This window comes from Amaricoccus sp., assembly GCF_017993425.1.
Classification (GTDB): domain Bacteria; phylum Pseudomonadota; class Alphaproteobacteria; order Rhodobacterales; family Rhodobacteraceae; genus Amaricoccus.
The window spans coordinates 1-57,082 of record NZ_JAGOMQ010000022.1; the positions used below are offsets into that span (position 1 = coordinate 1).

The 57,082-nt window shown below is 73.0% G+C and carries 44 protein-coding genes and 1 tRNA gene (1 of these 45 cut by a window edge); 28 read left to right on the forward strand and 17 right to left on the reverse strand.

Features of this window, described 5'->3' with window-relative positions:
• Positions 1–219: 219 nt before the first annotated feature.
• The 3 genes from serA to KBB57_RS11810 all read right to left on the reverse strand — a co-directional run bounded on the left by serA (position 220) and on the right by KBB57_RS11810 (position 3,711).
• Positions 220–1,812 (reverse strand): phosphoglycerate dehydrogenase, encoded by a 1,593-nt coding sequence (gene serA, locus KBB57_RS11800; RefSeq protein ID WP_290750263.1) that lies wholly within the window; start codon positions 1,810–1,812, stop codon positions 220–222.
• A 60-nt stretch (positions 1,813–1,872) separates the two neighbouring features.
• Positions 1,873–3,057 carry a phosphoserine transaminase gene (locus KBB57_RS11805; RefSeq protein ID WP_290750266.1) on the reverse strand — a complete coding sequence of 395 codons (1,185 nt, stop codon included), beginning with the start codon at positions 3,055–3,057 and terminating at the stop codon, positions 1,873–1,875.
• 210 nt (positions 3,058–3,267) lie between these two features.
• On the reverse strand, positions 3,268–3,711 hold the full coding sequence (locus KBB57_RS11810; RefSeq protein ID WP_290750269.1) for a hypothetical protein: 444 nt from the start codon (positions 3,709–3,711) through the stop codon (positions 3,268–3,270).
• Positions 3,712–3,788: 77 nt separating this feature from the next.
• On the opposite strand from KBB57_RS11810, the gene KBB57_RS11815 reads away from it, so the two are divergent.
• A complete protein-coding gene (locus tag KBB57_RS11815) occupies positions 3,789–4,199 on the forward strand; it encodes an OB-fold nucleic acid binding domain-containing protein (protein ID WP_290750272.1) in 411 nt (136 codons plus the stop codon).
• Between the two features lie 26 nt (positions 4,200–4,225).
• On the opposite strand, the gene KBB57_RS11820 is transcribed toward KBB57_RS11815, so the two are convergent.
• Positions 4,226–5,461, reverse strand: a complete 1,236-nt coding sequence (locus KBB57_RS11820) for an LL-diaminopimelate aminotransferase (RefSeq protein WP_290750275.1) — start codon at positions 5,459–5,461, stop codon at positions 4,226–4,228.
• Positions 5,462–5,552: 91 nt separating this feature from the next.
• Between KBB57_RS11820 and KBB57_RS11825 the strand changes: the two genes are divergently transcribed.
• The gene (locus KBB57_RS11825; RefSeq protein ID WP_290750278.1) at positions 5,553–6,056 is read left to right on the forward strand and encodes a YdcF family protein; all 504 of its coding nucleotides are present in this window, start codon (positions 5,553–5,555) and stop codon (positions 6,054–6,056) included.
• A gap of 311 nt (positions 6,057–6,367) precedes the next feature.
• Here KBB57_RS11825 and KBB57_RS11830 read toward each other — a convergent pair whose 3' ends face one another.
• Positions 6,368–7,318 carry an alpha/beta fold hydrolase gene (locus tag KBB57_RS11830; RefSeq protein ID WP_290750280.1) on the reverse strand — a complete coding sequence of 317 codons (951 nt, stop codon included), beginning with the start codon at positions 7,316–7,318 and terminating at the stop codon, positions 6,368–6,370.
• Positions 7,319–7,455: 137 nt separating this feature from the next.
• Between KBB57_RS11830 and KBB57_RS11835 the strand changes: the two genes are divergently transcribed.
• The 5 genes from KBB57_RS11835 (at position 7,456) to KBB57_RS11855 (ending at position 14,313) form a co-directional block, all read left to right on the forward strand.
• Positions 7,456–8,934, forward strand: coding sequence for an alpha/beta fold hydrolase (locus KBB57_RS11835; RefSeq protein WP_290750283.1), 1,479 nt, complete (start codon positions 7,456–7,458; stop codon positions 8,932–8,934).
• A gap of 162 nt (positions 8,935–9,096) precedes the next feature.
• Positions 9,097–9,744 carry an ABC transporter ATP-binding protein gene (locus KBB57_RS11840; protein WP_290750286.1) on the forward strand — a complete coding sequence of 216 codons (648 nt, stop codon included), beginning with the start codon at positions 9,097–9,099 and terminating at the stop codon, positions 9,742–9,744.
• 130 nt (positions 9,745–9,874) lie between these two features.
• A complete protein-coding gene (locus KBB57_RS11845) occupies positions 9,875–12,304 on the forward strand; it encodes an FtsX-like permease family protein (protein ID WP_290750288.1) in 2,430 nt (809 codons plus the stop codon).
• A 543-nt stretch (positions 12,305–12,847) separates the two neighbouring features.
• Positions 12,848–13,915 (forward strand): lipocalin-like domain-containing protein, encoded by a 1,068-nt coding sequence (locus KBB57_RS11850; RefSeq protein WP_290750291.1) that lies wholly within the window; start codon positions 12,848–12,850, stop codon positions 13,913–13,915.
• A gap of 11 nt (positions 13,916–13,926) precedes the next feature.
• Complete coding sequence (locus tag KBB57_RS11855) at positions 13,927–14,313, forward strand: DUF2237 domain-containing protein (protein WP_290750294.1); 387 nt, start codon at positions 13,927–13,929, stop codon at positions 14,311–14,313.
• Between the two features lie 391 nt (positions 14,314–14,704).
• On the opposite strand, the gene KBB57_RS11860 is transcribed toward KBB57_RS11855, so the two are convergent.
• The 3 genes from KBB57_RS11860 to KBB57_RS11870 form a co-directional block, all read right to left on the reverse strand.
• On the reverse strand, positions 14,705–15,469 hold the full coding sequence (locus KBB57_RS11860) for an SDR family NAD(P)-dependent oxidoreductase (RefSeq protein WP_290750297.1): 765 nt from the start codon (positions 15,467–15,469) through the stop codon (positions 14,705–14,707).
• A gap of 61 nt (positions 15,470–15,530) precedes the next feature.
• Positions 15,531–16,502: a C-terminal binding protein gene (locus KBB57_RS11865; RefSeq protein WP_290750300.1), complete on the reverse strand. Its 972-nt coding sequence runs from the start codon at positions 16,500–16,502 to the stop codon at positions 15,531–15,533.
• Positions 16,499–17,641 (reverse strand): fumarylacetoacetate hydrolase family protein, encoded by a 1,143-nt coding sequence (locus KBB57_RS11870; protein ID WP_290750302.1) that lies wholly within the window; start codon positions 17,639–17,641, stop codon positions 16,499–16,501. The genes KBB57_RS11865 and KBB57_RS11870 overlap by 4 nt, the downstream gene beginning before the upstream one ends.
• Before the next feature lie 289 nt (positions 17,642–17,930).
• On the opposite strand from KBB57_RS11870, the gene KBB57_RS11875 reads away from it, so the two are divergent.
• The 9 genes from KBB57_RS11875 to KBB57_RS11915 all read left to right on the forward strand — a co-directional run bounded on the left by KBB57_RS11875 (position 17,931) and on the right by KBB57_RS11915 (position 28,789).
• Positions 17,931–19,412 carry an aldehyde dehydrogenase family protein gene (locus KBB57_RS11875; RefSeq protein ID WP_290750305.1) on the forward strand — a complete coding sequence of 494 codons (1,482 nt, stop codon included), beginning with the start codon at positions 17,931–17,933 and terminating at the stop codon, positions 19,410–19,412.
• 1 nt (position 19,413) lies between these two features.
• Positions 19,414–20,934 (forward strand): xylulokinase, encoded by a 1,521-nt coding sequence (gene xylB / locus KBB57_RS11880; RefSeq protein WP_290750308.1) that lies wholly within the window; start codon positions 19,414–19,416, stop codon positions 20,932–20,934.
• Positions 20,935–20,947: 13 nt separating this feature from the next.
• A complete protein-coding gene (locus KBB57_RS11885; protein ID WP_290750310.1) occupies positions 20,948–21,616 on the forward strand; it encodes an HAD-IA family hydrolase in 669 nt (222 codons plus the stop codon).
• 20 nt (positions 21,617–21,636) lie between these two features.
• Positions 21,637–22,476, forward strand: coding sequence for a MurR/RpiR family transcriptional regulator (locus KBB57_RS11890; RefSeq protein ID WP_290750313.1), 840 nt, complete (start codon positions 21,637–21,639; stop codon positions 22,474–22,476).
• A gap of 145 nt (positions 22,477–22,621) precedes the next feature.
• On the forward strand, positions 22,622–23,329 hold the full coding sequence (gene rpiA, locus KBB57_RS11895) for a ribose 5-phosphate isomerase A (RefSeq protein ID WP_290750315.1): 708 nt from the start codon (positions 22,622–22,624) through the stop codon (positions 23,327–23,329).
• 210 nt (positions 23,330–23,539) lie between these two features.
• Complete coding sequence (locus KBB57_RS11900; protein WP_290750317.1) at positions 23,540–24,622, forward strand: sugar ABC transporter substrate-binding protein; 1,083 nt, start codon at positions 23,540–23,542, stop codon at positions 24,620–24,622.
• Between the two features lie 78 nt (positions 24,623–24,700).
• A complete protein-coding gene (locus KBB57_RS11905) occupies positions 24,701–26,221 on the forward strand; it encodes a sugar ABC transporter ATP-binding protein (RefSeq protein WP_290750319.1) in 1,521 nt (506 codons plus the stop codon).
• 28 nt (positions 26,222–26,249) lie between these two features.
• A complete protein-coding gene (locus KBB57_RS11910; RefSeq protein WP_290750321.1) occupies positions 26,250–27,248 on the forward strand; it encodes an ABC transporter permease in 999 nt (332 codons plus the stop codon).
• Between the two features lie 32 nt (positions 27,249–27,280).
• A complete protein-coding gene (locus KBB57_RS11915; RefSeq protein ID WP_290750324.1) occupies positions 27,281–28,789 on the forward strand; it encodes an aldehyde dehydrogenase (NADP(+)) in 1,509 nt (502 codons plus the stop codon).
• Positions 28,790–28,908: 119 nt separating this feature from the next.
• Here KBB57_RS11915 and KBB57_RS11920 read toward each other — a convergent pair.
• The 3 genes from KBB57_RS11920 to argE all read right to left on the reverse strand — a co-directional run bounded on the left by KBB57_RS11920 (position 28,909) and on the right by argE (position 31,493).
• A tRNA-Arg gene (locus KBB57_RS11920) sits at positions 28,909–28,985 on the reverse strand.
• 620 nt (positions 28,986–29,605) lie between these two features.
• Positions 29,606–30,010 carry a nucleoside diphosphate kinase regulator gene (gene rnk, locus KBB57_RS11925; protein ID WP_290750326.1) on the reverse strand — a complete coding sequence of 135 codons (405 nt, stop codon included), beginning with the start codon at positions 30,008–30,010 and terminating at the stop codon, positions 29,606–29,608.
• A 334-nt stretch (positions 30,011–30,344) separates the two neighbouring features.
• Entirely contained in the window at positions 30,345–31,493 is a 1,149-nt protein-coding gene (argE, locus tag KBB57_RS11930; RefSeq protein WP_290750329.1) for an acetylornithine deacetylase, read from the reverse strand.
• Between the two features lie 654 nt (positions 31,494–32,147).
• Here argE and KBB57_RS11935 point away from each other — a divergent pair.
• Positions 32,148–33,929 (forward strand): ABC transporter transmembrane domain-containing protein, encoded by a 1,782-nt coding sequence (locus tag KBB57_RS11935; RefSeq protein WP_290750331.1) that lies wholly within the window; start codon positions 32,148–32,150, stop codon positions 33,927–33,929.
• A gap of 449 nt (positions 33,930–34,378) precedes the next feature.
• Here the strand turns inward: KBB57_RS11935 and KBB57_RS11940 are convergent, their stop codons facing one another.
• Both KBB57_RS11940 and KBB57_RS11945 read right to left on the reverse strand, forming a co-directional pair.
• Complete coding sequence (locus KBB57_RS11940) at positions 34,379–35,866, reverse strand: NAD(P)H-hydrate dehydratase (RefSeq protein WP_290750333.1); 1,488 nt, start codon at positions 35,864–35,866, stop codon at positions 34,379–34,381.
• Between the two features lies 1 nt (position 35,867).
• Positions 35,868–36,944, reverse strand: a complete 1,077-nt coding sequence (locus tag KBB57_RS11945; protein WP_290750336.1) for a site-2 protease family protein — start codon at positions 36,942–36,944, stop codon at positions 35,868–35,870.
• A gap of 414 nt (positions 36,945–37,358) precedes the next feature.
• On the opposite strand from KBB57_RS11945, the gene KBB57_RS11950 reads away from it, so the two are divergent.
• The 3 genes from KBB57_RS11950 (at position 37,359) to KBB57_RS11960 (ending at position 44,418) form a co-directional block, all read left to right on the forward strand.
• Positions 37,359–40,043, forward strand: a complete 2,685-nt coding sequence (locus tag KBB57_RS11950; protein WP_290750338.1) for a bifunctional acetate--CoA ligase family protein/GNAT family N-acetyltransferase — start codon at positions 37,359–37,361, stop codon at positions 40,041–40,043.
• A gap of 615 nt (positions 40,044–40,658) precedes the next feature.
• On the forward strand, positions 40,659–42,566 hold the full coding sequence (locus KBB57_RS11955) for an acyl-CoA synthetase (protein WP_290750341.1): 1,908 nt from the start codon (positions 40,659–40,661) through the stop codon (positions 42,564–42,566).
• 376 nt (positions 42,567–42,942) lie between these two features.
• Entirely contained in the window at positions 42,943–44,418 is a 1,476-nt protein-coding gene (locus KBB57_RS11960) for a right-handed parallel beta-helix repeat-containing protein (protein WP_290750344.1), read from the forward strand.
• Positions 44,419–44,460: 42 nt separating this feature from the next.
• Here KBB57_RS11960 and KBB57_RS11965 read toward each other — a convergent pair whose 3' ends face one another.
• Positions 44,461–45,351 (reverse strand): LysR family transcriptional regulator, encoded by an 891-nt coding sequence (locus KBB57_RS11965; protein ID WP_290750416.1) that lies wholly within the window; start codon positions 45,349–45,351, stop codon positions 44,461–44,463.
• A gap of 135 nt (positions 45,352–45,486) precedes the next feature.
• Here KBB57_RS11965 and KBB57_RS11970 point away from each other — a divergent pair, with 135 nt between their 5' ends.
• Positions 45,487–45,813: an ATP-dependent Clp protease adaptor ClpS gene (locus KBB57_RS11970; RefSeq protein WP_290750347.1), complete on the forward strand. Its 327-nt coding sequence runs from the start codon at positions 45,487–45,489 to the stop codon at positions 45,811–45,813.
• Positions 45,814–46,369: 556 nt separating this feature from the next.
• Here KBB57_RS11970 and KBB57_RS11975 read toward each other — a convergent pair.
• Positions 46,370–47,848 (reverse strand): nucleobase:cation symporter-2 family protein, encoded by a 1,479-nt coding sequence (locus KBB57_RS11975; RefSeq protein WP_290750350.1) that lies wholly within the window; start codon positions 47,846–47,848, stop codon positions 46,370–46,372.
• A 366-nt stretch (positions 47,849–48,214) separates the two neighbouring features.
• On the opposite strand from KBB57_RS11975, the gene KBB57_RS11980 reads away from it, so the two are divergent.
• Positions 48,215–50,380: a sulfatase-like hydrolase/transferase gene (locus KBB57_RS11980; protein ID WP_290750351.1), complete on the forward strand. Its 2,166-nt coding sequence runs from the start codon at positions 48,215–48,217 to the stop codon at positions 50,378–50,380.
• Between the two features lie 141 nt (positions 50,381–50,521).
• On the opposite strand, the gene KBB57_RS11985 is transcribed toward KBB57_RS11980, so the two are convergent.
• A complete protein-coding gene (locus KBB57_RS11985; RefSeq protein WP_290750354.1) occupies positions 50,522–50,845 on the reverse strand; it encodes a 2Fe-2S iron-sulfur cluster-binding protein in 324 nt (107 codons plus the stop codon).
• A gap of 151 nt (positions 50,846–50,996) precedes the next feature.
• Here KBB57_RS11985 and fabF point away from each other — a divergent pair, with 151 nt between their 5' ends.
• Together fabF and mltG are read left to right on the forward strand one after the other, a co-directional pair.
• Positions 50,997–52,259: a beta-ketoacyl-ACP synthase II gene (gene fabF / locus KBB57_RS11990; RefSeq protein ID WP_290750357.1), complete on the forward strand. Its 1,263-nt coding sequence runs from the start codon at positions 50,997–50,999 to the stop codon at positions 52,257–52,259.
• Between the two features lie 10 nt (positions 52,260–52,269).
• Positions 52,270–53,331 carry an endolytic transglycosylase MltG gene (gene mltG / locus KBB57_RS11995; RefSeq protein ID WP_290750359.1) on the forward strand — a complete coding sequence of 354 codons (1,062 nt, stop codon included), beginning with the start codon at positions 52,270–52,272 and terminating at the stop codon, positions 53,329–53,331.
• 101 nt (positions 53,332–53,432) lie between these two features.
• Here mltG and KBB57_RS12000 read toward each other — a convergent pair whose 3' ends face one another.
• Positions 53,433–53,600: a hypothetical protein gene (locus KBB57_RS12000; protein WP_290750361.1), complete on the reverse strand. Its 168-nt coding sequence runs from the start codon at positions 53,598–53,600 to the stop codon at positions 53,433–53,435.
• A gap of 620 nt (positions 53,601–54,220) precedes the next feature.
• Between KBB57_RS12000 and KBB57_RS12005 the strand changes: the two genes are divergently transcribed.
• The 4 genes in view from KBB57_RS12005 to KBB57_RS12020 are tightly spaced (at most 53 nt apart) and all read left to right on the forward strand, a layout consistent with a single transcriptional unit that may run on beyond the window.
• Entirely contained in the window at positions 54,221–54,544 is a 324-nt protein-coding gene (locus tag KBB57_RS12005) for a hypothetical protein (RefSeq protein WP_290750363.1), read from the forward strand.
• A 40-nt stretch (positions 54,545–54,584) separates the two neighbouring features.
• Positions 54,585–55,841 (forward strand): terminase family protein, encoded by a 1,257-nt coding sequence (locus tag KBB57_RS12010; RefSeq protein ID WP_290750419.1) that lies wholly within the window; start codon positions 54,585–54,587, stop codon positions 55,839–55,841.
• A gap of 53 nt (positions 55,842–55,894) precedes the next feature.
• Positions 55,895–57,073, forward strand: coding sequence for a phage portal protein (locus tag KBB57_RS12015; protein WP_290750365.1), 1,179 nt, complete (start codon positions 55,895–55,897; stop codon positions 57,071–57,073).
• Positions 57,073–57,082: the beginning of a hypothetical protein gene (locus tag KBB57_RS12020; protein WP_290750367.1), read on the forward strand. The gene runs 236 nt beyond the window's last position; only the first 10 of its 246 coding nucleotides appear in the window; its start codon is at positions 57,073–57,075; its stop codon lies beyond the right edge, outside the window. Before KBB57_RS12015 ends, KBB57_RS12020 begins: the two co-directional genes overlap by 1 nt.

The window sequence follows — 57,082 nt, forward strand, 5'->3', positions numbered from 1 at the left end:
CTCGCCCCCCGCAGGGGCGATCGCGGACGGATTTGCCACGGGTCAAATCCGTCTGGCGTCGGCGTCGCGGCCAGTCTCGGGCCGGGCTTCCTCTCCACTGTCGTGCAGTGTGGCTCAATAGAATTACCAACCTTTTATTCGTAAATCATACCAAAGGCTTGGCCGATGTCCCACTGTGGGACATCGGCCGGGCGCCGCCGGCGCCCGGCCGGGGCGGGCTCAGAAGCGCAGCGCCTTGGCGTGGCGGATCTGGGGCAGGGTGGCGATCTCGGCCAGCGCGTCGGCCCCGACCGGCTCGTCCACCCCGAGGAAGGCGATCGCCTCGCCGCTCTTCTCGGCGCGGCCGAGCGCGAAGGTGGCGATGTTGATGCCGAGCGCCCCGAGCTTCGTCCCCAGCGCGCCGATATAGCCCGGCGTGTCGGTGTTCGTGGTGTAGAGCATGTGCGCCATGGGCTCGGCCTCGAGGTTGATGCCCTTGATCTGGATGAACCGCGGCTTGCCGTCGGAATAGATCGTGCCGGCCACCGACCGGGTCTGGTTCTCGGTGGTGACGATCAGCCGGATGTAGGAGCCGAAGGCCCCCTGCGCGTCGCGCCGGGTCTCGGCGATGGCCACGCCGCGCTCGCGCGCGACGAGCGGGGCCGAGACCATGTTGACGCCGCCCTCGCCGACCAGCGGCCGCAGGAGGCCGGCGGTCAGCGCCGCGGTCAGCGGCTTGAGGTTGAGCTGGCCCACCTCGCCCACGTACTCGATCTCGATCCCGGTGATCGCGTGCTCGGTCACCTGCCCGGCGAAGCTGCCGAGCATCTCGGCGAGCCCGATCCACGGCTTCAGGATCGGGGCTTCCTCGGCGGTGACCGAGGGCGCGTTGAGCGCGTTCGAGATCGCGCCGGAGACGAGATAGTCCGACATCTGCTCGGCGACCTGCAGCGCCACGTTCTCCTGCGCCTCCGAGGTCGAGGCCCCGAGATGCGGGGTGCAGACCACGTTCGGCGCGTCGAAGAGCGGGTTCTCCTTGGCGGGCTCCACCGCGAAGACGTCGAAGGCCGCCCCGGCGAGATGCCCCGAGCGCAGCGCCTCGGCCACCGCCGCCTCGTCCACCAGCCCGCCGCGGGCGCAGTTGATCAGCCGGGCCCCCGGCTTCATCCGGGCGATGCGCTCGGCCGAGAGGATGCCGGCGGTCTTCTCGGTCTTCGGCACGTGCAGCGTCACGAAATCGGCCCGCGCCAGCAGGTCGTCCACCTCCTCGATGCGCTCGATCCCCAGCGCCTGGGCGCGCTCGGCGGAGAGGAACGGGTCGTAGGCGATCACCTTCATCCTGAGCCCGATGGCGCGGGCGGCGACCACCGAGCCGATGTTGCCCGCGCCGATCAGCCCCAGCGTCTTGCCGGTGATCTCGACCCCCATGAAGCGGGACTTCTCCCACAAGCCCGCGCGGGTGGAGGCGTCGGCGGCGGGGAGCTGGCGGGCGACGGCGAACATCATGGCGATGGCGTGCTCGGCCGTGGTGATCGAGTTGCCGAAGGGCGTGTTCATCACCACGATCCCCTTGGCGCTGGCGGCGGGGATGTCGACGTTGTCGACGCCGATCCCGGCGCGGCCGATCACGCGGAGATTGCCCGCCTTCGCGATCAGGTCGGCCGTGACCTTGGTGGCCGAGCGGATGGCGAGGCCGTCGTAGTTGCCGATGATCTCGGCGAGCTTCGCCGGATCCTTGCCGAGCTTCGGCTGGAAGTCGACCTCGACGCCGCGGTCGCGGAAGATCTGCGCGGCGGCGTCCGAGAGCTCGTCGGAGATGAGAACCTTGGGCATGGGAATGGCTCCATGGTCGGCGGAAGCAAGGCTCCGCCGTTCGTCAGGGAAAGGAAGGGATCAGGCGCGAGCGGTCGCGAAGGCCCAGTCGAGCCAGGGCCCCAGCGCCTGCACGTCGTCGGCGTCCACGGTGGTGCCGCACCAGATGCGCAGGCCCGGCGGGGCGTCGCGATAGCCGGCGATGTCGTAGGCGACGCCCTCGGCCTCGAGGAGCTTCGTCAGCTTCTTGACGAAGTCGCGCTGCGCCGCCTCGTCGAGCGCCGCGATCGCCGGATCGACGATCGACAGGCAGACGGAGGTGTTCGACCGCGCCGCCGCCTCGGCGACGAGGTTCTCCACCCACGGCGTCGCGTCCACCCAGCCTTGCAGCGCGGCGAAGTTGGCGTCGGCGCGGGCCCGGGTGGCGTCGAGGCCGCCGATCTCCTCCATCCAGGCGAGCGCGTCCACCGCATCGGCCACGGCGAGCATCGAGGGGGTGTTGATCGTCTCGCCGGCGAAGACGCCCTCGATCAGCTTGCCGCCCTTGGTCAGGCGGAAGATCTTCGGCAGCGGCCGGTCGGGGACGAAGCTCTCCAGCCGCTCCACCGCGCGGGGACTGAGGATCAGCACCCCGTGCCCGCCCTCGCCGCCCATGGCCTTCTGCCAGGAGAAGGTGACGACGTCGAGCTTGTCCCAGGGCAGGTCCTGCGCGAACGCCGCCGAGGTGGCGTCGCAGAAGGTGAGCCCCGCGCGGTCCGCGGCGATCCAGTCGCCGTTCGGGACGCGCGCGCCCGAGGTCGTGCCGTTCCAGGTGAAGCAGATGTCGGCGTCCTTGCGCACCTGCGTCAGGTCCGGGAGCTTGCCATAGGCGGCGGTCAGCACGCGGCAATCGGCGAGCTTGAGCTGCCTGGTCGCGTCGGTGGCCCAGCCCTGGCCGAAGCTCTCCCAGACCAGCATGTCGACCGGCCGCGCCCCCAGCATCGACCACATCGCCATCTCGAAGGCGCCGGTGTCGGAGGCGGGCACGATGCCGACCCGGTAGCCCTCGGGCACGCCCAGCACCCGGGCGGTGCGGTCGATGGCGTCCTTGAGCTGCGCCTTCGGCTTCGCGGCGCGGTGGCTGCGGCCGAGGAAGGCGCGGGCGGCGACCGCCTCGGCGGTCCAGCCGGGACGCTTGGCGCAGGGGCCCGAGGAGAACTCGGGACGCGCGGGCCTGACGGTCGGCTTGACGGGAAGGGGCGACAGCGTCGCAGCGGGCTGGCTCATGGCCGAAGCTCCGTCGTCAGGGCGATGTTCCTGAGTGCGCCCCGCTCGCCCTGGTCCGGGGACGCGCCCGCGGCCCCCATAGGCCATTGCAGGGCCCCTGCCAAGGGGGAGCGCAGCGCCGACGGCGAAGTCGCCGCGGCTCCGCCGGGATTGCCTTTCGTCCGGTTTTGTTCCATTTTCGTTCGCATGGTTTCCGCCGTCCCCCCTGTCTCATCGGCTCCCGGCGGGGCGCAGCGCCCGCGGGATGACGAGCTTCAGGCCCGACCAGACGGCGTCCACGGCGCAGACCTTCACGTCGACGAGGCCGCCGGCGAGGGCGAGGGAGCGGATCACGTCCTCGGTGAGCGTGGTGGGAACCTTCGCGGCCTTTTTCGGCCAGGCGATCCACAGCGCCCCGGCGGGGGCGAGCCGCGCGCGGAGCGCCGGCAGGGCCGTGGCGAGGAGGGCGGCCTCGCGCTCGAAGGCGATCACCAGGTCGAAGGGACCGGGCGGCGCGGTCTCCGCCGTCCCGGCCATGCAGGTCTCGGCGAAGGGGAAGGCGGCCAGCCCGGCGAGCGGACCGGCGGGCGCGGCGAGCAGCAGCGCCCGCATCCCGGGCTTGCAGCCGAGCTTCGCGACGAGGGGCCTGCCGGAGTAACCCGCCGCCTCCGTCATGCCCGCCTCCCCTTCCTCCTGCCGCCGTCATGCCCGGTCCGCGCATGAAAGACGAGGCCGGTCAGGACGAGGGCCGGATGGCCGGGCCCCGGAAAGGCGAGGTCCGGAAGGGCGGGGAGGTAAAGGACGATGGCAAGGCCGCCGCTCCGTGGCCGCGTCCGCCGGCCTGCGTGCCCGCCGGCGAGCTCGGGCGGCCGCCGAACGGGGCGCGGCTCGCGGTGGCGGGGATCGTCGTCTGCCGGCAGCGTCCCGGCACGGCCAAGGGGGTGATCTTCGTCACGCTGGAGGACGAGACCGGGATCGCCAACGTCGTCGTCTGGGCCAGGACCTTCGCGCGGTTCCGCCGGGCGGTGATCGCCGGCCGGTGCCTGAAGGTGACCGGCCGGGTGCAGCGCGACGGCGAGGTCGTCCATGTCGTCGCCGAGACGGTGGAGGATCTCTCGACCCTGCTCGACCGCCTGCCGGGCCTCGACGCCGCGCCGGAATGACCGCGAGCCCGTCCGCCGCCGCGCGGTCAGGCGGGAACCACTTCCCCGGCGTGCTTCTCCATCAGCGCGGCGGCGTTCTGCATGACCTTGCGCACCCCGCGGGCGGCCTGGCGGATGCGGTGCTCGTTCTCGACGAGGCCGAGCCGCACGTAGCCCTCGCCGTACTCGCCGAAGCCCACGCCCGGGGCGACCGCGACGGCGGCCTCGGCGAGCAGGATCTTCGAGAAGGCCATCGAGCCCCCGGCCGCGAAGGGCTCGGGCACCGGCGCCCAGGCGAACATCGTCGCCGGCGGCGCCGGGATCGCCCAGCCGGAGCGGCCCATGGCGTCGACGAGCACGTCGCGGCGCGACTTGTAGATCGCCCGGATCTCGTGGATGCAGTCGTCCGGCCCGTTGAGCGCCGCCGCGGCGGCGACCTGCACCGGGGTGAAGGCCCCGTAGTCGAGGTAGCTCTTGATCCGGGTCAGCGCGCCGACCAGCCGGGCGTTGCCGACGGCGAAGCCCATGCGCCAGCCCGGCATCGCGTAGGTCTTGGAGAGCGAGGTGAACTCGACCGCCACGTCCTTCGCGCCCTCGACCTGCAGGATCGAGGGCGGCGGATCGCCGTCGAAGTAGATCTCGGCATAGGCGAGGTCCGAGAGGACCCAAAGGTGGTGCTTCTTCGCGAAGCGGATCAATTCGCGGTAGAAGTCGAGGTCGCAGACCTGCGCCGTCGGGTTGGAGGGGAAGCTGACCACCGTGGCGACCGGCTTCGGCACCGAGTGGATCACCGCCCGCTCCAGCGACCGCAGGTACTGCTCGGGATCGAAGCGGCCGTCGTGGAGCGCGGGCACGTGGCGCAGCGTGCCGCCGGCGATCATGAAGCCGTAGGGGTGGATCGGGTAGGAGGGGTTCGGCACCAGCATGACGTCGCCCGGCGCGGTGATCGCCATGGCGAGGTTGGCGAGGCCCTCCTTGGAGCCGAGCGTGGCGATCACCTCGGTCTCGGGATCGACCTTCACCCCGAAGCGGCGGGCGTAGTAGCCGGCCTGGGCGCGGCGCAGGCCGGGGATGCCCTTCGACGCCGAGTAGCGGTGGGTGCGCGGCTTCTGCGCGGTTTCCACGAGCTTGTCGACGATGTGGCGGGGCGTGTCCATGTCGGGGTTGCCCATGCCGAAGTCGATGATGTCCATGCCCTCGGCGCGGAACTTGGCCTTGAGCCGGTTCACCTCGGCGAAGACGTAGGGCGGCAGGCGCTTGATGCGGTAGAACTCTTCGGACATGGAAGGACCGTCGGCCGGGGGTGGCGGGCCTGCGTTATAGCGCCGCCCGACGCCGGGCGACAGGGGAGATCCGCGGGAGGCGGGCGTCGCGATGACCGAGCCGGAGGCGCTGGTGGTGCTGGGCGCGAGGGTGCTGGCGAACGGGGCGCCGGGGCCGGCGCTGCGGCGGCGGATCCGGCATGCGCGGCGGGTCTGGGCGGCGGCGCCGGCGGCGATCGTGGTGGCCTCGGGCGGGCCGGCGGGGGCGCGGGTGAGCGAGGCGGCGGTGATCGCCCGGGCGCTCCGGGCCGGGGGCGTGCCGGAGGCGGCGATCCTCGTCGAGGACCGCTCGCGCGACACCTTCGAGAACGTGCGCTTCGCCGTGGCGCTGCTGCGGGAGCGCGGGGTGCGCCGGGCGCTGGTGGTCAGCGACCGCCACCACCTGCCGCGGGCGCTGCTGACCTTCCGGCTGCTCGGGATGCCGGTCACCGGCTCGGGTCCGCCCTGGGGATCGGGCGGCCGGCCGCTGCGCCGGGCGCGGGCGCTGCTGCGCGAGGCCGCGGCGCTGCCGTGGTGCGCGGCCCGCGCCATCGCCTGGCGGCTGTCGCGGGGCTGAGCGCGCGTGTTCACGCGTGAATATTCGCTAAGTCATTGATTTCTGGCAGAGGTTAATGCGACCTTGCCGCGTTTGCCGCGCTTCACGACATCGAGATACCGCCTTTTTGCATTTGCTCGGGCTCGTCCAGCCGCATCGCGGGCGACGGGCCATCAGGCGCCCGGCCCTGGTGTCGGTGTCGCCCGCCCGCGCACGAGCGCGGCTGTGTGCCGCTGGCGCGGGAAGTCGGGCGCGGGGCCGGCTTCCCCACGGCGCGCAGGCGGGCGGGACAACGGTGACGGGCCAGGGCGCGGCCGTCGGCCGCGGGGCGGTCAGCGGGCGGCGGCGTCCTGGACCCAGGCGAGGCTCTGCTCGATCATGCCGTCGAGCACGTCGGGGCCGGTGGCGACGCCGAAGGCGGGGTCGGTGTCGAGCACGACGAGGGATTCCTCGCCCTCGTGGTAGCGCAGGAAGATCTCGCCGGCGGCGGGCTGCGGGGTGACGAGCTCGTCGCGGGAGCCGACGATGACGAGGAGCGGCCCCGGGTAGCGCGCCGCGGCGGCGACCGGGTCGGTGGTGGCGAGCTCGCGCCAGAAGAGCGCGCGGAGCGTGGTCTCCTCGCCGGATGGGAGCGTCGCGGTGATCTCCTGGTCGGCCGGCGCGGCCAGCGCGGCCATCGTCGTCTCGACCCCGAAGAACCCGGAGAAGTTCCAGAGCGGGTTCTGCGCCGGGGCCCAGAGCACGAGGGCGGCGGCGTCGGGGCGCGCCGCGGCGACGTGGGCGGCGACGAGCCCGCCCTGCGACCAGCCGAGCACGGCGACGCGGCTGGCCAGGGGGTGGACGTTCAGCCAGTCGTAGGCGGCGGTGGCGTCGGCGATCTGGCCGGAGAAGGTGGTGTCGCGCCACTCGCCGCCGCTCTCGCCGACGCCGCGGAAGTCGATGCGCAGGCTCGCGACCCCGCCCTCGGCGAAGCGGCGGGCGGTGCGCGAGAGCACGCCCTCGTCGGCGCCGGCGACCGCGAGCCCGTCGCGGGTTCCGGCGAAGCCGGGCAGGAGGAGCACCGTCGCGTGCGGGCCGGGGGCGTCCGGCACCTCGAGCGTGCCGACGATCGGGCCGCCGGGCACGTCGATCTCGACGCGGCGCTCGTCGGCCGAGGCGGCGCAGGCGAGGAGGGCGGCGAGGAGGCCGGGGAGGAGGGCGGCGAGGAGGCCGGTGGCCACGCATGGCGCCAGGAGCGCGCAGAGGCGCGCCGTGCGGCCCGTCGCGACAAAGCCCGCGCCCATCCCGTTCCTCCCGGCTCGCTTGCCCCCCCGCCACGCTGGCTCAATCGCGGGCCGCTGTCCACGCCGTTGCGCAGGGTTGACACCCGGGCGGGCGGCGGCGCCACTGGCGGCGCGAGGGCAAGCGGAGGCCGCGGGGCATGATCTGGGGAATGGCGAGGCTGGCGCGGCGGATCGCGCTCCTCGCGGCGGCGGTGATCGCCGCCATCGTGGTGGTGCGCGGGGCGCAGGCGATCCTCGACCCGGATCTCGCGCCCTGGCACCGGCTGGTTCCGGCGGAGGCGGGCGCCGAGGAGATCGACGCGATGGACTGGGCGGGCTGGCTCGCCCGCGAGGATGCGGTCTTCGCCGAGGTGCGGGCCATGGCCGAGGGGCTGGCGCCGGAATATCGCACGCCGGAGAACCGCTACAACCCGGAGAGCCCGCTCTATCCCGAGGGATTCGCGGTCGACTGGAACCGCAGCTTCACCCTGGCGCCGGAGGGCGCGCCGCGGGGGGCGGTGGTGCTGGCGCACGGGCTGACGGATGCGCCGTTCAGCCTGCGGCATGTGGCCAAGCTCTATCAGGAGCACGGTTTTTACGTGGTCGCGCCGCGGATGCCGGGGCACGGCACGACGCCCGGCGGGCTGTCGGCTTCGGTGTGGCCGCAGTGGATGGCGACGGTGCGGATGGCGGCGCGGGAGGCGCGGGCGCGGGCGGGGGACGGGGTTCCGCTGCACGTGGTGGGGTACTCGAACGGCGGGGCGCTGGTGACGAAGTATGCGCTGGAGGCGCTGCGGGATCCGGGGTTGCCGAAGCCCGACCGGGTGGTGCTGTTCTCGCCGATGATCGGGGTGACGCGATTTGCGGCCTTCGCCGGGCTCGCCGGGCTGCCGGCGGTGTTGCCGGGGTTCGTCAGGGCGGCGTGGCTCGACCTGATCCTGGAATTCAATCCGTTCAAGTACAACAGCTTCCCCGTCCAGGCTGCGGTGCAGTCTCACCGGCTGACCCGGGCCTTGCAGGGCGATCTGGAGGCGGCGCGGCGGGAGGGCGTGATCGCGGGGATGCCGCCGGTGCTGGCGTTCCAGTCGGCGATCGACGCGACGGTGTCGGCGCCGGCGCTGGAGCGGGAGCTGTTCGGGCGGCTGCCGGCGAACGGGAGCGAGCTGGTGCTCGTCGACGTCAACCGGGCGGCGGTGCTGGCGCCGCTGTTCTCGACCTCGGCCGATGTGGCGGCGGCGCGGATTTTGCCAGCGCCGCCAAGGACATGGCGGGCGAGCGTCATCGGGGCCGCCGGGTCGGGCGACGCGGCTGCCGTGGCGGATATCGTCGAGGCGGGCGAGACGGAGGCGACGCGGCAGCCGCTCGGGGTCGAGTATCCGCGCGACATCTTCTCGCTGTCGCATGTGGCGCTGCCGTTCCCGCCCGACGACGGCCTCTACGGCTATGCGCCTGATCCGGCGGACGATTTCGGCATCCGCATCGGCACGCTCGGCGGGCGGGGCGAGACGGGGGTGGTCTCGGTGAGCGCGGCGACCTTCCAGCGGCTCTACGCCAACCCGTTCTACGACCAGATGGCGGAGCGGATCGCCGCGGCGATCGAGGCGGATGCCGGCGCGAAGGCGCCTGCGGGGCAGTGAGCGCGGCGGAGCCCGGCAAACCGTTGGGGCGGCTTGGAAAAGCCGGGCTGGAATGTGGCTGGAATCCGGCTGGAATCCGGCTTGCCGGTTCTTTACGGGTCGTTGACGCGGCCGCCGCACGGGGCGGTCGCAAAGCGGGGCCGGGGCGCTAGGTCTCCCGCGATGCTCCGCCTCGCCTCCGTGACCAAGACCTATCCCGGGGCCGAGCGGCCGGCGGTGGCGGAGGTGTCGCTGCGGCTCGGGCCCGGGCGGACGCTGGCGCTGACCGGGGAGAGCGGCAGCGGCAAGTCGACGCTCTTGCATCTCGCCGCCGGGCTCGACACGCCGGACGCGGGCGAGATCGCGGTCGGCGGCGAGCGGGTCGACGGGGCCTCGGACGCGGCGCGGGCGGCGCTGCGGCGCGACGCGATCGGGCTCGTCTTCCAGCAGTTCAACCTGATCCCGAGCCTCGACGTCGGCGCGAACCTCGCCTTCCAGGCGCGGCTCGCCGGGCGGCTCGATCCGGGCTGGCAGGCGGAGCTGACGGCGCGGCTCGGGCTCGCCGGGCTGGAGCGGCGCTATCCGGAGGCGCTGTCCGGCGGCCAGCAGCAGCGGGTGGCGATCGGGCGGGCGCTGGCGGCGCGGCCGCGGCTGATCCTCGCCGACGAGCCGACGGGAAACCTCGACGAGCCGACGGGCGACGCGGTGCTGGGGCTCTTCCTCGAACTGGTGCGGGACGCCGGGGCGGCGCTGCTCCTCGTCACCCATTCGGAGCGGCTGGCGGCGCGGCTCGACGCGCGGGCGCACCTGCGGGCGGGGCGGCTCGCGTGAGCGCCAGGGCCGTCCTCGGGGCGCTGCTCGCGCAGAGGCGGCGGCGTCGGGCGGCGCTGGCCGCTTTTCTGCCGGGCGCCCGTTCGGAGCGGCGGACAGACGCAAGGGCGCATCCGCGGGCGCGGCTGGCATGAGGGCGGCGGTCGTCCTCGGGGCGCTGATGTCGCATTGGCGGCGGCATCCGGTCGAGCTGGCGGCGCTCCTCCTCGGGCTGGCGCTCGCCACGGCGCTCTGGTCCGGAGTGCAGGCGCTGAACGCCGAGGCGCGGGCGAGCTACGCCCGGGCGGAGGCGCTGCTCGGGGCGGACCGGCTGGCGCGGATCGAGGCGCCCGGCGGCGGGCGGTTCCCGGTCGCCGACTTCGTGGCGCTGCGCCGGGCGGGCTGGCCGGTCTCGCCGGTGCTGGAGGGCGACGTCGCGCTCGGGCCCGCCGGGCTGCGGGTGATCGGGATCGAGCCGCTGACCCTGCCGGCGGCGGGCGACGGGTTCGGGGTCGGCCCGGGCGGCGCGCGGGTCAACGACTTCCTCGCGCCGGGGGGGCTCGGGCTGGTCGCGCCCGAGACGCTGCCGGGGCTCGCCGGCGCGCCCGGGCTGCCGCCGCTCGCCGAGGCGCGGGACGTGCCGCCCGACACGCTCGTCGTCGACATCGCGGTGGCGGAGCGGCTGCTCGGGGTGACCGGCGAGGTGTCTCGGCTGCTCCTGCCGTCGGAGGAGGCGGGGCCCGTCCTGCCGGCGGCGCTGGCCGGGCGGCTGGCGGTGACGCGGCCGGAGGGCGGGGACGACCTCGACGGGCTGACGGAGAGCTTCCATCTCAACCTGACCGCCTTCGGGCTCTTGAGCTTCCTCGTCGGGCTCCTGATCGTCTATGGCGCGATCGGGCTCGCCTTCGAGCAGCGGAAGCCCGTGCTGCGGGCGGCGCGGGCCTGCGGCGCCTCGGCGCGGCTGGTCTTCGCGGCGCTGCTGGCCGAGCTGGTCGGGCTGGCGCTGGTCGCCGGCGTCGTCGGCGTGGCGGGGGGCTACCTGCTGGCGGCGGCGCTCCTGCCGGACGTGGCGGCGTCGCTGCGCGGGCTCTACGGGGCGCGGGTGCCGGGGACGCTGGGGCTCGCGCCGTCGTGGTGGGCCGCGGGCCTCGCGATGAGCCTCGTCGGGGCGCTGGCGGCGGGGGCGGCGAGCCTGTGGCGCGGGGCGCGGCTGCCGGTGCTGGCGGCGGCGCAGCCGGAGGCCTGGCTCGCGGGGCGGCGGCGGGCGGTGCGGGCGCAGGCGGGGCTCGGGCTCGCCGTCGCGCTGGCGGCGCTGGCCGTGTTCCGGGTCGAGGGCGGGCTGGTCGGCGGGTTCGCGCTGCTGGGCGGCGTGCTGCTCGCGCCGGCGCTGGTCGCCCCGGCGCTGCTGGCGGCGGGGCTCGCGCTTGCAGCGCGGCGGGCGCGCGGGGCGCTGGCGCAGTGGGTCTGGGCCGACATGCGCCAGCAGACCGGGCCGCTGGCGCTGGCGCTGATGGCGCTGCTGATCGCGCTGGCGGTCAACGTGGGGGTGGGGACGATGGTGGGGAGCTTTCGCGCCACCTTCCTCGACTGGCTCGACCGGCGGCTGGCGGCGGAGGTCTATGTCACCACGCGGGACGGCGAGGCGGCCGCGGCGGTGGCGCGGTGGCTGGACGCGCGGCCGGAGGTGACGGCGCGGCTGCCCGTGCTGCGGGCGCCGGTGCGGGTGGCGGGCTGGCCGGCGGAGGTTCAGGGCCTCGCCGACGACGCCACCTATCGCGACGGCTGGCCGCTGCTGGAGGCGGCGGCCGGGGCGTGGGACCGGGTCTTCGCGGGCGACGGCGTGCTGGTCTCCGAGCAGCTGGCGCGGCGGGCGCGGGTGGGGGTCGGGGACATGCTCGACCTGCCGACGCCGGGCGGGGCGTGGCGGCTGGAGGTGGTGGGCCGGTTCGCCGACTACGGCAACCCGGAGGGGCAGGTCGCGGTCGGCGGCGCGGCCTTGGCGGCGCGCTGGCCGGGGCTGGAGGCGCGGCGCTTCGCGCTGCGGGTCGAGCCGGCGGCCGCGGCGGGGCTGGCGGCGGAGCTGCGGGCGGAATTCGGTCTGGGGCCGGAGGGGGCGATCGACCAGGCGGCGCTGAAGGCGGGGGCGCGGCGGGTGTTCGAGCGGACCTTCGCGGTGACGGTGGCGCTCAACGCCCTGACGCTGGCGGTGGCCGGGGCGGCGCTCTTCGCGAGCCTGCTGACGCTCTCGGGGATGCGGCTCGCGCAGCTCGCGCCGGTCTGGGCGATCGGGCTGACGCGGCGGCGGCTGGCGGCGATCGAGACGGGCAAGACGCTGGCGCTGGCGGCGCTGACGGCGGCGCTGGCGCTGCCGCTGGGGCTCGCGGTGGCGTGGACGCTGACGGCGGTGGTCAACGTGGCGGCCTTCGGCTGGCGGCTGCCGGTGCTGCTGTTCCCCTTGCAGTGGGCGGCGCTCTTCGCTCTGGCGCTGGCGACGGCGCTCGTCGCGGCGCTGTGGCCGGCGCTGCGGCTCGCCCGGGCCGAGCCGGCGGATCTGGTGCGGAGCTTCAGCGGTGAGCGGTAGGTCGGGCATGGAACGGCCGTTCGGCCCGGTCTCCGGCCTTCGGCGGTTCGGCGCGACTGCCCGGGCGGGCGGGAAGCGCCTGCCGGGGGGCCTGCGGTGTTCACACATCCCGGGTGAAGCCACGGATCGGGAGGAATGGGCCGCGACGTCGAAGCCAGACGGATTTGACCCGTGGCGAATCCGTCCGCGATCGCCCCTCGGGGGGCGAGCGCGTCGCCGCGCTCGCCGGGGCGCTCACGGACGGATGGCGCGCGACGGAGAAATCTTCACCCCTGACGGCTTCCGCGCGCAACCGCGCTCCAGCCGTCGGCGCGGCGAAAGCCGTGCTTTCGCTTGTCGCGCCGTGGCCTCGCGGGCGGAGCCCGCTTCGGTCGGTCGGCTATCGGTCTATGGCTGGCGGAGAAGCGTGAATCCGCCAGGCCGGGGGGCGGGCAGGCGCTGCCGATGGCGGCGCATCGGCGGGGATTCCGCGCCCGGCGCGCGTGTCCGGAGGCGCGGGGAGGCGGGACGCGGGCACCGTCGGGTCCGCAGGGAGACGCGGGGGTGAGCGTCCGGGTCATCCTGCTCGCGCTGGCGCTGCTCCTCGGCGCCGGGGGCGCGGTCGGGCAGGGCTATGCCGGGCTCGGGACGGCGGCGGAGGGGTTTGCGGCGGTGACGCGGCCGGCGGACCTGCGGTTTCCGCGCGACCATGGGCCGCATCCGGCGTTCCGCATCGAGTGGTGGTACCTGACCGCCGACCTGCGCGGGGAGGACGGCGCGGAGTACGGGGCGCAGTGGACGCTCTTCCGGGTGGCGACGCGGCCCGGGGCGGAGGGGGCGGGCTGGGCGAGCAACCAGATCTGGATCGGCCATGCCGCGGTGACCTCGGCGGCGGCGCACCGCCATGCCGTGCGCTATGCGAGGGGCGGGGTCGGGCAGGCGGGGGCGACGGGGGAGCCCTTCGCGGCGTGGATCGACGACTGGACGCTGGAGAGCCGGGCCGGCGAGGGCGAGGATGCGATGGCCGCGGTGCGGGTCGCGGCTTCGGGCGAGGGCTTCCGCTTCGCGCTGGAGGGGCGGGCGGCCGGGCCGCTGGTGCGCCACGGCGAGGCGGGCTTCAGCCTCAAGGCGGCGGCGGGGCAGGCGTCCTACTACTACAGCCAGCCGTTCCTGCGGCTCGCGGGCGAGCTGGAGATCGACGGGCGGCGGGTGGCGGTGAGCGGGACGGGGTGGATCGACCGGGAATGGTCGAGCCAGCAGATGAGCCCGGAGCAGACCGGCTGGGACTGGTTCTCGCTGCACCTCGACGACGGGGCGCGGCTGATGGCCTACCGGCTGCGCGACCGCGGCGGCGGGGGCGCCGCCTTCGGGACCTGGATCGCGGCGGACGGGACGGCGCGGCCGCTGGGGCCGGGCGAGATCGTGCTGACGCCGACGCGGACGGCGGAGGTCGCGGGGCGGCGCCTGCCGGTCGGCTGGCGGCTGGAGGCCCCGGGGCTGGGGGTGGCGGTGGACACCGAGGCGGTGAACGCGCAAAGCTGGATGGGCGGGGCCTTTCCCTACTGGGAGGGGCCGATCCGGGTGACCGGGACGCATCCCGGGCGCGGATACCTGGAGCTGGTGGGCTACTGAGGGAGGCGGCGATGGAGAGGGCGGAGAGCGTCAACGTGCTGGGCGAGCCCCTGAAGCCCTGCGCCTTCGACCCGGCGACCGGCTTCTTCCGCGACGGCTGCTGCAACACCGGGCCGCAGGACCGCGGCAGCCACACGGTCTGCGCGCGGATGACGGCGGAGTTCCTGGCGTTCTCGAAGGCGCGCGGCAACGACCTGTCGACGCCGCGGCCCGAATACGGCTTCCCGGGCCTGCGGCCGGGGGACCGCTGGTGCCTCTGCGCGGCGCGCTGGCAGGAGGCCTGGCTGGCCGGGGCGGCCCCCAAGGTGGCGCTCGCCTCGACGCACCGGGCGGCGCTCGAGCATGTCAGCCTCGAGGCGCTGAAGGCCCACGCCCTGCCCGGGCGGGCCGACGCCTGACGGCAAGGTCCGTTCGGGCGCCCGCATCGGTCGGCGCGACGCCCGCGCGGGTTTCTCCTCGCGATCTGGCGAGCGACGAATCGCGACGCGCCCGCCCCGGGCAGGCGCGCCGCGATTGCGAGGTCCGGGAATGCTCCGGAGGGCATCTGCCGGTCACGTCCCGGAGGTGGCGTAGCAGCGGGGTGGCGGCGCCCGCCCGAAGGTGCCTTGCTTCGTCCGAAGGTACTTTGGACTGACCAACCAAGCCGACGGCCAGCCAGGGCGCGTGGCGCGCACGGCACGCCACGAGACCGGCGGCCGCTGGACGCCGGCGGGAACGGTGGCCTGACCTTGCCGTGTCCTCGCGGCCGGGCGGCGTGAGCGGCGAAGCCTAGGCCCGCCGCGCTCGATCCTAGACGCTCGTATAACCGGCGTCGGCGTTCACGATGGCGCCCGTCATGAGGCTGGACGCGTCGGAGGCCAGGAACTGGACGATCGAGGCGATCTCGTGCGGCTTTCCCATGCGTCCCGCCGGGGTCAGCTCGAGCCAGCGGTCGACGAGCCCGGGCTGGCCTTCGAGGCTCTGCAGCAGCGGGGTCTCGATGTAGGTCGGGGCGACCGCGTTGACCCGCACGCCGCGCTTGGCCCATTCGACCGCGAGGGAGCGGGTGAGGTGATGGACCCCGGCCTTCGAGGCGTTGTAGTGGCATTGCGGCTGCGGGACGTTGACGATCTCGGCCGACATCGAGCCGATGTTGATGATCGCGCCGCGCCCGGCCTCCAGCATCCGCCGTCCGAAGCCGCGGCAGGTGCGGAAGACGCCCGTCAGGTTGACGCCGATGACCCGGTCCCATTCCGCGTCGCCCATCGCCTCGGCCGGCGTGTTGAAGACGATGCCGGCGTTGCAGACGAGGACGTCGAGCGGCGGCAGGGCGGCGGCGAGCGCGTCGATCGCGGCGCTGTCGGTCACGTCGAGCGCCTCGGCCCGGGCGGCGTATCCCTGCGCCCGCAGCGCGCCGGCGGTCGCCTCGGCGCGGTCGCGGAGAATGTCGGTGCAGATCACCTCGGCGCCGGTCGCGGCCAGCGCCTCGGCCACCGCCGCGCCGATGCCCTGTCCTGCGCCGGTCACCAGCGCAAGCCTGCCGGTCAGATCGAGCCTTGCACGATAGTCCACCATGTGTCCTCCCGCCTTTTTCCTGTGCCGGGCCGGCTCCGGAGAGCGGCCCGGCGGCCGTCGGTCAGGTCAGCGCGCAGCGCAATGGCTCGCCCCGCAGGCCGCGCAGCGCCTCCTCGGCGGCGAGCCGCTGCAGCGCATCGACCGATGCATCGGAATAGAAGGCCGCGTGCGGCGACATCAAGACGTCTGGCGCGGCGCGCAGCGGTGAATCTTCCGCCAGCGGCTCGGTCTCGAAGACGTCGAGGCCGGCGCCGGACAGATGTCCCGAGGCCAGCGCAGCCGCCAGCGCGGCCTCGTCCACCAGCCCGCCGCGCGAGCAGTTGATCAGGATCGCCCCCTCGGGCATCCGGCGGATCGCCGCCGCGTCGATCATGTGGCGGGTCTCGGCGGTGGCCGGGACATGCAGCGACAGGATGTTCGCGGCGGCGATCACCGCGTCGCGGGCCAGCGGCTCGACGCCCGCCGCGCGGGCGGCCTCCTCGGATACGTAGGGATCGTGGCCGACGATCCGGCAGCCGAAGGCGCTCATGCGGCCGGCATAGGCGCGGGCGATGCGTCCCATGCCGATCAGGCCGACGGTGGTGGTGCGCAGGGATCGCAAGCCCTGCGCCATCGCGCCGATCTTCCAGCCGCCCGCCCGGATTCCGGCGTCGAAGCGGCCGAGCCGGCGGCAAAGCGCGAGGGTGAAGGCCGCCGCGTGGTCGGCGACCTCCTCGACCCCGTAGTCGGGCACGTTGCAGACGCGGACGCCGAGCTCCCTCGCCGCGGCGAGATCGACGTTGTCGACGCCGACGCCGTAGCGGACGACGACCGCGCCGGGCGCGAGCGCGGCGAGAACCGGGCGGGTCATCGGCGCGAAGTTGTTGAGCACCGCATGGGCGCCCGCGACGGCGGCGAGGGTCTCCGCTTCGCCGCGGCACTGGTGCTCGGCGAAGGCCGCGCCCGCCGCCTCGGCCGCGGCGCGCTCGTGGCGGACGCCGCCGAAGGCCTGGTCGGTGACGACGAGGCGCTTCGCCTCCGCCGCCGCGGTCACAGGAGCCCTCGCCCGGCGAGGTTGCGCATCAGCGCGCGGACGCCGAAGGTCCAGGGCGCGGCCTCGTCGGCATGGGTGACGGTGTTGCGCAGGGCGCCGAGGAGGGGCGTCGAGATCTCCACCACGTCGCCCGGCTTGTGGGTGAAGCCCGACCCCTTCTCGGCGCGGTCCTGGGTCGGCGCGAACATGGTGCCGAGGAACAGCATGAAGCCGTCCGGGTACTGGTGCGAGGCGTTGATCGTCTGGCTCACCAGGTCGGCGGGCTTGCGGCTGATCTCGGCCATGTTCGACCGGCCGGTCATGGCGAAGCCGTCGGCGCCCGTCACCGACATGGTCAGCGTCGCCGCCTCGATGTCGGCGAGCGTGAAGCCGTCGTCGAAGAGGCGGATGAAGGGGCCGATGGCGCAGGAGGCGTTGTTGTCCTTCGCCTTGCCGAGGAGCAGCGCCGAGCGGCCCTCCACGTCGCGCAGGTTCACGTCGTTGCCGAGGGTGGCGCCGCGGATATTGCCCTTGCTGTCGACCGCGAGCACGACCTCGGGCTCGGGGTTGTTCCAGTCCGAGATCCGGTTGACGCCGACCTCGGCGCCATGGCCGACCGACGCCATCGGCTGCGACTTGGTGAAGACCTCGGCGTCCGGGCCGATCCCGACCTCGAGGTACTGCGACCAGAGGCCCTCGGCGATCAGCGTGGCCTTGACCGCCGCGGCCTTCTCGGAGCCGGCCTCGATGTTCGAGAGGCTGTCGCCGATCAGCGCGCCGATGCGGCTGCGCAGCGCGTCGGCGCGCGCCGGATCGCCGGAGGTCCGCTCGTCGATCACCCGCTCGACCATGCTCTGGGCGAAGGTCACGCCGCAGGCCTTCAGGGCCTGAAGGTCGCAGGGGGCGAGCAGGCAGGGGCGATCGGCGTGGTATCCCATCGCCGCCGGATCGAGGACGAGGTCCTCGGGCTTCCCGACCGGCTCGCCGGTCAGGGAGTCGAAGCGGGCGACCGGATCGTCGTCGAGGAAGTCCGCCATCGTGACCACCTGGTCGGTGACGTCGATCAGAACGCCGTCGCGCAGGATGACGACCGACGGCCCCTTGCCGGGACGCCAGACGCGACCGACGAGCCGCGCGCTCGCGGGGGAACTGGGCAGCATGGAATCTCCTCCCTGGATGATAGTTTTACTACTGTTCTGCACTCCATCGGTCAAGGCCCGTCCGGCCGGGGCGTTGCAAAATTCCATCGTCGCAGGACCGGAGGCCCCTCAGTTTCACCGCAACATACGGTAATATATGAGATAATCCGTCATGGGGGCAGCATGGCGGTGGCGGCGGCAGACAGGCGCCGGATCTCCGACGGCCCGAAATGCGGCTTGCCTCTGTGTAGTAAATCTATATTCTGTCCGCGACTCGCCGGGCGTGCGGGGCGAAGGGGAGGAGGCCGGGATGGCGGATCAGGCGGTGCTCGACGGCGTCGGCGCGCTCGATGGAGCGCTGTTCATCGCGGGCGCGTTCCGCCAGGGCGCGGGAGACCGGCTGCCCGTGCGCAACCCCGCGACGGGCGAGGTCATCGGCCACATCGCCGCGGCGACGCCGGACGAGATCGACGCCGCCGTCGCTGCCGCCCGCGCGGCCTTTCGTCCGTGGGCGGCCGCGGTCCCGAAGGCGCGGGCTGCGGCGCTGCATCGCCTCGGCGATCTCATCGCCGGCGACGCGCTCGCCATGGCGCGGCTGATGACGCTCGAGCAGGGCAAGCCGGTCAACGAGGCCAGGGGCGAGATCCTGAAGCTCGCGGAGGCCTGCCACTTCTATGCCGAGGAAGCGACCCGCGTTCACGGCGAGATCGTCCCGAACGACCAGCCGGGCTTCCAGAGCCTCGTCGTGCGCGAGCCGATCGGCGTCGTGGGCGCGATCACCCCGTGGAACTACCCGGCCGAGCTCGTCGGCTGGAAGCTCTGCGCGAGCCTCGCCGCCGGCTGCACGATCGTCATCAAGCCCGCCGAGCTCACGCCCTTCACCGCGCTCGCCATCGCCGCGAAGGTCGCCGAGGCCGGCATTCCGGCGGGCGTCGTCAACGTGGTGACCGGCAAGGGCTCGGTCGTCGGCCAGGCGCTGGTCGACCACCCGGACGTCGACAAGATCGCCTTCACCGGGTCGAGCGCCGTGGGCCTGCACATCCAGCGCACCTGCCCGCGCATCAAGCGGCTGTCGCTCGAGCTGGGCGGCAACTGCCCGATGATCGTCACGGCGAGCGCCGACATCGCCGCCGCGGTCAAGGGCGCGGCCCGGCGCAGCTTCCGCAACTGCGGCCAGATCTGCATCGCCATCAACCGCATCTACGCCGCGCGGCCGGTCTACGAGGAGTTCGTAACCCGGCTCGGCGCGGCGGCGGAGGCGCTCACCGTGGGCAACGGGCTGGAGCGGCCGGACGCCGACCTGGGCGCCATGGCCTCCGACGAGCCGCTCGCCAAGACCATGGCCCATCTCCAGGACGCGCTCGGCCGCGGCGCGAGGCTGATGGCCGGCGGCGGCGCGCCGGAGGGGGCGGAGTACGCGAGGGGACATTTCTTCCGGCCGACCGTGCTCGCCGACTGCACCCACGAGATGCAGGTGATGACCGAGGAGACCTTCGGGCCGCTGGTGGGCGTCGCGCCCTATGACGGGATCGACGAGGCGATCCGGCTGGCCAACGACACGCCCTACGGCCTCGCCTCCTACGTCTACGCCCGCGACCTCGAGGAGATCCAGCGCCTCTCGGCCGGGCTCGACTACGGCAACGTGGCGATCAACAACGTCGACGCGGGGATCATGAACGCGCCCTATGGCGGGCGGAAGCAGAGCGGCGTCGGCTACGAGCACGGCCGGGAAGGGCTGCTCGAATACTTCAACTTCAAGCACGTCCGCCTGCACCACGGCGTGGGGGCGTGACATGACGGCCGCGCTCCTCGGCATCGACATCGGCACCTCGGGCTGCAAGGCGCTGCTGATCGGCACGGACGGGACGGCGATCGCGGCGGAGACGGCGACCTATCCCCTCGCCCAGCCGCGTCCGGGCTGGACGGAGCAGGATCCGGCGCTCTGGATCGAGGGGGCGCGGCAGGCGGTCGCCGGCGCGCTCGGCAAGGCCGGGCCGGTCGAGATCCTCTGCGTCGGCCTCTCCGGCCAGATGCACGGGCTGACGCCGCTCGACGCCGGCCACCGGGCGCTGCGCCCGGCGATCCTGTGGAACGACCAGCGCAACGGCGCGGAATGCGCCGGGATCACCGAGGCGGCCGGCGGCCCCGAGGCGCTGCGCGCGATCACCAACAATCGGATGCTCGTCGGCTACACCGGCGGCAAGATCCTCTGGATGCGCAACCACGAGCCGGAGCTGTTCCGGCGGATGGCCGTGGCGCTCAATCCCAAGGACTACCTGCGCCTCGTCCTGACCGGGGAGGTGGCGAGCGAGGTCAGCGACGCCTCCGGCACGGGGCTCTTCGACGTCCGGGCGCGCCGGTGGGCCGCCGGGCTCGCGGAGACGGTCGGCATCGACCCGGGGCTGCTGCCGCCGGTCTTCGAGTCCCGCGAGATCACCGGGCGCATCTCCGCGGCGGGCGCCGCGCTCTTCGGCCTTCCCGAAGGCCTTCCCGTCGCCGGCGGCGGCGGCGACAGCGTGATCCAGACGATCGGCTCCGGCGTCATCGCGCCGGGCGAGTTGCAGACGACGATCGGCACCGCCGGCATCCTCGCCGCCGCGCTCGACGCGCCGGAGGACAACCCGGACGGCCGCCTCCAGGTGTTCTGCAACGTCGCGCCGGACAAGTGGCACTGCATGGGCGTCTCGCTCAACGCCGGCGGCGCCCTGGCCTGGTTCCGCGACGCGGCCTGCCGGGCCGCGTCCGGGGAGGCGCCCTCGTTCGAAGCCATCGCTGGGGAAGCAGGGGAAAGCCCGGCGGGCGCCCGGGGGCTCCTCTTCCTGCCCTACCTCAACGGCGAGCGTTGCCCGCACCCCGACCCGACGGCCCGCGGCGCCTTCGCCGGCCTCACCGCCCGCCACGATCGCGGCGACATGGCGCGCAGCGTCATGGAGGGGGTCGTGCACGCCTTCGGCGACATGCACGCGCTGATGCGGACGATGGGGATCGAGGGGCGGATCATCAAGGCGTCGGGCGGCGGCGCGCGCTCGGCCCTGTGGCGGCAGATGCAGGCGGATTTCTTCGGCTGCGACGTGGTGACGACCGAGGGCGCGGCCGAAGGCGCGGCCTTCGGGGCCGCGCTGGTGGCGGGTCTCGCCGTCGGCGTCTGGCCGGACGCCGCCGCGGCCGCGGCGAGCTGCCGGCCGCTGACCCGGGAGACGCCCGACGGGGCGGCGACCGCGCTCTACGCCCGCGCCCACGAGATCTACCGCGCCCTCTACCCCGCGCTGTCCCCGGCGTTCGCGGGGCTTGGCGATCCCGCCTTCGACGCCTGACCAGGAGCCACGGATGTCCGACTTCTCGGCCTTCATCTTCGACTTGGACGGCACGCTGATCGACAGCGCGCCGGACATCGCCGCGGCGCTGAACGTCGGCTTCGCCCGGAACGGCTGGCCCGAGCTCGAGGCCCGCTATGTCGAGCGGTTCATCGGCAACGGCCCCATGCGGCTCATCCGCGACATCCTCGCCGACCGGGGCATCGACGCGACGGAGCCGGAGATCGAGGCGGCTCACGAGGCCTATCGCAAGGCCTATCTCGCCGAGCCGGCCGCGCGCACCCGGTTCTATCCGCATGTCCGGGAGGACCTCGCCGCGCTCCGCGCCGCCGGCCTGCGCCTCGGCGTCTGCACGAACAAGCTGCAGGCGCTCGCCGACGAGGTGCTGCGGATCCTGGAGCTCGACCACCTGTTCGAGGCGGCCGTCGGGGCCGATGCGGTCCCGGCCTGCAAGCCCGATCCCCGGCATCTCCTGGCCGTCGCCGAGCGCATGGGGCTCGAGCGCGGCGCCTGGGGCTATGTCGGCGACACCAACGTGGACCGGGCCACGGCCGAGTCGGCGGGGGCGCCGTTCTTCGTCGTGCCCTGGGGCGGGGGCGCCGAAGTTCCCGCGGCGGAGAGCCGGCGGTTGACCCGGCTGGCCGATCTGTTGCAGCACCGCCGTCAGGCCGCAGCGGAGTAGCGGTCCGATGGAGCCGCGGCATGACAGTCAGCCTCCTGCAGCAGGTCTTGATCGAGCAGCCCGCCATGGGCCCCGCCGAACGGCGCGTCGCGGCCTTCGTGCGGACCTCGCCGTCGGAGGTCATCCACATGAGCATGGCGCGGCTGTCCGAGATCTGCTCGGTCAGCGATCCGACGATCATGCGCTTCTGCCGGCGGCTGGGCTTCGAGGGCTATCAGGACTTCAAGCTCAACCTTGCCCAGAGCCTCGTGCCCTCGGCGCCCTTCGCCTACGAGCAGATCGTCCCGGGCGACAGCATCGACAACGTCGTGCGCAAGACCTGCCGCAACTCGCTGAACGCGGTGCAGCGCCTGCTGGAGGATCTGGAGCCGGAGCAGATCGAGGACGGCGCGCGGCTCCTGCAGGCGGCGTCCTGGATCGGGATCTACGCGACCGGCATCTCCGAGGTGACGGCGCTCGACGCGGAGCACAAGTTCCAGCGGCTCGGGATCCGCTGCCAGGCGCTGCTCGGACCCAAGACGCAGTGGATGCATGCCGAGAGCGCCCGGCCCGGCGAGGTCGCGCTGATCTTCTCGCAGTCCGGCCATACCAAGCACATGGTCGAGGTGGCGATCGCGGCCCGGTCGGGCGGGGCGCAGGTGGTCTCGGTCGCGGCGGGGGAGAGCCCGCTGGCCCAGGTGTCGGATCTGGTCATCGCCGTGCTGCCCTACGACCGTACCGAGATCATGACCCCGCTCGCGTCGCGCTTCAACCATCACCTCGTCATCAACATGCTGGTGACGGCGATCGCCATGGCGTCGGGCAGCGAGTTCCCCGACCAGTTGCCGGCGCTCGATTCCTGGCAGACCGAGAAGATCTGAGCCGGGAAGATCTGAGCCGGCGCGCCCCGGCCCCTGCCGCGCATTCCCATCCCCGACCGACCGCGCCGTCCGCGTGGCGCGCCGGATCGCGTCGATTCGAACGATGCCGCGCCTTCGGGCGCCGCGAGGAACAAGGAGAAAGCCAATGAACCCCCAAGACGAGGCCAAGAAGGTCGCCGGCCGCCGCGTCATCGCGGACTTCGTGCGCGACGGCATGAAGCTCGGGCTCGGCTCCGGCACCACCTCGCATTTCTTCGTGCGCGAGCTCGGCAAGCACGTGGCCGGCGGGATGAAGCTCACCTGCACCACGACGTCGCGCTCGACGATCGACGTGGCGCGCGAGGTCGGGATCGAGATCACCGACCCGAACGAGATCGGCGAGATCGACCTGACGATCGACGGGCCGGACGAGATCGACCGCGCCTTCAACATGATCAAGGGCGGCGGCGCCTGCCTGCTGTGGGAGAAGATCGTCGCCCACGCCTCGAAGCGGATGATCTGCATCTGCGACGAGACCAAGATCGTCGACCGGCTCGGCGGCTTTCCCCTGCCGGTGGAGGTCGTGCAGTTCGCCTGGAAGCAGACCGAGCGGCTGGTGGCGCGCACCCTCGAGGAGGGCGGCGTCCGGGGCGCAGTGATCGAGCGGCGGATGCGCGACGGCCAGCCGGTGGTGACCGACAGCGGAAACTTCATCCTCGATTGCCGCTGCGGCGTCGTGCCGGCGCCGGCGGCGCTCGAGATCGAGCTCAACCGCATCCCCGGCGTCGTGGAGAATGGCCTCTTCACGCGCGAGGCGGCGGGCATGGTCGTCGGCTGCTTCGACGGGACCTCCTACGTCGCGATGCGTAAGTAGTAAAACTTCACGACCGCGACCCATGCGGGCCGCTCGTGGGGGGCCGAGTCCGCCCACGGTAATAATTTGTGTTTTTACAGCCGGTTAGTTCGGTGGTGAGGGTTGCGTCGCGATAGGAGCGACCCGATCTGCCGAGTGAATCAGCCTTGACGTGAGCGGCAATATCTAGTATAACTATCCACAGAAGCGAAGCCCGGGGAGGAAACGGGAATGGACCACGAAGCAAGCATCAGCCGGCGCGGCATCCTTGCCGGCGGCGCGGCGCTGGGGCTGGGGGCGATGGCGGGACGCATGGCGCTCGCGCAGGATCGCCTCTTCATCCCCTACTCGAACAAGAGCCTCGACTATTATTTCTTCGTCATCCAGGAGGAGGCGGTGAAGCGGGCGGTGCTCGCCAACAATGGCGAGTTCCAGGCGACCAACGCCAACTTCGACAACACAAGGCAGCTCGAGCAGTGGCAGAGCCTCCTGCTCTCGCAGCCCTCGGCGCTGGTGTCGGACCCGATCGACAGCCAGGCGATCGTCAGCGCCATCCGGCGCTTCAACCAGCGGGGCGTGCCGGTGGCGATCATCGACACGCCGGCGGACGGCGGCGACGTGGCGATCACCGTGAGCTTCGACAACCATCTCGGCGGCGTCATGGCGGCCGAGGAGATCGTCGCGCGGCTGGTCGAGCGGCATGGCAGCCCGCGCGGCACCGTCCTCAACTGCTACGGCGCGCTCTCCTCCGTGGCCTGGCGCCAGCGCAAGGAGGGGATGGACGAGGTCTTCGCCAAGTATCCGGAGATCAACTACCTGGCGCGGCCGACCGAGGGGCAGCTCGACCAGATGCTCGCGGTCACCCTCTCGACCCTGTCGGAATATCCCGACCTCGACGCGGTGCATGCGCCCTCGGATTCGCCCTCGCGCGGCATCGTCACCGCCCTCCAGCAGAAGGACCGCTGGAAGAAGGTCGGCGAGGAGGGGCACGTCATCTTCGTCAACATCGACGGCGAGCCGGTGGCCCTGAAGTGGATCCAGGAGGGCTTCATGGACGCCTGCGTCTCGCAGGATCCGATCGCCTACGGCGAGATCGCCGTCGAGATGCTGATCAAGCACGCGCTGAACGGCGAGGCCGTCCCGATCGGCCCCTACGAGAACAAGAAGTACTTCTGGGAGACGGGCGAGATCGTCGAGGGGAAGACCGGTCCGACGCTCATCATTCCGCCCTTCGTGATCAACGGCGAGAACTCCGGCGATCCGCGCCACTGGGGCGCGGTCGCCGAGAAGGACTGGGGCATTCCCTACGCCTGATCCGCCGGTTCGAGACGACGGCCCGAGCGGCGCGACGCCGCTCGGGCCCGCTCTGCGGTCGCGAAGGGAGGAACCGCGATGACCCAGAACCAGCCCCTCGGCGAGAGCCGGGCGGCCGACGACATGATCCTCCGCGTCGAGGACGTGGTGAAGACCTACGGCGCGGTGAAGGCGCTGCGCGGGGTGTCCGTCGAGATCCGGCGGGGAACGATCCACGGGCTGCTGGGCGAGAACGGCGCCGGAAAGTCGACGCTCGTCGGCATCATCTCCGGGCAGCGGTCGCCCACCTCGGGGCGGGTCGTCATGGACGGCCGGGCGCTCGACCATGTCGACGTCAAGTCGATGGAGGAGGCCGGCGTCTTCCTGGTGACCCAGGAGCCGATGATCATCGACAACATGACGGCCGCCGAGAACCTGATGCTCGGCATCTGGCCGACCAGGGGCGGCTTCGTGAACTGGAAGGAGCTGCGCGCCCATGCCGCGCAGATGATCGAGGGCACCGGGATCGACCCCGACGCCCTCGCCGGCAAGCTCGATGCGGTGACGCGGCGCAAGCTCAACATCCTGCGGGCGATGTTCTCCGGCGGCAAGGTCATCATCCTCGACGAGCCGACCGCGGCGCTGACCGTGGCCGACCGGCGCGCGCTCTTCGACTTCATGCGCCGGCTCAAGGCCGAGGGCGTGACCTTCATCTTCATCTCGCACTACAACGACGAGATCCTCGAGATCTGCGACGCGGTCTCGGTGCTGCGCGACGGCGCGCTCGCCGGCCGCTCCGAGGACGTGCCGCACATGAGCTCCGAGCAGCTCACCGAGCTGGTGCTCGGCCGGGGCCTGACCCTGTTCCAGCGCAGCCGCCGGGATCATGCCGGCAAGGCGCCGGCGATCTCGCTGCGGGACGTGGAGGCGCGCGACGTCCGCCTCGCGGCGCTCGACATCGCGCCGGGCGAGATCGTGGGGTTCACGGGCCTGCCGGGGGCGGGCGCCAAGGAGCTGGCGCGAGCCGTCTTCGGCCTCAACGCGGCGAGCCGCGGCAGCATCGCCATCTCCGGCGCGCCGCCCCGCCCCCTGCCTCGCTCGCCGTCGGAGGCCTTCGCCTCCGGCATCGCCTTCCTCTCCGACGACCGCCGCCGCGACGGCGCGGTCGGACAGATGTCGATCGGCGAGAACATCGCGCTCTCGTCCCTGCGCATGCGCAGCCGCGCCGGCTTCATCGACCGCGCGGCCGAATCCGCGGTGGTGGAGCGCTACTTCGGCGCCATGGGCGTGAAGGCGCCGAACCCCGGCTACGCCGTCGACACGCTGAGCGGCGGCAACCAGCAGAAGGTCTGCCTCGGGCGGGTCCTCGCCACCAATCCGCGGCTGCTCATCGTCGACGAGCCGACGCGGGGCATCGACATCGGCGTCAAGCAGGACGTGCTGCGCATCCTCGACGAGCTCAGCCGCGCGGGGGTGGCGGTCATCATCGTCTCGACCGACACCGACGAGCTCGTCCGCGCCGTCGACCGCGTCTGCATCTTCGACCACGGCGACATCCGGGAAACGCTGACGGGGGACGCGATCACCGTCGACCGTCTCCGGGGAACGGCCCAGGCATGACCGGCCCCGCAAAGCAGGAGACACGGGAATGAGCAACGCAACCGCGACCACCAAGCCGGTCGACGCCGCGCCCGCATCGGCCGGCGGAAACGCCGCCCTGGCCTGGGTCCTGCACAATGTCGTCTGGATCTGGCTCGTGGCGCTCGTCGTCTTCTTCGGCGCGTTCAACGAGTACTTCCTGACCGTCTTCAACCTCCAGAACGTGATGGTTCAGGCGACGGTGCTCGGCATGCTGGGCCTCGCCATCGCGCTGCCGCTGCTCGTCGCCGAGATCGACCTGTCGATCCCGGCCAACGCCGGCTTCTCGTCCGCCATCGGCGTGCTCGCCTATTCCGACCTCGGCCTGCCCTGGTTTCCGGCGATGCTCGCCGGCCTCGCCGTCGCGACGCTGATCGGCTTCCTCAACGGCCTCTGCATCACCCGGCTCCGGATGGTCTCGCTGATCGAGACGCTGGCGATGATGATCATCCTGCAGGGCGCGCTCCTCGCCATCACCCAGGGCAAGACCCTGACCAACCTGTCGGACGGCTATGTCTGGATCGGCCAGGCGGCGATCGGCGGCTGGCCCGTGATGCCGCTGGTCTTCCTCGTCGCGCTCGCGGCGATCGGCGTGATGCTGCGGCGGACGGTCCTCGGGCGCAGCATCTACGCCGTCGGCGGCAACCCGGTCGCCTCGAACTCCGCCGGCATCCGGGTCGATCGGGTGAAGATCACCGCCTACACGATCTCCGGCCTGCTCGCCGGAATCGCCGGCTACCTGCTCGCCTCCTGGCAGATGGCCATCACCTCGAACCAGGGGTCGAGCTACCTGCTCTACGCCATCGCGGCCCCGATCATCGGCGGCGTCTCGGTGTTCGGCGGCCGCGGCAACGTCCTCGGCGTGCTCGGCGGCGTGCTGCTCTTGACCGTCATCCAGGTCGGGCTCGCGATCATCTCGGTGCCCTCGTTCTACGTCGGCATGATCGGCGGGGTCATGATCTTCATCGCCGTCGCCATCGACGCCTTCCGGGTCCGCTACTTCAGCTGAGGTCGCGGCCCCGCCAGCAGCGGAGACCATCCATGCCGTTCACGCCCAGGGGCAAGCACCTGATCGCCGGAGAATGGGTCGAGGGCGGCGACGCCTTCGCCTCCGCGCCGGCGCAGGGACCCGCGCACAGCTTCTCGGCGGGCACGCCCGCGCTGGCGGCGCGCGCCGCCGCCGCCGCCGAGGACGCCTTCTGGATCTATGGATACTCGAGCCGGGAGGAGCGGGCGGCCTTCCTCGACGCCATCGCCGAGGAGATCGACGCCCGCGGGCCCGACATCACCGAGATCGGCGTCCAGGAGACCGGGCTTCCGGCCGCGCGCCTCGAAGGCGAGCGCGGCCGGACCATCGGGCAGTTGCGCCTCTTCGCGGCGCATATCCGCGACGGCGCCTATCTCGACCGCCGGGTCGACGCGGCGCTCCCGGACCGGCAGCCGGCCCCGCGCCCCGAGATCCGGATGATGCAGCGCCCGGTCGGACCGGTCGCGGTGTTCGGCGCCTCGAACTTCCCGCTCGCCTTCTCGACGGCCGGCGGCGACACCGTCGCGGCGCTCGCCGCCGGCTGTCCGGTGGTGGTGAAGGGCCATCCCGCCCATCCCGGCACGGGCGAGATCGTCGCCGAGGCGATCCTCGCGGCGATCCGCCGGACCGGCATGCCGCCGGGCGTCTTCGGCCTCGTCCAGGACGGCGGCCCCGAGGTCGGCGCCGCGCTCGTGACCGATCCCCATGTCAAGGCCGTGGGCTTCACCGGCTCGCTCGGCGGCGGCCGGGCGCTCTTCGACCTCTGCGCCGCGCGGCCCGAGCCCATCCCCTTCTTCGGCGAGCTCGGCAGCGTCAACCCGATGTTCCTCCTGCCCGCGGCGGCGGAGGCGCGCGGCGCGGCGATCGGCGCGGGCTGGGCCGCCTCGCTCAGCCTCGGCGCCGGCCAGTTCTGCACGAACCCGGGCATCGCGGTGGCGGCGGACGGCCCGGCCGCCGACGCCTTCGTGGCCGCGACCAGGGCGGCGCTCGAGAAGGTCGGCTCCCAGACCATGCTCACGGAGGGGATTGCCGAGGCATACCGGCGGGGCAAGGCGCGCCTGGCGGGGAACGCGGCGGTGCGGGAGCGCCTGGCGTCGGATGCGGGGCCACGGGAGGCCACGCCAACCCTCCTCGAGACCACGGGCGACGCCTTCCTGGTCGATCCCGACCTCGGTGAGGAGGTCTTCGGCCCGCTCGGCCTCGTGGTGCGGGTGAAGGACGCGGCGGCGATGCTGGCGGTTGCAAAGGCGCTCGCCGGGCAGCTCACCGCGACGATTCACATGGACGACGCCGACCGCCAGACCGCACGAAAGCTCCTCCCCATCCTCGAGCGCAAGGCTGGCCGGATTCTCGTGAACGGCTTTCCGACGGGCGTGGAGGTCGTGGACTCCATGGTCCACGGCGGACCTTATCCCGCATCGACGAACTTCGGCGCGACCTCGGTCGGAACTCTCTCGATCCGCCGCTTCCTTCGTCCGGTGAGCTACCAGAACCTGCCGGAGGACGTGCTTCCCACCGGCTGAGCCGGCGCCACGCCGGAAGCTGAGCCCGTGTGGCTTAGATGCCGCGCAGTGCGGCACGGGTCATGCCGTTGATATCGCTCCGGAAAAGTATTGACGGGGCAGTTGTCCACAGGCGGTGGTGGCGACCCCGGCGTGACTCGAACACGCAACATTCTGCTTAGAAGGCAGATGCTCTATCCGGTTGAGCTACGGGGCCGCAGGCGGCGGGGCGAGTCGCCCGCCGCGCGGGGATGGTGTCGCATGGACCCGCGGGCTGCAACCCTGCCGCGCTGCGCCGCGTCGGCGCGCTGCCGGGGAGGCCGCCGCCTGGCGGGCGCGGGCGCGGGCCGCGGGCCTGGTCGATCGCCCGAAAATCCGCTGGAAACCATCGACTGGCGACAGGTCCGTGGCTTTTCGAAGGGCGCCCGGCGGCAAACCGCCTAAAGGGAGGCGGGAGCGGAATAATCGCCTTGCAAGCTGTTCCGAGAGCCTGCGCTGCGACGGCTCCCGCGACGCCGGTGAGCGCCGCGGCCGCGCGGGGCCAGGCGCCGCCGCCGGCGACGACGGCCGGGACGTCCGGCCAGAGCCGCAGCCGGCCGACCCGGACCCCGCGGCGGGCGAGCGCTCGCGCCCGTCGCCGCGCCGGGCCCGGAGCCGCCGCCGGCGACCGCTGCCGCGACGTCCGGCCGGAGCCGCAGCGGGCCGGCGCCCCGGCGGCGCGGGGAAACCTGCCCCGGCAGGGGAAGGGAGCGAGGGGCGGCGCCACGACAGGCGCCGACGGGCGGGCCTTCGGGGCGGTCGCCGTGCGGCGGCAGACGACGGGCCGCCGGGGCGGCCTCAGGCGACGCGGGTCACGGTCAGCCGGCGGGTCTCGCCGTTGCGGGTGCGCCAGTCGAAGGAGGCGCCGGCGCTGAGGCCGATCAGCGCCACGCCGATCGGGGTGAGCACGGAGACGCGGGCGTTGGCGATGTCCGCCTCGGGCGGCATCACCAGCACCACGGAGGTCTCGCGGCCGGTGGCCTCGTCGCGGTAGGTCGCCTCGCGGCCGAGGCCGACGACGTTGGCGGGAAGCTCGCCCGGGGCGACGACGCGGGCGCGCGCGATCTCGTCGAGGAGCCGGCCCGCCACCTCGGGAAGCTGGCGCAGCGCGCCTTCCGCCGCGGCGGCGAGCCGGTCGGCCTGGGTGGCGTCGAGGACGATGTCCGGGGCGCGCGGGGCGTCGGACGCGGGTCTGGTCGGCATGTCTGCCTCCTGATCGGGATGCGGGTCGCCGCCGGCGGCGGCTGTGGGGGGAGGGCAGGCGAGCCTTGCCTGCGCGACGGTCCGGAGACCGGCGCGGCGGGAGCTTCCTGCGGATGAGATGCCCCGGGCGACGGGAACGGCGCGCGCCTACCTCGCCCGGGGCAGGGAGCGGTTGAGGAGACGGGCCCCCCCGGAAAGGACGTGTCGGCGCGCGATCATGATCCCCCAGAGCTATCGCGGCAGGCGCTTGCTGTCAAACCGGGCGGGTCCGGGCTCGCCGGGGCGGCGCGCCGGGAGCTGGCGTCGGGCGTTGTCGCGGCCGCCGTTCCGGCGGTCAGAGGCCTGCCTCGAGGCGGTCGAGGAGGGCGGCGAGCATGGCGTCGCAGCGGGCGAGCTGCTCGGTCGTGACGTACTCGTCGGGGCGGTGGCCCTGCGCCATCGAGCCGGGGCCGCAGACCACCGTCGGGACGCCGAGCCGCTCGTGGAAGAGGCCGCCCTCGGTGCCGAAGGCGACCTTGATCGTGCCGTTCGCCCCGGTCAGGCCCTTGACGAAGGCGACGGCGGCGGCGTCGGGGGGCGTGCCGAGGCCGGGGTAGTCCATGAACTCGGCGATCTCGATCGCCGCGTCCGGGTCGGCGGCGGCGGCGACCACGCGGGCGGCGGCGGCGTCTATCTCGGCGCGGAGCGCGGCGGGGTCGTCCTCGGCGAGGTGGCGAAACTCGAGGTCGAGCTCGCAGCGGTTCGGCACGATGTTGAGCGAGGCCCCGCCGGCGATGCGGCCGACATGGACGGTGGTGTAGGGCACGTCGTAGTCGCCGTCGCGCCGCCCGGTCGCGACGATGCGGGCCTGCAGCGCGCGCAGCTCCGCCGTGAGGTCGGCGGCGAGGTGGATGGCGTTCATCGCCAGCGGCGCGAGCGCGGAGTGGCCCTCGCGGCCGCGGCAGACGGCGCGGAGCCCGCGCTTGCCCTTGTGGCCGGTGGCGACCGCCATCCCGGTCGGCTCGCCGACGATGCAGAGGAGCGGGCGGACCGGGGCCTGCGCGAGCAGGTCGATCAGCGCGCGCACGCCGATGCAGCCCACCTCCTCGTCGTGGCTGAGCGCGAGATGGAGCGGCGTCCTGAGCGGCCGGCGCGCCGCCGCCAGCGCGCAGGCCAGCGCCGCGGCGACGAAGCCCTTCATGTCCGCCGCGCCGCGGCCGTAGAGCCGGCCCTCCGCCTCGGTCAGCCGGAAGGGCGGCCGGGTCCAGGCCTGCCCCTCGACCGGCACCACGTCGGTATGGCCGGAGAGCAGGACGCCCGGGCGGTCGGCCGGGCCGATGGTGGCGTGGAGGTTCGCCTTGGTCCCGGTGGCGTCGGGGACGACGAGGAGGCGCGCCCCGGCGGCGGCGAGGAGGTCGCGCGCCCACTCGATCAGCGGCAGGTTCGCGGCGGCGCTGACCGTCTCGAAGGCGATCAGCCGCTCGAGGATCGTCCGCGTGTCCATCCATCCGCCTCCCCGCCGCCGCGCCCCGCCAGCAAAGCGCAAGCCCGCGCCGGAGGGAAGGGGCGCCGCGCGGCGGCCGGCGCGGCGGGTCCCGGACCGCGCGCGCCCCGACCCGCCGCCCCACACTGCACGACGCCTGTCTGCTCTGCTGGATCCTTGGGGCGCGCGCGCCGACCGACCGAAGCGGGCTTGCCCGCGAGGCCCGGCGCGACAGGCGAAAGCACGGCTTTCGCCGCGCCGACGGCTGGAGCGCGGTTGCGCGCGGAAGCCGTCAGGGGTGAAGATTTCTGCGGAAGCGCGCAATCCGTCCGTGAGCGCCCCGGCGAGCGCGGAATCGCGCTCGCCCCCCGAGGGGCGATCGCGGACGGATTTGCCGCGGGTCAAATCCGTCTGGCGTCAGTGTCGCGGCCCATTCCTCCCGGTCCGTGGCTTCAGCCGGGATGTGTGAATGCCGTAGCCCGCAGGGGCGATCGCGGACGGATTCGCCGCGGGTCAAATCCGTCTGGCCGCGGCGGCGCGACCTGCTTCCGGCCGGGCTTCCGCTCCGCTGTCGCGCAGTGACCCGCCGCCGCTCCGACCCCACGCCCGCCCGGCGCCTTGATGGCGCCGGGCGGGCTTGCTAAGCCGCGGGGCGTAGCGCATCGGGGCGGGGCGATGGCCAGGAACGGGGTGGGCGAGGATCGGGCGAAGGCGGCCGCCGTGCGGCCCTTGCGCGCGCTGGCGCCGTTCCTCGCGCCCTATCGCGCCATGGTCTGGGGGGCGCTCGTCGCGCTCACCGTCACCGCCGCGCTCTCCCTCGCCCTGCCGTTCGCCGTGCGCAGGGTCGTCGACGGGTTCTCGGTCGAGTCGGTCGGGCTGATGGACGCCTACTTCGGCGCCGCCATCGGCATCGCGGCGCTGCTCGCCCTCGGCACGGCGCTGCGCTTCTATCTCGTCACCCGGCTCGGCGAGCGCGTCGTCTTCGACATCCGCAAGGCGGTCTACGACCGGGTCATCGGCATGAGCCCGGGCTTCTACGAGCGGATCATGACTGGCGAGGTGCTGTCGCGGCTGACCACCGACACCACGGTGATCCTCGCGGTGATCGGCTCGGCCGTCTCCGTGGCGCTGCGCAACGCGCTGACGCTCGTCGGCGCGCTGGCGCTCCTCTTCTACACCAGCCCGAAGCTCACCGCGCTCGTCCTCGTCGGCGTGCCGCTCGTCGTCGTGCCGATCCTCGCGCTCGGCCGGCGGCTGCGCGGCCTGTCGCGCGAGAGCCAGGACCGCATCGCCGAGGGCGCGGCGCAGGCCACCGAGACGCTCCTCGCCGCGCAGACCGTGCAGGCCTACACCCACGAGGCGGCGAGCCGGGCGCGCTACGCCGCGGTCGCCGAGGCGGGCTTCGACGCGGCGCGGCGGCGCATCGTGGCGCGCGCGGTGCTGACGGCGATCGTGATCTTCCTCGTCTTCGCCTCGATCGTCGTCGTGCTGTGGATCGGCGCGGCGGACGTGCGCTCCGGCGCGATGAGCCCGGGCGAGCTGGTGCAGTTCGTCATCTACGCGGTGCTGGTGGCGGGCTCGGCGGCGGCGCTCTCCGAGATCTGGGGCGAGCTCCTGCGCGCCGCCGGGGCGACCGAGCGGCTGGTCGAGCTCCTGCACATGGAGGACGACATCCACGACCCCGCCGACCCCGTGGCCCTGCCGGCGCGGGTCCGCGGCGAGATCGCCTTCGAGGACGTGACCTTCCGCTATCCGGCGCGCCCGGAGATCGCCGCGGTCACCGGCCTCGCCTTCCGCGCCCGGCCGGGCGAGACGGTGGCGATCGTCGGCCCCTCGGGCGCCGGCAAGACCACGATCCTGCAGCTGCTGATGCGCTTCTTCGACCCGGATTCCGGGCGGATCACCCTCGACGGGACCGACATAGGCAGCGTGACGCGCTCCGACCTGCGGCGGCAGTTCGCGCTGGTGCCGCAGGAGCCGGCGATCTTCGCCGCCTCGGCGCGCGAGAACATCCGCTTCGGCCGGCCCGAGGCGAGCGACGCCGAGGTCGAGGCGGCGGCGCGCGCGGCGGCGGCGCACGAGTTCCTCGTGCGGCTGCCGCAGGGCTACGACACCTTCGTCGGCGAGCGCGGGGTGATGCTCTCGGGCGGCCAGCGCCAGCGCATCGCCATCGCCCGGGCGATCCTGCGCGACGCCCCGGTGCTCCTGCTCGACGAGGCGACGAGCGCGCTCGACGCCGAGAGCGAGCGGGCGGTGCAGGCGGCGGTGGAGCGGCTGGCCGAGGGGCGGACCACGCTCGTCATCGCGCACCGGCTCGCCACGGTGAAGCGCGCCGACCGCATCCTCGTCTTCGAGGAGGGCCGCATCGTCGCCGAGGGCGCCCATGGCGCGCTGGTCGCCGAGGGCGGCCTCTACGCCCGCCTCGCCCGCCTCCAGTTCACCGACGGCGCCGCCTGACGCCCCGGGCCGCCGGTGGGTCGAGGCGGCGTCGTCGTCCGCGACGGCGCCCGCCGGGAGACATGCGCATGTCTCCCGGCTCGACGCGGAGCGGCAAGTGCCGGGACGGCGGAACCTCGAAGTGAATCGCACGGCGCCGCGAAACGCGGCGCTGATAACGACGCAATGATTCTCACCGTTCATATTCAAAATATTTCAAAATATATTTGCGCGCAAATCAGATCCGCACACCGCACGCCGCGTATGTAGTGCTGACTGCCCATATCACGGCGTCGTCCATTCGCCGCTACCCGTGCGGAGAGTCCTGCACGACCGCAACACGAAACCTCCGAGCGCAATCATCCTCCGGTTCCCGCGGGGAAACCGCGAAACCCGCGCACCGCCGCAGCGCGCCGCGGGCGGAACGGCTGAGCCGGGGCGACGCCGACGCGGCGCCTCCCTCCGCCCGGTCAGGCGCGGAAGCCCGGGGCCAGGAGACGGGCGATCCTGGGGCGCAGCGCCGGGGCGAGATCCTCGGCGATCAGCCCCGGGCCGGCCTCCTGACCGGCCTCGCCGTGCAGCCAGACCCCGGCGCAGGCCGCCTCGAACCCCGGCAGCCCCTGCGCCAGCAGCCCGGCGATCACCCCGGCGAGCACGTCGCCCGAGCCGGCGGTGGCGAGCCAGGGCGGCGCGTTCGCGTTGATCGCGGCGCGGCCGTCCGGCGCGGCGATGACGCTGTCGGCGCCCTTGAGCACCACCACCGCCCCCGACCGCGCCGCCGCCGCGCGCGCCCGCGCCAGCCGCGAGCCGGAGAGGTCGGGGAAGAGCCGCGCGAACTCGCCGTCATGCGGCGTCAGCGCCACGGGCGCTTCCCGCGCCGCGACGGCGGCGAAGAGCGCCGAGGGGGCGGGAGCGAACAGCGTCAGCGCGTCGGCGTCGAGAAGCACCGCGGCGGGGGAGGCGAGCGCCGCCTCGACCAGCGCGCGCTCCGCCGGGCCGGTCCCGAGGCCCGGCCCGAGCGCCACCGCGTTGAGCCGCCGGTCGGCCAGCATCCCGGCGAGCCCCCCGGCGCCGTCCACGCGGCGCAGCATCACCGCCGTGAGATGCGCCGCGTTGACCGCGAGCGCGCCGGGCGGGCTCGCCAGCGTGACGAGCCCCGCGCCGGCGCGCAGCGCCGCGCCGGCGGCGAGCCGGGCGGCGCCGGTGCGGCTCATCGGCCCGGAGACGACGACGGCGTGGCCGCGCCGATACTTGTGCGCGTCCCAGCCGGGGCGGGGCAGGGACCCCGCCCAGAGCGAGGGCAGGTTCTCGAAGGTGCGGGGCGCGATCTCCGCCAGCGCCGCCGCCGGGATGCCGATGTCGGCGACTGTGACCCGCCCGCAGAGCGCGCGCCCCGGATAGAGCAGGTGCCCCGGCTTCTTGCGGAAGAAGGTCGCGGTCGCCGCCGCGGCGACGCAGGGCCCTGTCGGCGCGCCGTCGTCGGCCGGCAGGCCGCTCGGCACGTCGACCGCGAGGACCGGCGCCGGGCCTTCGTTCATCGCCGCGACCAGCGCCGCCGCCGCGCCGTCGAGCGGCCGCGTCAACCCGGCGCCGAAGAGCGCGTCGACGACGACAGCCGCCTCCGGCAGCGTGCGCGCCAGCGCCGCGGCGTCCTCGATCGCCCCCGGCCAGCGATCGCGCGCGATCGCCGCGTCGCCGCGCAAGGCGGCCGGCGCGCCGAGGAGCGCCAGCCGCACCTCTCGCCCCGCCGCCGCCAGCAGCCGCGCCGCTATGAGCCCGTCGCCGCCGTTGTTCCCCGGCCCGCACAGCGCCAGCACCGGCCCCGAGGGCGCCAGCGCCGCGGCGGCCCCGGCGACGGCGCGCCCCGCCGCCTCCATCAGCGTCATCCCCGGCACGCCGGCCGCGATGGCCAGCCGGTCCGCCCGGCCCATCTCGGCGGCGGTCAGCACCTCGTGCATGTCAGCGCCGCGCCATCGCCGCCCGGATCCGCAGGTATTCCGAGATGTTGTCGAGATCGACCACGCCCACGAGCCGCCCCTGGCTCAGCAGGCACACCAGCCGCCCCTCGCCGCCCTGCAGGCTGCCGAGGAGCTCGGAGAGCGTCGCCGAGACGTCGGCCACCAGCGGCCGCCCCATCGCCGAGCGCACGTCCCCCGCCGCCCCGCGCTCGTGCAGCGCCTTGAGAAGCCCCGCCTGGCTCAGCACGCCGACGAGCCGCCCCGCCTCGATCACCGGGAAGTCCTTCTGCGCGCCGGCGAGCGTCAGCTCCACCGCCCGCGACAACGGCTCCTCCGGCCCGAGCACCGCGAAGCTCGTCATCATCGCCCGCGCCGCCGGCTGGCTCGCCAGCCGCGCCTCGGCCTCCATGGCGCTTGCCTCCGTCCCCGCTCCGATCCACACGAAGGCCGCGATCAGGATCAGCACCGGGTTCCAGTAGAGGCCCAGGAGCCCCAGCCCCACGGCGAGCGTCTGCCCGACCGTCGCCGCCACCCGCGTCGCCCGCACCCGGTCCATCCGCATCGAGAGCAGCGCCCGCAGCACCCGCCCGCCGTCCATCGGAAAGGCCGGGATCAGGTTGAAGACCGCCAGCGCCAGGTTGGCGGTCAGCAGGCTCGGCAGGAAGTCGAGCCGCCCCACCTCGGCCGCCAGCAGCGACCCCGGCCGCCCGGCCGCCTCGATCAGCAGCCACGTCGCCCCGGCGATCGCCAGGTTCACCGCCGGCCCGGCCAGCGCCACCACGATCTCCTGCCGCGGCTCGCGCGGCATCGATTCGAGGAGCGCGATCCCGCCGATCGGCAGGAGCGTGATGTAGCGCGTCGCGATGCCGTAGCGCCGCGCCGTCAGCGCGTGCCCGTACTCGTGCAGCAGCACGCAGACGAACAGCATCACGATCAGCGACAGCCCGGCCAGCACCCCCGCGAGCGTCCCGGTCTGCGACCAGTAGACCGCCGCGAAATACGCCAGAAGCGCGAAGAACGTGGCGTGGACATAGACATCGATGCCGGCGAAGCGGCCGAGTTTCGCGGACCATCGCATCGCTGGCTTCCCTGTCGCGCCGGTTGCGGACATGCTGCCCCGGAACCCGGACCCCGTGCAAGCGGCGTCCCGCCGCGCCGCCCGCTCCACCCTTGCCCCTCCCGGCGCAAGGGCGCAGATCCACCCGGCGCCCCGGCCGCAGGCGGGGGCGCCGCCATCCCGCCCGCAGGCAGGGCGCGCCCCGAACCCGGCGCCCCGCCCTCCGGCAGGGGCGCGGCAACCCGGCGTCCCCGCCCGCAGGCAGGGGCGCCGCCGCAACCCGGCGCCCGCCCGCAAGGGCGCGCCCTCGACCCGGCGCCCCGCCCGCAGGCGGGACGCCGCCGCATCCCGGCGCCCCGGCCCGCAGGCAGGGGGCGCGCCCACCTCCCGGCGCCCGGCCCGCAGGCAGGGCCCGCCCGCATTCCGGAGCCCGCCATGAGCACCCGCAACCTCCACCACGCCCTCGCGCCGCGCGCCATCGCGGTGGTCGGGGCCTCCGAGCGGGCGGGCTCGCTCGGCGCGGCGGTCATGCGCAACCTGCTCGCCGCCGGCTTCGCGGGCCCGATCTACCCGGTCAACCCGCGGCTCGACCGGGTGATGGGCCGCGACTGCCTGCAGGGCGTCGACGACCTGCCCGACGGCGTCGACCTCGCCGCGGTGGCGACGCCGCCCCTCGTCGCGCCCGACTCCGTCGCCGCCCTCGCCCGGCGCGGCGTCCCCGTCACCGTCGTCCTCACCGCGGGCGTCAGCGCCGCCGGCCAGCGCGTCATGCTCGACGCCGCCCGCCCGCGCGTCATGCGCATCGCCGGGCCGGACGCGCTCGGCCTGATGATCCCCGGCGCCGGCCTGAACCTCAGCGCCGCGCCGCTCTTCGCCCGGCCCGGACGGCTCGCGCTGATCTCGCAGTCGGGCGCCATCGCCACCACGCTGATCGACTGGGCGGCCGAGCGCGACATCGGCTTCAGCCACGTGGTCAGCTTCGGGGCGATGGCGGACGTCGACGTCGGCGACTGCCTCAACCTCCTCGCCGCCGAGGGCGGCGCGCGCGCGATCCTGCTCTACCTCGAGACCATCCCCTCGCCGCGCAAGTTCCTCTCCGCCGCCCGGGCGGCGGCGCGCATCAAGCCGGTGATCGTGCTCAAGGCCGGCCGCAGCCCGGTCGCCGCGGCGGCGGCGGCCACCCATGCCGGCGCGCTCCTCGGCGCCGACGCCGTCGTGGACGCGGCGCTGCGCCGGGCGGGCGTCCTGCGCGTCGACGGGCTCGCCGAGATGTTCGCCGCCGCCGAGACCGTCGCCCGCTTCCGCCCGCTCGACCGCGCCCGCGTGGCGATCGTGACGAACGGCGGCGGGGCCGGCATCCTCGCCGCCGACCGCCTCGCCGCCGCCGGGGCCGAGTTCGCCACGCTCGCCCCCGCGACCCGCGCCGCGCTCGACGCGGCGCTGCCGCCGGGCTGGGCCGGGCCGAACCCGCTCGACCTGATGTCCGACGCCACGCCGGAGCGCTACGCCGCGGCGCTCGAGGCGATCTCCGCCGACCCGGGCGTCGACGTGACGCTGACCTTCAACTGCCCGGCCGGCGTGTCGGATTCCGAGGCGATCGCCACGCGGGTCGCCGGCCTGACCGAGAGCGGCCGCATCAAAGGCAAGCCGGCGCTTACCGGCTGGCTCGGCGGCGCCGCGGCGCGCGGCTCGCGGGCGATCCTGCGCGCCGCGGGGCTCGCGAGCTACGACACGCCGGGGGCCGCGGCCGACGCGGTGCGCCACCTGACCGAGTGGGGCCGCGCGCAGGCGGCGCTCCTCCAGGTGCCGGACCGCAAGCGCGACGACGCGATCCGCGGCACGCCGCCCGGGGCGCGCGAGGCGGTGCAGGCGATCCTGCGGCGGGCGGCGGCGGACGACCGCGGGCTGCTGACCGCCCCCGAGGCGGCGGCCGTCCTCGCCGCCTACGGCGTCCCGGTCGCCCCGGTGCGCGTCGCGGCCACCCCGGTCGAGGCGGGCGACGTCGCCGCCGACATGCTGATCGAGCACCGGGCGCTGGCGGTGAAGCTGTTCTCGCCGGACGTCTCGCACAAGTCCGACGTCGGCGGCGTCGTCCTCGACGTCGTCACCCCGCAGGGGGCGGAGGAGGCGGCGCTCGACATCGCCGGCCGGCTCGCCCGCGCCCGCCCGGAGGCGCGGCTCGCCGGCTTCGTGGTGCAGCCGATGATCCGCCGCCCCGAGGCGCAGGAGCTGATCTTCGGCGTGGCGCAGGACCGGGTGTTCGGGCCGAGCATCGTCTTCGGCGCCGGCGGCGTCGCGGTCGAGCTGGTCGAGGACGTCGCCGTGGCGCTGCCGCCGCTCGACGCCTCGCTCGCGGCCGAGCTGGTGTCGCGCACCCGGGTGGCGCGGCTCCTCGCCGGCTACCGCAACCGGCCGCCGGCGAGCGCCGACGCGATCCACGGGCTCCTCGTCACGCTCTCGCACATGGTCGAGGACCTGCCGGCGCTCACGAGCCTCGACGCCAACCCGGTGCTGGCCGACGCCGCCGGCGCGATCGTGCTCGACGCCCGGATCGAGATCGACCCGTCGCTGGTCGACGTCGCGCCGCCGAACCCGCGGCTGGTGGTGCGGCCCTATCCCGGCGACTGGTCGCGCGCGGTGGGGCTCAAGGACGGCGCCTACCTGATCCGGCCGGTGCTGCCGCTCGACGCGCTGCTCTATCCGGACTTCTTCGCGAAGCTCGACGACGAGGACGTGCGGATGCGCTTCATGGCGCCGCGCCGCCACTTCCCGCAGGAGATGGCGCTGCGGCTGACCCAGCTCGACTACGACCGCGAGATCGCCTTCGTCGCCATCGCGCCCGACGGCTCGCTCGCCGGCGTGTCGCGGCTCGCCTGCGACCCGGACCACGAGAGCGGCGAATACGCGCTGGTGGTGCGCTCCGACCTCGCCGGCCGCGGCATCGGCACGATCCTCATGCGCCAGCTCCTCGACTACGCCCGCGCCGACGGGGTGCAGCGCGTCGAGGGCATGGTCCTCGCCGAGAACGCCCCGATGCGCGCCCTCGTCACCCGCCTCGGCTTCACCATCGAGCTGATGCCGGAGGACCCCGGCGTGGTGATGTCGCACCTGACCCTGTAGGCGCCTTCGACCGACCGAAGCGGGAGGCCCGGCGCGACAGGCCAGGGCGCCGCGTTCGCCGCGCCGGCCGCCGGAGCGCGCCGCCCCGGCCCGCCTTCCGGGCCGGGCTTCTTCCGGGCGAGATCCAGGCACACTGCACGACAATGGAAAGGAAGCCCGGCCGGGAGCAGGTCGCGACGGCGCCGCCAGACGGATTTGACCCGTGGCAAATCCGTCCGCGATCGCCCCTCGGGGGGCGAGCGCGTTGCCGCGCTCGCCGGGGCGCTCACGGACGGATTGCGCGCTTCCGGAGAAATCTGCGCCCCCCACGGCTTCCGCGCGCAACCGCGCTCCAGCCGTCGGCGCGGCGAAAGCCATGCTTTCGCCTGTCGCGCCGGGCCCTCGCGGGCGAGCCCGCTTCGGTCGCTCGGCGCGCGCGCTCTCCGGGGATCCAGCAGGGAGGGCAGGCGTCGTGTGGTGTGGGATCCAAAAGTTACAATGTAACACATTAAATGAAATCAATGGCTTGGGTAATTTTCACGCGTGAACACCTGCGCCGGGCCTTGTCGCGTGGCGGCGGCGCCGGCACTATTCGCCGGCACGGCCGGACCGCGTCCGGGCCTCGACGGGGGACGGATGCTCAGGATCGCGACGATCGCGGACAAGGAGGCCGTCGAGGCCGAGGCGCCCTTCGAGGCCCGCATGACCGCGCGCACCCTCCACCAGCAGCTCCGCGAGACCGCCGGGCGCTTCCCCGGCCGCCGGGCGACCACCTTCCGGCTGAAGTCCGGCCCCGCCGACAAGGTGGTGAGCCTCACCTGGAGCGAGCTCCTCTCCGAGGTCACCCGCGCCGCCAACCTGCTGCGCCGGCTCGGGGTGGGGCCGCAGGACGCGGTCGCCTACATCCTGCCGAACTGCCTCGAGGCCCCCGTCGCGCTCCTCGCCGGCGCCACCGCCGGGGTGGTGGTCCCGATCAACCCGCTGCTCTCCGCCCCCCATATCGGCGGCCTGCTGGAGGAGGTCGGGGCCAAGGTCGTCGTCACCCTCGCGCCCTTCCCGAAGACCGACCTCGCCCAGAAGGTGGCCGAGGCCGTCGCGCTCGCCCCCACCGTGACCCACGTCCTCGAGGTCGACCTCGCCCGCTACCTCGCGCCGCCGGTCTCCTGGATCGTCCCCTTCCTCCGGCCGAAGCTGGAGGCCCGCAACTCCGCCCGCCGCCTCGACTTCCGCAAGGCCTGCGCCGCCGAGCGCGGCGACGCCCTCGACTTCCCCGAGGCCGATCCCGACCGCGCCTGCGCCGCCTTCCACACCGGGGGCACCACCGGCCTCCCCCGCATCGCCCGGCACCGCGCCAGGGGCATCCTCTACAACGGCTGGCTCGGCAGCTCCTACATCTTCTCCGAGCAGGACGTGCTGATGTGCCCGCTCCCGATGTTCCACGTGCTGGCGGCCTACCCGATCTTCATGTCCTGCCTCGTCTCCGGCGCAGAGCTGGTGCTGCCCACCCCGCAGGGCTACCGCGGCGAGGGGGTGATCGCGAACTTCTGGAAGCTCGTCGCCCGCCACCGCGCCACCTTCCTGATCATCGTCCCTACCGCCGCCTCCGCGCTGATGCAGCGCCCCGTCGACGCCGACGTCTCGACCCTCCGCTTCGCCATCTCCGGCTCCGCCGCCATGCCGGTCGAGCTCTTCCACCGCTTCGAGGCGGCGACCGGGCTGAAGATCTGCGAGGGCTACGGCATGACCGAGGCGACCTGCCTCGTCTCGATCAACCCGCCCTGGGGCGAGCGCAAGGTCGGCTCCGTCGGCTTCCCCTTCGTCTACACCGACGTGAAGATCCGCGACTGCGACCTCGACGGCGCCGTCCTGCGCGACTGCGGCCCCGACGAGGTCGGCGAGATCTGCGTGAAGAACCCCGGCGTCAACCCCGAGGTCTACGCCGACGCCCACCGCAACCGCGGCATGCTGACCCCGGACGGCTACCTGCGCACCGGCGACCTCGGCCGCCTCGACGCCGACGGCTACATCTGGATCACCGGCCGCGCCAAGGACCTGATCATCCGCGGCGGCCACAACATCGACCCCTCCACCATCGAGGAGGCGCTGCTCGGCCACCCCGCCGTCGCGCTCGCCGGCGCGATCGGCCAGCCCGACGCCCATTCCGGCGAGGCCCCCGCGGTCTACGTCGAGCTCGTCGCCGGCGGCGAGGCCACCCCGGCCGAGCTCTCCGCCTGGCTCGCCGAGCGCGTCCCCGAACGCGCCGCCGCGCCGAAGCACGTCGAGGTCCTGCCGGAGCTCCCGAAGACCGCGGTCGGCAAGATCTTCAAGCCCGACCTGCGCCGCCTCGCCATCGCCCGCGTCTTCGACGCCACCCTCGCCGCCGCCGGGGCCGGCGCCCGCGTCGGCCTCGTCGAGGAGGACCGCCGCCTCGGCCTCGTCGCGGTGCTCGACCCCGGCCCGGCCGGCGCCGCGGAGGCCGACACGGTCGCCGCCGCCCTCGCCCCCTTCGTCACCCGCTGGCGCTGGCGCAGCGCCGCCGCCTGACGCCTTTTCCTCGTCGGCTGACTGGTTCCCTCGCCTCCGCGAGCGGCGAGAATTCGCCCAAGCGGTTAATAGCGTCGCCGCTCGGGTTGACCGAAAGCGCTTGCGCCGCCACCCTTAGGGCGAAGGAGGTCAAAGGCAAGGCGCGTTACGAAGAACATGGCGACGTCGACGGGGGGGTCGACGACACGGGGATTCTGAATCCTCGATCGCCGCAATCTCACCAACTCGCGCAAGGCTAATCAATTCTCGGCGAACGCTCGCGTTTCGCCGCTGCCGACGTGCGCGCTGCTGCGCGCCGCGAGAAAGCCAGCTCGTGATCCGGCCCCAGGCCGCGATCCCGGACCACGATGCCCGAGGGCAAGAAGGAGTCTTCAATTTGTCCACTTTTACGGTTGCGACGCAGTCGCAGCTCACCGCCGCGCTGCGCAATGCGTCGTCCGGCGACACGATCCGGCTGCAGAGCGGGTCCTATGACCTGAAGATGTCGAGCAGCCGCCAGAACGACTTCGAGTTCAACAGCAACGTCACGATCACCTCGGCGAGCAAGGATCGCCCCGCCTCGATCAAGCAGATGGTGCTGAACGAGGTCTCGAACGTGACGCTGTCGGACCTGGTCATGGACTTCGAGCGCGGCGGGTCGGTCTCCGGGCCGCTCGAGCGCGACAAGAAGTTCTTCGTCCAGGAATCTTCGCACGTCACCTTCGACAACGTCACCTTCCAGGGCGAGGTCCGCAACGGCTACGGCACGGGCCTCGGGCTGCGGGTGAAGCAGTCGAGCGACATCGAGGTGCTCGACAGCGAGTTCCTCAATCTCGAGAACGGGCTGAACTTCTCGAACGTCTCCGACGTCCACATCTCCGGCAACACCACCCGGCGCATCTCGAACGACGCGATGAGCTTCGGCGGCATCGACGGCATGGTGCTCGAGGACAACGACTTCATCGACTTCCACTCCAACCCGAACCAGCGGCACAAGGATGCGATCCAGTTCCGGCTGACCAAGACGGAGCCCGGGACCCGCGACATCGTCATCCAGAACAACAGGATCGACAATCCGGAGTCGACGCACGGCATCCTGTTCGGGAACGCGGCGTTCAAGAGCGGCGATCGCGACGCCTTCTACCGCGACATCACCGTCTCGGGGAACGACCTGCATACGGCGCACATGATGGGCATCTATGTCGAGAGCGCGATCGGCGTCGACATTCGCAACAACGTGCTCACGCATAACGGGGCGGACGGGTTCAACAAGCTGGTCAACATCCCGGTCATCACCGTCTCGACCAACTCGCGGGACGTCAGCATCCTCGGGAACAAGGTCTCGAACGTCCAGAAGGCGGAGAGTTCCAGCTGGACGGTCAGCGGCAACGATACGAGCGGCGCGACGGCGCTCGCGGCGACCAAGGCCTCCGCCACGCAGGCGACCGCGCGGGTGATGGCGGCGGATGTCGGGACGGCGGCGGAGAAGACCGTGGCGGCCACCGCCGTGGCCGATGCGGGGCAGGAGCATCGGGCGACGCCCGCCGGGCTGAAGCAGGGCGGGGTGACGGCGCCGGCGCTCGACTTCGACGCGGGGGACCAGTTCGTGTTCACGCGGTTCCACGACAACACGTTCCGGGATGCGCCGGGGGGCAATGCCGTCCACGACTTCTTCGACGGCAGCGCCGTCAGGATCGACAGCGTGGTCGACCTCGCCGAGCTCGTCGCGCACTCGCCGGCGATCTCGGCGGAGGTGAACGAGGCGCGGGACACGCTGACGCTCGCGATCGACCAGGGATCGGACGGCGTGGTCAAGGCGACGTTCGAGGGGCTTGGGCACGCCTTCCTCTTGGTGGACCCGGACCTCTTCTGAGCGAGCCCCGGGGGGCGGATCGCCGCGGCGCGGCGGTCCGCCTCAGGCGAGCGCGGGGACGCCGAGGGCGCGGCGCATCCGCTCGACCACCACCTCGGCCATGCGGTTGATCCGCGCCACCCGGGCGTCGTCCTGGTGGCGGACGAGGTAGAAGGCCCGCAGGATGCGGATGTCCTCGGGGAGCACGACGGCGAGCTCGTCGTGCTCGCGCGCCACGAAGTCCGGCAGGATGCAGAGGCCGCAGCCGCGCAGCGCCCAGCGGAGCTGCATGATCAGCGAGTTCGAGGTCAGCGAGGGCTCGGCCGAGCGGCCGAGGAGCGCGTAGTAGTCGAGCTCCTTGTCGAAGATCATGTCGGAGATGTAGCCGATGCCGCGGACGCCCTCGAGGTCGTCCATGCCGCGCACCGGGCCGAGGCCGGCGACGAGATCCTTCTGCCCGTAGAGCCGCAGCCGGTAGTCGGCGATCTTGCGGACGGTCAGCCGCCCGGCGCTCGGGGGCGAGACGGTGATGGCGAGGTCGGCCTCGCGCTTGGAGAGCGAGAACATCCGCGGCAGCGCCACCACCTGAACCTGGAGGTCGGGGTTGTCGCGGCTGAGGGCGTCGCAGGCGTCGATGAGGAGGTAGTTCGAGACGCCGTCGGGCGCGCCGATGCGGACGGTGCCGGAGAGGCTGTCGGACTGGCCGCCGGCGTCCTCCACGGCGGCGGCGGCGATCGTCTCCATCGCCTGGGCGTGGTCGAGCAGGCTGCGCCCGGCCTCGGTCAGCGTGTAGCCCTGGGGCGAGCGGTCGAAGAACTTCGAGCCGAGCGCCACCTCGAGGGCGCCGATCCGGCGGCCGACCGTCGCCGGGTCGAGCCCGAGGCTGCGGCCGGCGTTCTGCAGCCGCGACTGGCGGGCCACCGCCAGGAACACGCGCAGGTCGTCCCATTTCATCTTGCTTTTTTGCATGGCCGGTTTGTAGCACGCGGAAAGGCCGCTGCAAATTCGCAAGCGGGCCATGGACCTGCGGGCGAGGGGGCGCCATATGGGCTTCGGGCGCCCGCGCCGCGCTCGCTCCCGGTCGCCGCCATGCCCGAGCTCGTCGTCAAGCCGAAGACCGAAACCGAGGCCCGCGCCCGTCCGGCGCGGCCGCCGCTCTATCGGGTGCTGCTGCTGAACGACGACTATACCCCCCGCGACTTCGTGGTGGGGGTGCTGCGGCTGGTGTTCCGGCTGAATTCGGACCAGGCGCGCCGGGTCATGCTGATCGCCCATACGCGGGGCCTGAGCGTGGTGGCGGTCTATACCCGCGACGTCGCCGAGACCAAGGCGACGCAGGCGACGGAGCACGGACGGCGCGAGGGCTATCCGCTGACCTTCCAGACCCAGCCCGAGTCCTCGGAAGACGGGGCCTGAGCCGCCCGCGGCGTGAAGTCGGCGCGGCTGTTCACGCGTGAAAATTCGCTAAGCCATTGATTCTGTGTAATCGTGAAGGGGACCTTGCCGGCCGTAGGTCGGTTGGGCCAACCGATCCGCGTGACATGCTGCACGTCGGTGGAGCGGAAGCCCGGTCGGAAGCAGGTCGCGACATCGAAGCCAGACGGATTTGACCCGTGGCAAATCCGTCCGCGATCGCCCCTCGGGGGGCGAGCGCGTTACCGCGCTCGCCGGGGCGCTCACGGACGGATTGCTCGCGACGGAGAAATCTCGACCCCTCACGGCTTCCGCGCCAACGCGCTCCAGCCGTCGGCGCGGCGAAAGCCGTGCTTTCGCTTGTCGCGCCGGGCCTCGCGGGCAAGCCCGCTTCGGTCGGTCGGTCGGTCGGTCGGCGCGCGCGCCCCGTGGATCCAGCAGGCGTCGTGTAGTGTGCGGCCGTAGGGTTCCTTGCCGGCCCCGGGGGCGTCGGCCGGCGGGCATGAAAAGGGCCCGGAACGGCGTTCCGGGCCCCCTCCTGTGTCGTGCGTGGCGTCGCTCAGTGCTCGCCGCCCGCCATCGCCGCCTCGCGGAGCTCCTCCTCGGTGGCGCTCGCGCCGTTGAAGAGGACGTTCAGGAGGACCGCGCCGATCGCGGCGAGGATGATGCCGCTGTCGATCAGCGGATGGATCGCGTGCGGCAGCCACATCTTGAAGTCGGGCGCGACGAGCGGGATCATGCCGAGGCCGATCGAGATCGCGACGACGAAGAGGTTGTTGCGGCCGGTGGTGAAGTCGACGCGGCCGAGGATGCGCACGCCGGTCGCGGCGACCATGCCGAACATCACGAGGCCCGCGCCGCCGAGGACGACCGTCGGCAAGGCCTCGACGAGGGCGCCCATCTTGGGGATGAGTCCGAGGACCACCATGATGGCGCCGCCGGCGACGCAGACGTAGCGCGAGCGGATGCCGGTGACCCCGACGAGGCCGACGTTCTGGCTGAACGAGGTGTAGGGGAAGGTGTTGAAGACGCCGCCGATCACCGTGCCGAGGCCGTCCATCCGGAGGCCCGCCGAGAGCGCCGGCTGGGTGAGCTTCTTGCCGGTGATGTCGGAGAGGGCGAGAAACATGCCGGTCGACTCGATCAGCGTCACCAGCATGACGATGGTCATCGTGGCGATCATCACCGGGTCGAAGATCGGCATGCCGAAGTGGAAGGGCCGGATCGGCGCGAACCAGGCGGCGGCGGCGACCTTCTCGAAGTGCATCATCCCGAGCGACGCGGCGATGACCCCGCCGACGACGATGCCGAGCAGGACGGCGATGTTGGAGAGGAAGCCCCGGGCGAAGCGGGCGAAGCCGATGACGACGGCGAGCACGATGATCGAGAGGATGATGTTGGTCACCGGCGCGTAGAGCGGGTTCGGCACCGAGGCGGCGAGCTTGATGCCCTCGGGCGCCGGGGGGATCGCGCCGGCGCCGGCCTTCGCGGCGTCGAGCCAGGCGGTGTTGGCCGGGTCGACGAGCATCGGCGCGGTCGGGCCGAAGGGGTTGCCGAAGATCCAGTTGATGCCGATCCGCATCAGCGAGATGCCGATGACGAGGATGATCGTGCCGGTCACCACCGGCGGGAAGAAGCGCAGCGCCCGGCTGGCGAGGGGCGCGATCAGGATGCCGACGACGCCGGCGCCGATGATCGAGCCGAAGATCATCCGCGCCCCGTCGATGCCGGGATGGCTGGCGGCGATCGACAGCATCGGGCCGACGGAGGCGAAGGTCACGCCCATCATCACCGGCATGCGCACGCCGAACCAGGGCGTGGCGCCGTAGGATTGCAGGATCGAGACCACGCCGCAGCAGAAGAGGTCGGCCGAGATCAGGAAGGCGACGTCCTCGGGCGCGAGCTGGAGCGCGCGGCCGATGATGAGCGGAACGGCGATGGCGCCGGCGTACATGACGAGGACGTGCTGGAGGCCAAGCGCGAACAGCTTTGGCGCTGGCAGCATCTCGTCGACGGTGTGAACGGCGTCTGTCGCCATGGGTGTCTCCTCGGTGTTGGCAAATTTCGGGCTGGCAGGCGGCGCTTCGAGACGTCGTCGCCCGATCGAGCCGTATTGGGCCTTCCTTCCCCCTCCCGAGCAGGCGGGGTCGTGGGGCCGCGTCAATGGTCGGTCAGGCGGGGTCCGTTGTCCAGCATTGCGACGGGGGGCAAAATCGACAGGACTTTCGCGCGCTGCCTTAAAATCCTGCCAGGGGGGGGGCGTGCGCGCGGCGTGCGGCGGCGTGGACAGGCGGGCCGCCGAGGCATAGGATCCCGCGGGGATCGTCCTCGGGGCTACGCGATCGCGGCGTCCGGGGCAACGGGCGGCGGCGCGCGCGACGCCGCCGGCACAGGGGGGCGCGGGATGGCGGCGACCAATCTCGTCTATGTTTCCATCGACGACATGCGGGCGGTCGACGACTGGGGGCGGTTCGCCGACCTGGTGGTGACGCCCAACATGGACCGGCTGGCGGCCATGGGGACGACGTTCGAGCGGACGGTCTCGCAGGTGCCGCTCTGCAACCCCTCGCGCTCCAGCGTGCTGAGCGGGACGCAGCCGAACAAGACCGGGGTGCTCGACAACCAGATGCCCTGGACCGAGCGGATCGACGCGGCCGACACGCTGCCGGCGGTGCTGAAGGCGGCCGGCGCCTACGTGGCGAGCTTCGGCAAGATCTTCCATACCGAGGTCACCATCGACGCGGCGCGCCAGTCGGTGATGTTCGACGAATACCTGCCCGGGGCCTCGGTCAACGGCCAGCGCTCCAATGTCGTGGTGGACGAGCTCTATCACGATTTCCCGTTCAATTCCGGGCGGTATCGAGGCAACGACCTGCAGGACGAGCGCAACGTCGCGGCGGCCGTCGACTTCCTCGAGAACCGGGCGGGCGATCTCGACGCGCCGTTCTTCCTCGCCGTCGGCATCTCGAAGCCGCATCTGAGCTGGTGGGTGCCGGGGCGGTATTTCGACCTCTACGACCCGGCGGCGATCCGCACGGCGCTGACCCGCAGCCTGCAGGACGGCACGATCATTCCCGGGAACGGCGAGTATTTCGACGTGCCGCCGATGAGCGTGCCCTCGCCGGAGCATGCGGGGATCGCCGCCGACATCGACCTCTGGGCCGACTATATCCACGCCTATCTCGCCTCGGTCAGCTATGCCGACGCGAAGCTCGGGCAGGTGCTCGACGCGCTGGAGGCGGACCCCGCGCTCGCGGCCGACACGGCGATCCTGATGTGGAGCGACCACGGCTACCATCTCGGCGACAAGGACCGCTGGGGCAAGTTCACCCACTGGCGCGAGTCGACCGAGGTGCCGTTCATCCTCGTCGACCCGGACCAGCCCGGCGGGCGGACGGCGCGGCAGGTGGTGAGCCTCGTCGACCTGTTCCCGACCGTGCTCGACATGATGGGGATCGACGCGCCGGCGCGGCTGGAGCTCGACGGCGACAGCCTGATGCCGATCATGAGCAATCCGCGGACGAGCTGGTACGATCCGGCGAGCGGCCGCGGGGTGGCGCTGACCACGATCGACGGCTCGGTCTCGGTGCGCGCCGCGGTGCCGGGGGTGGGCGACATCCGCTACACGATCTATCCCGACGGCACGGAGGAGCTCTACGATATCGGCCGCGACCCGAACGAGCACGTGAACCGGGTGGACTACGCGACGGGCGAGGGGCTGACGGCGGCGGACGACGCGCTCCGGGCGACGATGCGCGGGCTGATGGACCAGCAGCTCGCGGAGCACGACTACCTGCGGAGCGACGGCGTCAATCCGGTGCGCGGGACGGCGGCGGACGAGCTCATCATCGGCGCGAACCTCGAGACGGGGCGCGACGATCTCGGGGGGCGCGGCGGGGACGACGTCTACGTGATCTATCGCGACGCGCGGATCGTCGAGACGGCGGGCGGGGGCGACGATCTGGTGATCATCCGCGACGAGGTTCTGGAGCGGAGCTTCCAGCTGCCGCAGAACGTGGAGTCGGTGCAGGTGCGGGTCGGCTTCACCGGCGGCGGCCGGGCGAGCACGATCATCGGCAGCGAGCTCGCGAACGACCTGCGCGGCGGCGGGGGCGCGGACGTGCTGCTGGGGCTCGCGGGCGCCGACATGCTGTTCGGGGACGGCGGGCGGGACACGCTGCGCGGGTCCTACGCCGACGACCGGCTGACCGGGGGCGGCGGGGCGGACACGCTGGAGGGCGGGTCGGGGAACGACGTCTTCGTCTATCTGGCGGGGCGGGACTCGCGGCCGGCGGACGCCGACGTGATCCTCGGCTTCGACGGGCGCGGGAGCGCGGCGGGGGACCTGATCGACCTGTCGGCGCTCGACGCCGACACGCGGGTCGACGGCAACCAGGCCTTCCGCTTCGGCGGCACGGGCGGCGGGCGGATCCGGCTGATCGACAATGCGGCGGGCGAGACGGAGGTTCTGGCCAACGTCGACGGCGATCCGGACGTGGAGTTCCGCATCGTCATCCGCGACGGCTCCGCCCCGGCGTCGGCCTACACGGCGGCGGATTTCGCGCTGTAGGGCAGGGCGCGTCCGGACGGAAGCGTCCGGGGGTAGAGCTCCGCAGTCGTCCGCGAGGGCTGGGGCAGGCGGCGGCCTGCACGGCGGCGGATTCGCGGCGGAGGGGGAGGTTCGGATGGGGCGGGAGCGTCCGGGACGGGATCAGATCTGCTTCTCGGGCATCTGCACGACGAGGCCGTCGAGGGCGTCGCTGACCTTGAGCTGGCAGGTGAGGCGCGAGCGGACCGGGTCGGGCTCCCAGGCGAAGTCGAGCATGTCCTGCTCCATCATCTCCTTCGGCGGCAGGCGGTCGACCCAGGCCTCGTCGACGTAAACGTGGCAGGTCGAGCAGGCGCAGGCGCCGCCGCAATCGGCCTCGATGCCGGGGATGTTGTTGTCGCGGGCGCCCTCCATCACCGTCAGGCCGCTCGGCACCTCGACCTCGTGCGGGGTGCCGTTGTGCTCGATATAGGTGATGCGCGCCATTTCCGTCCTGCCTGCAAGTGGAACGGCGCCTTATCTAGCGAGCCCGACGCGCCGCCGCCAGCCCTGCTCCCGGGCCTCGTCCGGCCGCGCTTGCCGGGAGGGGGCGCCTTCGCTATGTGTCGGGCGGGGATTTCCAAGGCGGAGGCGGCGGATGCGGCGCGTTGTGATCACCGGACTCGGCATGGTGAGCCCGCTCGCCTGCGGCGTGGAGGAGACCTGGGCGCGGCTGGTCGCGGGCCAGTCCGGCGCCGGGCCGATCACCCGCTTCGACGCGGGCGCGCTCGCCACCCGGATCGCCTGCGAGGTTCCGCTCGGCGACGGGTCGGACGGGACGTTCAACGCCGACGACTGGATGTCGCCGAAGGAGAGCCGCAAGGTCGACACCTTCATCCTCTTCGCCATGGCCGCGGCCGAGCAGGCGGTGACGGACGCCGGCTGGAAGCCGGAGGACGAGGAGGAGCGCCTGCGCACCGGGGTGATGATCGGCTCGGGGATCGGCGGGCTCGCCACCATCGCCGAGACCTCGCTCATCCTGCGCGACAAGGGGCCGCGGAGGGTGTCGCCGTTCTTCATCCCGGGGAGCCTCATCAACCTCTGCTCCGGGCAGGCTTCGATCCGCTACGGGTTCAAGGGGCCGAACCATGCGGTGGTGACCGCCTGCTCGACCGGGGCCCATGCGATCGGCGACGCGGCGCGGCTGATCATGTGGGGCGACGCCGACGTGATGGTGGCGGGCGGCGCCGAGGCGGCGATCTGCGAGCTGGGGATCGCCGGGTTCAACGCCTGCAAGGCGCTGTCGACCGGGTTCAACGACGCGCCGGAGAAGGCGAGCCGGCCCTATGACCGCGACCGCGACGGGTTCGTGATGGGCGAGGGCGCCGGGGTCGTGGTGCTGGAGGAGCTGGAGCACGCCAAGGCCCGGGGGGCGAAGATCTACGCCGAGGTCGCCGGCTACGGGCTTTCGGGCGACGCCTATCACATCACCGCGCCGGCGCCGGACGGGGACGGGGGCTACCGGGCGATGCAGGCGGCGCTGCGGAGCGCCGGGATCACCCCGGACGAGATCGACTACGTCAACGCCCATGGCACCTCGACGCCGATGGGCGACGAGATCGAGCTCAACTCGGTGGCGCGGCTCCTCGGCGGCCATGCGGGGCGGGCGACGATGTCCTCGACGAAGTCGGCGACCGGGCACCTGCTCGGGGCGGCGGGGGCGATCGAGGCGATCTTCTGCGTGCTCGCGCTCCGCGACCAGGTGGCGCCGCCGACGCTCAACCTGGAGAACCCCTCGGTCGACACGCCCCTCGATCTCGCGCCGCTGAAGGCGCGGGAGCGCGAGATCCGGGTGGCGCTGTCGAACTCCTTCGGATTCGGCGGCACCAACGCCTCGCTGGTGCTGAAGCAGGTCGCGTGAGGCCCCGGCGATGATGCGTCATGTCGCCGCCAACGTGCTGACGCTGCTCGTCCTCGGCCTCGTGCTGGTCCTCGGCGTCATCACCTGGGGCCAGTCGCAGTTCCGCGCGCCCGGGCCGCTGACCGCGCCGCTGCGGCTGGAGGTCGCCCGCGGCGAGGGGCTCGGCAGCGTCGCCGATCGGCTGGAGGCGGCGGGGGCGATCTCGAACGCCTCGGTGTTCCGCATCGGGGCCCGCTACGCCGGGCTCGACGCCGGGATCAAGTTCGGCGAGTACGAGTTCCCGGCCGGCGTCTCGATGCAGGCGATCCTCGACCAGATGAACACGGGCGGCAACGTCGTCCGCCAGGTGGTGATCCCCGAGGGCTGGACGAGCTGGCAGGTGGTGGAGGCGCTGCGGGCGCGGGAGGACCTGAGCGGCGAGATCGCCGAGGTTCCCGCGGAGGGCAGCCTCGCCCCGGCCGGCTACGACTACCAGCGCGGCGACGACCGGCAGGCGATGCTCGACCGGATGCGGGCCGAGCAGGACCGGACGCTGGCCGAGGCCTGGGCGGGGCGCGACCCGGACCTGCCGCTCCGGACGCCGGAGGAGCTGCTGGTGCTCGCCTCGATCGTCGAGAAGGAGACCGGGGTTGCCGAGGAGCGCAGCCGGGTTGCCGGGGTCTTCGTCAACCGGCTGAAGCGGGGGATGCGGCTCCAGACGGATCCGACGGTGATCTACGGCATCACCAAGGGCCGCGAGACGCTGGGGCGGGGCCTGCGGGCGAGCGAGCTCGCTGCGGCGACGCCGTTCAACACCTATGTGATCGGGGGCCTGCCGCCGACGCCGATCGCCAATCCGGGCCGGGCCTCGATCCTGGCGGCGGCGAACCCGGAGCGGACGGACTTCCTCTATTTCGTGGCCGACGGGTCGGGGGGGCATGTCTTCGCCCGGACGCTCGAGGAGCATAACGCCAACGTCAACGCCTGGCGCCGGCTGGAGGCGCAGCGGGCGCTGGAGGCGCAGCGGGCGCTGGAGGCGGAGAAGGGCGGAGCGGCCGGGCAGGGCGAGGGCGGGGCGGCGACGGGGCAGTGAGAGTGCAGGGAGAAAATGTCGCACAGCGCGACGCTATTCACTGCATTGATATTGAATGATAAAAGACGCGAAGTAATTTTGTTGCGCGACGTTGGCGGCCGTCAGTCGGGCGCGTAGAGGCGCTCGATCTCGTCGAGGACGAGGTCGGTCAGCCGGCCGGTGGCCTCGCGGCCGGTGAGGTGCGGGCGCCAGCCGTCGCGGGTGCGCTCGCGGCGGATGGTGACGGCGTAGCGCGGGCGGAGCACGAGTTGAGCGAGAAAATCGCGCAATTGGGAATTTTACTGAATTTGTGCACAAATATATTTCGAAATATATTTCGAAAATATTTTGAATATAAACGGTGAAAATCATTACATCGTCATCAGCGCCGCATTTCGCGGCGCCGTTCGACTCACTTTGCAGTTCCGCCGTCCCTGCCCCAACCGCTCCGCGTCGAGCCGGGTGACATGCGCATGTCACCCGGCGGGCGCCGTCGCGGGACGGGCCGCGCCGCTTGGGAGGGGCGGCTGGCCGGGAGGCAGGAACCGTGTCGCACAGCGGGGCGCAACCAAGGTGCGGACGGCCCAACCGTCCGCCAGCCTGGCGCGACGCTCGGGGCGGGCGGCGGTGACGCAGCGGCGACGGGGCAGCGCGCCGCGGGCGGAACGGCGGAGCGCATGCGACGTCGACGCGGCGCCTTGGGTCCGGCCGCCGGAGGCGGGCGGAGGGGTGTTGCGCGGCAGAAGAACGGGGCGCGCGGTGGTTGGGGGCGTGCAACCTGAGGTTGACAGGGCGCGCGGTCGAAGGTATAGCTCCGGGCAAGCTGGAAGAAGTGGGTCGGCAGGACGGGCGAGAGCCCGGGCCTGCCGTTTCTTTTCTGCCCGGGCGGAGCAGCCAGGGCTCATGTCACATGACGATTTCAGCAGCAGAGGAGTTGCGTTCGGCCGACGTGCTCGAGCGTAACTATGAAATGTACCGTGATCTCTCCTTGGCTTTGAAGGAACGGATCGCGCAGATCAAGGGCGGGGCCGACTTCGACCCCGACTGCAAGGCGACCATGGATGCTCTCCAGAAGCAGTCCAAGGCGCTGCAAACCGTACTCGATCTCGAGGCAAGTCTTGCAAAACGAACCAGAATCTGGGGCGACGCCGGAAACGGCGGCGCGGAGCTCGACCTCGCCGCGGCGCGGGCCGAGATCGCTCGGAGACTTGCCGCGTGGTCCGGGGAAGGGTGATCTCGAGGGGTTTCTCGACACGCTCTCCCCGAACGCGCTGATGGCGCTGCCGTGGCTCTTCGAGCATTGGGCGATCGAAGGGCACCAGCTCGCCCCCGACGGGGACTGGTCGACCTGGGTGATCCTGGGCGGCCGGGGGGCGGGCAAGACCAGGGCCGGATCCGAATGGGTCCGGTCCATGGTCGAGGGCGGCCGGCCGGGCGACCCGGGGCGCAGGTCCCGGGTCGCCCTGGTCGGCGAGACGCTCGACCAGGTCCGCGAGGTGATGATCTTCGGGGAGAGCGGCATCCTCGCCTGCTCGCCCCCCGACCGCCGGCCGGAGTGGCAGGCGACGCGCAAGCGGCTGGTCTGGCCGAACGGCGCGGTGGCGCAGACCTTCTCGGCCTCCGATCCGGAGAGCTTGCGGGGGCCGCAGTTCGACTGCGCCTGGTGCGACGAGCTGGCGAAGTGGCGCAAGGGCCAGGAGGCCTGGGACATGCTGCGCTTCGCGCTCCGGCTCGGCGAGCTGCCGCAGGCGCTGGTGACGACGAGCCCGCGGAGCGTGCCGCTCCTGCAGGCGATCCTGGACGAGGCCGGCACGGTGGTGACGCGGGCGCCGACCTCGGCGAACCGGATGCATCTGGCGCGGAGCTTCCTCGAGACGGTGACGCGGGCCTATGCCGGCTCGAAGCTCGGGCGGCAGGAGCTCGACGGCGAGATCGTCCGCGATCTCGACGGGGCGCTCTGGCCCTGGGAGCTGATCGAGGCGGCGCACCGGCCGGGGCCGGAGACGCTCGACCGGGTGGTGGTGGCGGTCGACCCGCCGGCCACCGCGGGCGGCGACGAATGCGGGATTGTGGTGGTCGGCGCCGTCACAGACGGGCCGCCGACCGGCTGGCGGGCCGAGGTGCTGGCGGATGCGAGCATTGCGGCGGCCAGCCCGAACGGCTGGGCGGAGCGGGCGGTGGAGGCCTTCCACCGCCATCGCGCCGACCGGCTGGTGGCGGAGGTGAACCAGGGCGGCGACATGGTGGCGACGCTGATCCGCCAGGTCGACCCGCTGGTGCCGTTCCGCGCCGTGCGGGCGAGCCAGGGCAAGGCGGCGCGGGCGGAGCCCGTGGCGGCGCTCTACGAGCAGGGGCGGGTGACGCATCGCGGCGTCTTTGCCGCGCTCGAGGCGCAGATGGCGCAGATGACGACCGGCGGCTTCGCCGGCAAGGGCAGTCCCGACCGGGTGGACGCGCTGGTGTGGGCGATCACCGAGCTGATCGTCGACCCGGCCTCGCGGCATCTCCGGCCGCAGATTCGCGGGCTCTGAGCCCCTCGGGCGGCGACGCCCTTCGTGAGCAGACAGCAAGGAGCAGGCTGGCCATGGTCTGGCAGATATTCCGCATGTCGAAGCCGCCGGCGGCGCCCGAGGCGAAGTCCTCGGCCGCGGCGCCGACGCTGGCGTTCCACGGGGCGGGGCGGGCGGCCTGGTCGTCGCGCGACGTGCCCACGCTGACCCGTATCGGCTTCCAGGGCAACCCGGTGGCGTTCCGCTGCGTGAAGCTGATCGCCGAGGCGGCGGCGGCGGTGCCGCTGGTGGTGCAGGACGCGGCGCGGCGGTTCGACGCGCATCCGCTGCTGGAGCTTCTCGTGTCGCCCAATCCGGGGCAGAGCGGCGCGGAGCTGATGGAGGCGTTCTACGGCTATCTGCTGCTGACCGGCGACGCCTATCTGGAGGCGGCGGGCGAGGTGGCGGGCGGCGGGCCGCGCGAGCTCTACGTGCTGCGGTCGGACCGGATGACGGTGGTTCCGGGGACGGACGGCTGGCCGGTGGCGTTCGAGTATGCGGTGGGCGCGAAGAAGCATGTCTTCGACATGCGGGCCGAGCGGCCGCCGGTGCTGCACGTCAAGAGCTTCCATCCGCAGGACGACCATTACGGGCTGAGCCCGCTGCAGTCGGCGGCGGCGGCGATCGACGTGCACAACTCGGCCGCGGCCTGGTCGAAGGCGCTGCTCGACAACGCGGCGCGGCCCTCGGGCGCGATCGTCTATCGCGGCGTCGACGGGCACGGGGCGCTGGGCGCCGACCAGTATGCGCGGCTGGTCGAGGAGCTGGAGATCAACCACCAGGGCGCGCGGAACGCCGGGCGGCCGATGCTGCTCGAGGGCGGGCTCGACTGGAAGCCGATGGGGTTCTCGCCCTCGGACATGGAGTTTCATCGCACCAAGGAGGCGGCGGCGCGCGACGTGGCGCTCGCGTTCGGGGTGCCGCCGATGCTGCTCGGGCTGCCGGGTGACAACACCTATGCGAACTACGCCGAGGCGCACCGGGCGTTCTACAGGCTGACGGTGCTGCCGATGGTCGCGAAGACCATGGCGGCGATCTCGGGCTGGCTGCCGCTCTACTACGGCGAGGGCTTCCAGCTGAAGGTCGATGACGACAACGTGCCGGCGCTCGCCGAGGAGCGCGAGGCGCTGTGGCGGCGGATCGCCGGCGCGAGCTTTCTCAGCGACGCGGAGAAGCGCCAGCTGCTCGGCCTGCCGGCCGCGGGCGGCGCCTGATGCGCGCCG

Bases quoted from the DNA above. Each gene is read 5' to 3' on its own strand.
- KBB57_RS11820 (WP_290750275.1), bottom strand. From the start codon at position 5,461: ATGTCCGAAGAGTTCTACCGCATCAAGCGCCTGCCGCCCTACGTCTTC.
- KBB57_RS11965 (WP_290750416.1), bottom strand. From the start codon at position 45,351: ATGAAATGGGACGACCTGCGCGTGTTCCTGGCGGTGGCCCGCCAGTCG.
- KBB57_RS11830 (WP_290750280.1), bottom strand. From the start codon at position 7,318: ATGGGCGCGGGCTTTGTCGCGACGGGCCGCACGGCGCGCCTCTGCGCG.
- KBB57_RS11905 (WP_290750319.1), top strand. From the start codon at position 24,701: ATGACCCAGAACCAGCCCCTCGGCGAGAGCCGGGCGGCCGACGACATG.
- KBB57_RS11970 (WP_290750347.1), top strand. From the start codon at position 45,487: ATGCCCGAGCTCGTCGTCAAGCCGAAGACCGAAACCGAGGCCCGCGCC.
- KBB57_RS11985 (WP_290750354.1), bottom strand. From the start codon at position 50,845: ATGGCGCGCATCACCTATATCGAGCACAACGGCACCCCGCACGAGGTC.
- KBB57_RS11950 (WP_290750338.1), top strand. From the start codon at position 37,359: ATGAGCACCCGCAACCTCCACCACGCCCTCGCGCCGCGCGCCATCGCG.
- KBB57_RS11805 (WP_290750266.1), bottom strand. From the start codon at position 3,057: ATGAGCCAGCCCGCTGCGACGCTGTCGCCCCTTCCCGTCAAGCCGACC.
- KBB57_RS11900 (WP_290750317.1), top strand. From the start codon at position 23,540: ATGGACCACGAAGCAAGCATCAGCCGGCGCGGCATCCTTGCCGGCGGC.
- KBB57_RS11915 (WP_290750324.1), top strand. From the start codon at position 27,281: ATGCCGTTCACGCCCAGGGGCAAGCACCTGATCGCCGGAGAATGGGTC.
- rpiA (WP_290750315.1), top strand. From the start codon at position 22,622: ATGAACCCCCAAGACGAGGCCAAGAAGGTCGCCGGCCGCCGCGTCATC.
- KBB57_RS11810 (WP_290750269.1), bottom strand. From the start codon at position 3,711: ATGACGGAGGCGGCGGGTTACTCCGGCAGGCCCCTCGTCGCGAAGCTC.
- KBB57_RS12010 (WP_290750419.1), top strand. From the start codon at position 54,585: ATGGCGCTGCCGTGGCTCTTCGAGCATTGGGCGATCGAAGGGCACCAG.
- mltG (WP_290750359.1), top strand. From the start codon at position 52,270: ATGATGCGTCATGTCGCCGCCAACGTGCTGACGCTGCTCGTCCTCGGC.
- KBB57_RS11815 (WP_290750272.1), top strand. From the start codon at position 3,789: ATGGCCGGGCCCCGGAAAGGCGAGGTCCGGAAGGGCGGGGAGGTAAAG.
- KBB57_RS11845 (WP_290750288.1), top strand. From the start codon at position 9,875: ATGAGGGCGGCGGTCGTCCTCGGGGCGCTGATGTCGCATTGGCGGCGG.
- KBB57_RS12015 (WP_290750365.1), top strand. From the start codon at position 55,895: ATGGTCTGGCAGATATTCCGCATGTCGAAGCCGCCGGCGGCGCCCGAG.
- xylB (WP_290750308.1), top strand. From the start codon at position 19,414: ATGACGGCCGCGCTCCTCGGCATCGACATCGGCACCTCGGGCTGCAAG.
- KBB57_RS11975 (WP_290750350.1), bottom strand. From the start codon at position 47,848: ATGGCGACAGACGCCGTTCACACCGTCGACGAGATGCTGCCAGCGCCA.
- KBB57_RS11825 (WP_290750278.1), top strand. From the start codon at position 5,553: ATGACCGAGCCGGAGGCGCTGGTGGTGCTGGGCGCGAGGGTGCTGGCG.
- KBB57_RS11875 (WP_290750305.1), top strand. From the start codon at position 17,931: ATGGCGGATCAGGCGGTGCTCGACGGCGTCGGCGCGCTCGATGGAGCG.
- argE (WP_290750329.1), bottom strand. From the start codon at position 31,493: ATGGACACGCGGACGATCCTCGAGCGGCTGATCGCCTTCGAGACGGTC.
- KBB57_RS11910 (WP_290750321.1), top strand. From the start codon at position 26,250: ATGAGCAACGCAACCGCGACCACCAAGCCGGTCGACGCCGCGCCCGCA.
- KBB57_RS11835 (WP_290750283.1), top strand. From the start codon at position 7,456: ATGATCTGGGGAATGGCGAGGCTGGCGCGGCGGATCGCGCTCCTCGCG.
- KBB57_RS11860 (WP_290750297.1), bottom strand. From the start codon at position 15,469: ATGGTGGACTATCGTGCAAGGCTCGATCTGACCGGCAGGCTTGCGCTG.
- serA (WP_290750263.1), bottom strand. From the start codon at position 1,812: ATGCCCAAGGTTCTCATCTCCGACGAGCTCTCGGACGCCGCCGCGCAG.
- KBB57_RS11945 (WP_290750336.1), bottom strand. From the start codon at position 36,944: ATGCGATGGTCCGCGAAACTCGGCCGCTTCGCCGGCATCGATGTCTAT.
- KBB57_RS11885 (WP_290750310.1), top strand. From the start codon at position 20,948: ATGTCCGACTTCTCGGCCTTCATCTTCGACTTGGACGGCACGCTGATC.
- KBB57_RS11870 (WP_290750302.1), bottom strand. From the start codon at position 17,641: ATGCTGCCCAGTTCCCCCGCGAGCGCGCGGCTCGTCGGTCGCGTCTGG.
- KBB57_RS11940 (WP_290750333.1), bottom strand. From the start codon at position 35,866: ATGCACGAGGTGCTGACCGCCGCCGAGATGGGCCGGGCGGACCGGCTG.
- KBB57_RS11935 (WP_290750331.1), top strand. From the start codon at position 32,148: ATGGCCAGGAACGGGGTGGGCGAGGATCGGGCGAAGGCGGCCGCCGTG.
- fabF (WP_290750357.1), top strand. From the start codon at position 50,997: ATGCGGCGCGTTGTGATCACCGGACTCGGCATGGTGAGCCCGCTCGCC.
- KBB57_RS11890 (WP_290750313.1), top strand. From the start codon at position 21,637: ATGACAGTCAGCCTCCTGCAGCAGGTCTTGATCGAGCAGCCCGCCATG.
- KBB57_RS11840 (WP_290750286.1), top strand. From the start codon at position 9,097: ATGCTCCGCCTCGCCTCCGTGACCAAGACCTATCCCGGGGCCGAGCGG.
- rnk (WP_290750326.1), bottom strand. From the start codon at position 30,010: ATGCCGACCAGACCCGCGTCCGACGCCCCGCGCGCCCCGGACATCGTC.
- KBB57_RS11855 (WP_290750294.1), top strand. From the start codon at position 13,927: ATGGAGAGGGCGGAGAGCGTCAACGTGCTGGGCGAGCCCCTGAAGCCC.
- KBB57_RS12005 (WP_290750363.1), top strand. From the start codon at position 54,221: ATGACGATTTCAGCAGCAGAGGAGTTGCGTTCGGCCGACGTGCTCGAG.
- KBB57_RS11955 (WP_290750341.1), top strand. From the start codon at position 40,659: ATGCTCAGGATCGCGACGATCGCGGACAAGGAGGCCGTCGAGGCCGAG.
- KBB57_RS11980 (WP_290750351.1), top strand. From the start codon at position 48,215: ATGGCGGCGACCAATCTCGTCTATGTTTCCATCGACGACATGCGGGCG.